The sequence below is a fragment of the Pseudomonas sp. P135 genome, from assembly GCF_020312125.1.
In the GTDB taxonomy this organism is placed as follows: domain Bacteria; phylum Pseudomonadota; class Gammaproteobacteria; order Pseudomonadales; family Pseudomonadaceae; genus Aquipseudomonas; species Aquipseudomonas fragariae.
On sequence record NZ_JAGPYR010000006.1, the window covers coordinates 1 to 56,130 of the forward strand.

53 protein-coding genes and 1 pseudogene (1 of these 54 only partly in view) are annotated in these 56,130 nt (G+C 61.7%); 36 read left to right on the top strand and 18 right to left on the bottom strand.

What is annotated here, in order from left to right:
- Positions 1 to 169: 169 nt before the first annotated feature.
- Together KBY08_RS10800 and KBY08_RS10805 are read right to left on the bottom strand one after the other, a co-directional pair.
- Complete coding sequence (locus tag KBY08_RS10800; RefSeq protein ID WP_024659763.1) at positions 170 to 1,663, bottom strand: CoA-acylating methylmalonate-semialdehyde dehydrogenase; 1,494 nt, start codon at positions 1,661 to 1,663, stop codon at positions 170 to 172.
- 89 nt (positions 1,664 to 1,752) lie between these two features.
- Positions 1,753 to 3,099 (bottom strand): aspartate aminotransferase family protein, encoded by a 1,347-nt coding sequence (locus KBY08_RS10805; protein ID WP_003414655.1) that lies wholly within the window; start codon positions 3,097 to 3,099, stop codon positions 1,753 to 1,755.
- 111 nt (positions 3,100 to 3,210) lie between these two features.
- Between KBY08_RS10805 and KBY08_RS10810 the strand changes: the two genes are divergently transcribed.
- The 9 genes from KBY08_RS10810 to KBY08_RS10850 all read left to right on the top strand — a co-directional run bounded on the left by KBY08_RS10810 (position 3,211) and on the right by KBY08_RS10850 (position 13,689).
- Positions 3,211 to 4,131 carry a LysR family transcriptional regulator gene (locus tag KBY08_RS10810; protein WP_011266560.1) on the top strand — a complete coding sequence of 307 codons (921 nt, stop codon included), beginning with the start codon at positions 3,211 to 3,213 and terminating at the stop codon, positions 4,129 to 4,131.
- 186 nt (positions 4,132 to 4,317) lie between these two features.
- Positions 4,318 to 5,715 (top strand): uracil-xanthine permease family protein, encoded by a 1,398-nt coding sequence (locus tag KBY08_RS10815; protein WP_104683656.1) that lies wholly within the window; start codon positions 4,318 to 4,320, stop codon positions 5,713 to 5,715.
- A gap of 94 nt (positions 5,716 to 5,809) precedes the next feature.
- Positions 5,810 to 6,472, top strand: a complete 663-nt coding sequence (locus KBY08_RS10820) for a TetR/AcrR family transcriptional regulator (RefSeq protein WP_003431842.1) — start codon at positions 5,810 to 5,812, stop codon at positions 6,470 to 6,472.
- 32 nt (positions 6,473 to 6,504) lie between these two features.
- Positions 6,505 to 7,098 carry an IMPACT family protein gene (locus KBY08_RS10825; protein WP_111522164.1) on the top strand — a complete coding sequence of 198 codons (594 nt, stop codon included), beginning with the start codon at positions 6,505 to 6,507 and terminating at the stop codon, positions 7,096 to 7,098.
- A 532-nt stretch (positions 7,099 to 7,630) separates the two neighbouring features.
- Positions 7,631 to 9,184 (top strand): ABC transporter ATP-binding protein, encoded by a 1,554-nt coding sequence (locus KBY08_RS10830; RefSeq protein ID WP_111522163.1) that lies wholly within the window; start codon positions 7,631 to 7,633, stop codon positions 9,182 to 9,184.
- A gap of 11 nt (positions 9,185 to 9,195) precedes the next feature.
- Positions 9,196 to 10,296, top strand: a complete 1,101-nt coding sequence (locus KBY08_RS10835; RefSeq protein ID WP_011266556.1) for an ABC transporter permease — start codon at positions 9,196 to 9,198, stop codon at positions 10,294 to 10,296.
- Positions 10,296 to 11,222, top strand: a complete 927-nt coding sequence (locus KBY08_RS10840) for an ABC transporter permease (protein ID WP_024650714.1) — start codon at positions 10,296 to 10,298, stop codon at positions 11,220 to 11,222. Before KBY08_RS10835 ends, KBY08_RS10840 begins: the two co-directional genes overlap by 1 nt.
- A 298-nt stretch (positions 11,223 to 11,520) precedes the next feature.
- The gene (locus tag KBY08_RS10845) at positions 11,521 to 12,210 is read left to right on the top strand and encodes an SDR family oxidoreductase (protein WP_004408007.1); all 690 of its coding nucleotides are present in this window, start codon (positions 11,521 to 11,523) and stop codon (positions 12,208 to 12,210) included.
- A 123-nt stretch (positions 12,211 to 12,333) separates the two neighbouring features.
- Positions 12,334 to 13,689, top strand: a complete 1,356-nt coding sequence (locus KBY08_RS10850) for an 8-oxoguanine deaminase (RefSeq protein ID WP_024642390.1) — start codon at positions 12,334 to 12,336, stop codon at positions 13,687 to 13,689.
- A 111-nt stretch (positions 13,690 to 13,800) separates the two neighbouring features.
- Here the strand turns inward: KBY08_RS10850 and KBY08_RS10855 are convergent, their stop codons facing one another.
- A complete protein-coding gene (locus tag KBY08_RS10855) occupies positions 13,801 to 14,904 on the bottom strand; it encodes a calcium:proton antiporter (protein WP_004408004.1) in 1,104 nt (367 codons plus the stop codon).
- Positions 14,905 to 15,168: 264 nt separating this feature from the next.
- Here KBY08_RS10855 and KBY08_RS10860 point away from each other — a divergent pair, with 264 nt between their 5' ends.
- The 7 genes from KBY08_RS10860 to KBY08_RS10890 all read left to right on the top strand — a co-directional run bounded on the left by KBY08_RS10860 (position 15,169) and on the right by KBY08_RS10890 (position 22,274).
- Entirely contained in the window at positions 15,169 to 16,089 is a 921-nt protein-coding gene (locus KBY08_RS10860) for a Fe(3+) dicitrate ABC transporter substrate-binding protein FecB (protein WP_011266552.1), read from the top strand.
- On the top strand, positions 16,090 to 17,079 hold the full coding sequence (gene fecC, locus KBY08_RS10865) for an iron-dicitrate ABC transporter permease FecC (protein ID WP_003393413.1): 990 nt from the start codon (positions 16,090 to 16,092) through the stop codon (positions 17,077 to 17,079).
- On the top strand, positions 17,076 to 18,044 hold the full coding sequence (locus KBY08_RS10870) for an iron chelate uptake ABC transporter family permease subunit (RefSeq protein WP_024659918.1): 969 nt from the start codon (positions 17,076 to 17,078) through the stop codon (positions 18,042 to 18,044). Before fecC ends, KBY08_RS10870 begins: the two co-directional genes overlap by 4 nt.
- 4 nt (positions 18,045 to 18,048) lie before the next feature.
- Entirely contained in the window at positions 18,049 to 18,840 is a 792-nt protein-coding gene (gene fecE, locus KBY08_RS10875; protein ID WP_024659917.1) for a Fe(3+) dicitrate ABC transporter ATP-binding protein FecE, read from the top strand.
- Positions 18,841 to 19,104: 264 nt separating this feature from the next.
- Positions 19,105 to 20,199 (top strand): BMP family ABC transporter substrate-binding protein, encoded by a 1,095-nt coding sequence (locus KBY08_RS10880; protein ID WP_004407996.1) that lies wholly within the window; start codon positions 19,105 to 19,107, stop codon positions 20,197 to 20,199.
- A gap of 77 nt (positions 20,200 to 20,276) precedes the next feature.
- Positions 20,277 to 21,242: a 2-oxoglutarate and iron-dependent oxygenase domain-containing protein gene (locus KBY08_RS10885; protein WP_024659916.1), complete on the top strand. Its 966-nt coding sequence runs from the start codon at positions 20,277 to 20,279 to the stop codon at positions 21,240 to 21,242.
- Positions 21,243 to 21,320: 78 nt separating this feature from the next.
- Entirely contained in the window at positions 21,321 to 22,274 is a 954-nt protein-coding gene (locus KBY08_RS10890) for an adenosine deaminase (protein ID WP_024641771.1), read from the top strand.
- A 159-nt stretch (positions 22,275 to 22,433) separates the two neighbouring features.
- Here the strand turns inward: KBY08_RS10890 and KBY08_RS10895 are convergent, their stop codons facing one another.
- The gene (locus KBY08_RS10895) at positions 22,434 to 23,126 is read right to left on the bottom strand and encodes an ArsR/SmtB family transcription factor (RefSeq protein ID WP_004407992.1); all 693 of its coding nucleotides are present in this window, start codon (positions 23,124 to 23,126) and stop codon (positions 22,434 to 22,436) included.
- 436 nt (positions 23,127 to 23,562) lie between these two features.
- Positions 23,563 to 24,486 (bottom strand): LysR family transcriptional regulator, encoded by a 924-nt coding sequence (locus KBY08_RS10900; protein ID WP_004407991.1) that lies wholly within the window; start codon positions 24,484 to 24,486, stop codon positions 23,563 to 23,565.
- 116 nt (positions 24,487 to 24,602) lie between these two features.
- On the opposite strand from KBY08_RS10900, the gene KBY08_RS10905 reads away from it, so the two are divergent.
- Positions 24,603 to 25,616, top strand: coding sequence for a zinc-binding alcohol dehydrogenase family protein (locus KBY08_RS10905; RefSeq protein ID WP_003431856.1), 1,014 nt, complete (start codon positions 24,603 to 24,605; stop codon positions 25,614 to 25,616).
- A 60-nt stretch (positions 25,617 to 25,676) separates the two neighbouring features.
- Here KBY08_RS10905 and KBY08_RS10910 read toward each other — a convergent pair whose 3' ends face one another.
- Positions 25,677 to 26,873: a multidrug effflux MFS transporter gene (locus KBY08_RS10910; RefSeq protein WP_011266545.1), complete on the bottom strand. Its 1,197-nt coding sequence runs from the start codon at positions 26,871 to 26,873 to the stop codon at positions 25,677 to 25,679.
- Positions 26,874 to 27,010: 137 nt separating this feature from the next.
- Complete coding sequence (locus KBY08_RS10915; RefSeq protein ID WP_003366461.1) at positions 27,011 to 27,208, bottom strand: heavy-metal-associated domain-containing protein; 198 nt, start codon at positions 27,206 to 27,208, stop codon at positions 27,011 to 27,013.
- Between the two features lie 164 nt (positions 27,209 to 27,372).
- Here KBY08_RS10915 and KBY08_RS10920 point away from each other — a divergent pair, with 164 nt between their 5' ends.
- The 3 genes from KBY08_RS10920 (at position 27,373) to cueR (ending at position 30,416) form a co-directional block, all read left to right on the top strand.
- Entirely contained in the window at positions 27,373 to 27,753 is a 381-nt protein-coding gene (locus KBY08_RS10920; protein WP_003318651.1) for a hypothetical protein, read from the top strand.
- A 69-nt stretch (positions 27,754 to 27,822) separates the two neighbouring features.
- On the top strand, positions 27,823 to 30,021 hold the full coding sequence (locus KBY08_RS10925; RefSeq protein WP_024659953.1) for a heavy metal translocating P-type ATPase: 2,199 nt from the start codon (positions 27,823 to 27,825) through the stop codon (positions 30,019 to 30,021).
- Entirely contained in the window at positions 30,018 to 30,416 is a 399-nt protein-coding gene (gene cueR, locus KBY08_RS10930) for a Cu(I)-responsive transcriptional regulator (protein ID WP_024641796.1), read from the top strand. The genes KBY08_RS10925 and cueR overlap by 4 nt, the downstream gene beginning before the upstream one ends.
- Before the next feature lie 546 nt (positions 30,417 to 30,962).
- Here cueR and KBY08_RS10935 read toward each other — a convergent pair.
- Together KBY08_RS10935 and KBY08_RS10940 are read right to left on the bottom strand one after the other, a co-directional pair.
- Positions 30,963 to 31,838 (bottom strand): annotated as a pseudogene (locus KBY08_RS10935) (PA4780 family RIO1-like protein kinase); the annotation flags it as partial.
- A 244-nt stretch (positions 31,839 to 32,082) separates the two neighbouring features.
- Positions 32,083 to 32,886: an AraC family transcriptional regulator gene (locus tag KBY08_RS10940; protein WP_011266540.1), complete on the bottom strand. Its 804-nt coding sequence runs from the start codon at positions 32,884 to 32,886 to the stop codon at positions 32,083 to 32,085.
- 85 nt (positions 32,887 to 32,971) lie between these two features.
- On the opposite strand from KBY08_RS10940, the gene KBY08_RS10945 reads away from it, so the two are divergent.
- A complete protein-coding gene (locus KBY08_RS10945) occupies positions 32,972 to 34,000 on the top strand; it encodes a bile acid:sodium symporter family protein (RefSeq protein ID WP_011266539.1) in 1,029 nt (342 codons plus the stop codon).
- 7 nt (positions 34,001 to 34,007) lie between these two features.
- Here the strand turns inward: KBY08_RS10945 and KBY08_RS10950 are convergent, their stop codons facing one another.
- The 3 genes from KBY08_RS10950 to KBY08_RS10960 form a co-directional block, all read right to left on the bottom strand.
- Positions 34,008 to 35,405, bottom strand: a complete 1,398-nt coding sequence (locus KBY08_RS10950; RefSeq protein WP_024659555.1) for a DUF726 domain-containing protein — start codon at positions 35,403 to 35,405, stop codon at positions 34,008 to 34,010.
- A 32-nt stretch (positions 35,406 to 35,437) separates the two neighbouring features.
- Complete coding sequence (locus KBY08_RS10955; protein WP_011266537.1) at positions 35,438 to 35,716, bottom strand: hypothetical protein; 279 nt, start codon at positions 35,714 to 35,716, stop codon at positions 35,438 to 35,440.
- A 185-nt stretch (positions 35,717 to 35,901) separates the two neighbouring features.
- The gene (locus KBY08_RS10960) at positions 35,902 to 37,179 is read right to left on the bottom strand and encodes an acetyl-CoA C-acetyltransferase (RefSeq protein WP_024641337.1); all 1,278 of its coding nucleotides are present in this window, start codon (positions 37,177 to 37,179) and stop codon (positions 35,902 to 35,904) included.
- A gap of 108 nt (positions 37,180 to 37,287) precedes the next feature.
- On the opposite strand from KBY08_RS10960, the gene KBY08_RS10965 reads away from it, so the two are divergent.
- From KBY08_RS10965 to KBY08_RS10990, 6 genes are all read left to right on the top strand, one after another.
- Positions 37,288 to 38,643, top strand: a complete 1,356-nt coding sequence (locus tag KBY08_RS10965; protein ID WP_004407971.1) for a 3-oxoacyl-ACP reductase — start codon at positions 37,288 to 37,290, stop codon at positions 38,641 to 38,643.
- 30 nt (positions 38,644 to 38,673) lie between these two features.
- On the top strand, positions 38,674 to 39,531 hold the full coding sequence (locus tag KBY08_RS10970) for a MaoC/PaaZ C-terminal domain-containing protein (protein WP_024638253.1): 858 nt from the start codon (positions 38,674 to 38,676) through the stop codon (positions 39,529 to 39,531).
- A 121-nt stretch (positions 39,532 to 39,652) separates the two neighbouring features.
- Positions 39,653 to 39,958 carry a MazG-like family protein gene (locus KBY08_RS10975; RefSeq protein ID WP_004407969.1) on the top strand — a complete coding sequence of 102 codons (306 nt, stop codon included), beginning with the start codon at positions 39,653 to 39,655 and terminating at the stop codon, positions 39,956 to 39,958.
- A complete protein-coding gene (locus KBY08_RS10980; protein WP_024659867.1) occupies positions 39,955 to 40,704 on the top strand; it encodes a methyltransferase domain-containing protein in 750 nt (249 codons plus the stop codon). Before KBY08_RS10975 ends, KBY08_RS10980 begins: the two co-directional genes overlap by 4 nt.
- Before the next feature lie 19 nt (positions 40,705 to 40,723).
- Entirely contained in the window at positions 40,724 to 41,362 is a 639-nt protein-coding gene (locus tag KBY08_RS10985; RefSeq protein WP_011266533.1) for a DUF4136 domain-containing protein, read from the top strand.
- Between the two features lie 18 nt (positions 41,363 to 41,380).
- Positions 41,381 to 41,947: a DUF4136 domain-containing protein gene (locus KBY08_RS10990; protein WP_024659866.1), complete on the top strand. Its 567-nt coding sequence runs from the start codon at positions 41,381 to 41,383 to the stop codon at positions 41,945 to 41,947.
- Between the two features lie 84 nt (positions 41,948 to 42,031).
- Here the strand turns inward: KBY08_RS10990 and KBY08_RS10995 are convergent, their stop codons facing one another.
- From KBY08_RS10995 to KBY08_RS11005, 3 genes are read right to left on the bottom strand one after another with little or no spacing between them, the layout of a single operon-like run.
- Positions 42,032 to 42,622, bottom strand: a complete 591-nt coding sequence (locus KBY08_RS10995) for an LON peptidase substrate-binding domain-containing protein (protein WP_004407958.1) — start codon at positions 42,620 to 42,622, stop codon at positions 42,032 to 42,034.
- Between the two features lie 14 nt (positions 42,623 to 42,636).
- Positions 42,637 to 43,353: an LrgB family protein gene (locus KBY08_RS11000; RefSeq protein ID WP_011266531.1), complete on the bottom strand. Its 717-nt coding sequence runs from the start codon at positions 43,351 to 43,353 to the stop codon at positions 42,637 to 42,639.
- Complete coding sequence (locus KBY08_RS11005) at positions 43,350 to 43,712, bottom strand: CidA/LrgA family protein (RefSeq protein ID WP_004407954.1); 363 nt, start codon at positions 43,710 to 43,712, stop codon at positions 43,350 to 43,352. The genes KBY08_RS11000 and KBY08_RS11005 overlap by 4 nt, the downstream gene beginning before the upstream one ends.
- Positions 43,713 to 43,915: 203 nt before the next feature.
- On the opposite strand from KBY08_RS11005, the gene KBY08_RS11010 reads away from it, so the two are divergent.
- The 3 genes from KBY08_RS11010 to KBY08_RS11020 all read left to right on the top strand — a co-directional run bounded on the left by KBY08_RS11010 (position 43,916) and on the right by KBY08_RS11020 (position 46,906).
- Positions 43,916 to 44,371 carry a MaoC family dehydratase gene (locus KBY08_RS11010; RefSeq protein ID WP_011266530.1) on the top strand — a complete coding sequence of 152 codons (456 nt, stop codon included), beginning with the start codon at positions 43,916 to 43,918 and terminating at the stop codon, positions 44,369 to 44,371.
- A 140-nt stretch (positions 44,372 to 44,511) separates the two neighbouring features.
- Entirely contained in the window at positions 44,512 to 46,239 is a 1,728-nt protein-coding gene (locus KBY08_RS11015; RefSeq protein WP_024660345.1) for a C13 family peptidase, read from the top strand.
- Positions 46,240 to 46,264: 25 nt separating this feature from the next.
- Positions 46,265 to 46,906: an NAD(P)H-binding protein gene (locus KBY08_RS11020; protein ID WP_011266528.1), complete on the top strand. Its 642-nt coding sequence runs from the start codon at positions 46,265 to 46,267 to the stop codon at positions 46,904 to 46,906.
- Positions 46,907 to 47,166: 260 nt separating this feature from the next.
- On the opposite strand, the gene KBY08_RS11025 is transcribed toward KBY08_RS11020, so the two are convergent.
- Genes KBY08_RS11025 through mpl form a run of 3 tightly spaced genes read right to left on the bottom strand, consistent with a single transcriptional unit; the run spans position 47,167 to position 49,419 of the window.
- Positions 47,167 to 47,451, bottom strand: a complete 285-nt coding sequence (locus KBY08_RS11025) for a YceK/YidQ family lipoprotein (RefSeq protein ID WP_103360386.1) — start codon at positions 47,449 to 47,451, stop codon at positions 47,167 to 47,169.
- A complete protein-coding gene (gene ubiX / locus KBY08_RS11030; RefSeq protein WP_011266526.1) occupies positions 47,444 to 48,073 on the bottom strand; it encodes a flavin prenyltransferase UbiX in 630 nt (209 codons plus the stop codon). Before ubiX ends, KBY08_RS11025 begins: the two co-directional genes overlap by 8 nt.
- Positions 48,070 to 49,419 (bottom strand): UDP-N-acetylmuramate:L-alanyl-gamma-D-glutamyl-meso-diaminopimelate ligase, encoded by a 1,350-nt coding sequence (mpl, locus tag KBY08_RS11035; protein WP_024641063.1) that lies wholly within the window; start codon positions 49,417 to 49,419, stop codon positions 48,070 to 48,072. The genes ubiX and mpl overlap by 4 nt, the downstream gene beginning before the upstream one ends.
- A gap of 225 nt (positions 49,420 to 49,644) precedes the next feature.
- On the opposite strand from mpl, the gene KBY08_RS11040 reads away from it, so the two are divergent.
- The 6 genes from KBY08_RS11040 to ppa form a co-directional block, all read left to right on the top strand.
- Positions 49,645 to 51,165 carry an aldehyde dehydrogenase family protein gene (locus KBY08_RS11040; protein WP_003414571.1) on the top strand — a complete coding sequence of 507 codons (1,521 nt, stop codon included), beginning with the start codon at positions 49,645 to 49,647 and terminating at the stop codon, positions 51,163 to 51,165.
- Positions 51,166 to 51,596: 431 nt separating this feature from the next.
- Positions 51,597 to 52,991, top strand: a complete 1,395-nt coding sequence (locus KBY08_RS11045) for an ethanolamine ammonia-lyase subunit EutB (protein WP_004407936.1) — start codon at positions 51,597 to 51,599, stop codon at positions 52,989 to 52,991.
- Positions 52,988 to 53,851, top strand: coding sequence for an ethanolamine ammonia-lyase subunit EutC (gene eutC, locus KBY08_RS11050; protein ID WP_096126993.1), 864 nt, complete (start codon positions 52,988 to 52,990; stop codon positions 53,849 to 53,851). The genes KBY08_RS11045 and eutC overlap by 4 nt, the downstream gene beginning before the upstream one ends.
- A gap of 241 nt (positions 53,852 to 54,092) precedes the next feature.
- Complete coding sequence (locus tag KBY08_RS11055; protein ID WP_004407930.1) at positions 54,093 to 54,740, top strand: DedA family protein; 648 nt, start codon at positions 54,093 to 54,095, stop codon at positions 54,738 to 54,740.
- Positions 54,741 to 54,743: 3 nt separating this feature from the next.
- Positions 54,744 to 55,553 (top strand): zinc-dependent peptidase, encoded by an 810-nt coding sequence (locus KBY08_RS11060; RefSeq protein WP_058822290.1) that lies wholly within the window; start codon positions 54,744 to 54,746, stop codon positions 55,551 to 55,553.
- Between the two features lie 110 nt (positions 55,554 to 55,663).
- Positions 55,664 to 56,130, top strand: partial view of an inorganic diphosphatase gene (ppa, locus tag KBY08_RS11065; protein WP_003317259.1) — the 5' portion only. The gene runs 61 nt beyond the window's last position; the window shows 467 of its 528 coding nt (coding positions 1–467); it begins with the start codon at positions 55,664 to 55,666; the stop codon falls past the right edge of the window.

Consider the following 56,130-nt stretch of genomic DNA (forward strand, 5'->3'; position numbering starts at 1 on the left):
ACTATTGATCTACAAGGCTTTTTCGTTTCCGTCTGCGCCGGAAGTGGGGCGAATTATAGACACCTCAGCGAGGGCGTCAACCGTTAATTTCAAAAATCTTCGCCCTGCTTTGCGACTCCCCTGTAAACACGGGAGATCCTCTTTAAAGACGATCTCCCTCCCGTAGAATTTACAGGCTCGGAAAGGCAAATTGCGACGCTTCGTGGCTCGCCCGTTGCGGCCAGCGCTGGGTAATGGCCTTGCGACGGGTATAGAAGCGCACGCCATCGGGACCGTACGCATGCAGGTCGCCGAACAGGGAACGCTTCCAGCCACCAAAGCTGTGATAGGCGACCGGCACTGGCAAAGGAACGTTGACCCCGACCATCCCCACTTCAATCTCGTCGCAGAACAGGCGCGCCGCTTCGCCATCGCGGGTAAAGATGCAGGTGCCGTTGCCGTATTCGTGATCGTTGATCAGTTGCATGGCCTGCTCAAGGCTGTCCACGCGCACGATGCACAGCACCGGCCCGAAAATCTCTTCTTTATAGATACGCATCTCTGGCGTCACGTGATCAAACAGGCAGCCACCCATGAAGAAGCCCTGTTCGTGCCCGGCAACCTGAAGACTGCGCCCGTCCACTACCAGGGTCGCGCCCGCCTGCACACCGTCCTCTATATAGCCGCCAACCTTGTCGCGATGCTGCCCGGTGACCAATGGCCCCATGTCCAGGCCACAGGTTGTGCCCGCACCGATCTTCAGGCTCTGGATTTGCGGAACCAGTTTGGCCACCAATGCATCGGCGATCTGATCGCCGACACACACCGCCACCGAAATTGCCATGCAACGCTCGCCGCAGGATCCGTAGGCGGCGCCCATCAAGGCACTCACGGCATTGTCCAGATCGGCATCCGGCATCAGCACCGCATGATTCTTGGCGCCACCGAGGGCCTGAACGCGCTTGCCCCGCGCTGCGCCTTCCTTATAGATGTACTCGGCAATAGGTGTAGAACCGACGAAGCTCAGCGCCTTGACCTCCGGCGCTTCGATCAGCGCATCGACCGCGACCTTGTCACCGTGAACCACGTTGAGCACGCCCTTCGGCAGCCCGGCTTCATGCAGCAACTCGGCAATCAACAATGTGGAGCTGGGATCGCGTTCCGAGGGTTTGAGGATGAAGCAGTTACCGCACGCAATGGCCAGCGGGTACATCCACAGCGGCACCATGGCCGGGAAGTTGAACGGGGTAATACCGGCAACGATACCCAGCGGTTGAAAGTCAGACCACGCATCGATGTTCGGCCCGACGTTGCGGCTGTATTCACCCTTGAGCACTTCAGGCGCGGCGCAGGCGTACTCCACGTTTTCAATGCCGCGTTTCAGCTCGCCCGCCGCATCTTCCAGGGTCTTGCCGTGTTCTTCACTGATCAATTGGGCAATGCGTGACTCGTTCTGCTCAAGCAGCTGCTTGAAACGAAACATCACCTGAGCACGCTTGGCGGGTGGCGTATTGCGCCACGCCGGAAAGGCGGCCTTGGCCGAGTCGATTGCCTTCTGGACTGTTTCGCGATCGGCCAGCGCTACGGTGTGGATAACCTGCCCGGTCGACGGGTTGAAGACATTGGCGCTACGACCTTCAGCAGAAACGAACTCGCCGTGGATCAGGTGTTGAATGCTGCTCATAGAAACTCCGGATAAAGGCAACGGGCATGAGTCAGCTCACACCCGATGCGATAGAGGCACTTATATAAGAAGAGAGCCTGCCAGCGCGGTCAGTCGATCAGGTTCAGGGTTTCGCCGACGGCATCGAACAAGCGATCCAGGTCCTGCGCCTGGCTGTTGAAGGTCGGCCCGAATTGCAGGGTGTCACCGCCAAAGCGCACATAGAAACCGGCTTTCCACAGCTTCATGCCGGCCTCGAAGGGCCGCACGATGGCATCGCCGTCACGCGGTGCGAGCTGGATGGCACCTGCCAGACCGTAATTGCGGATATCGACCACGTTTTTCGCGCCCTTGATACCGTGCAGCGCACGTTCAAAATGCGGCGCGACTGCGGCGGCCTGCTGCACCAGATTCTCCCGTTGCAGCAGTTCAAGCGCCGCCAGCCCGGCCGCACACGCCACAGGGTGAGCGGAATAGGTGTAGCCGTGAGGGAATTCGACGGCGTACTCCGGCGTCGGCTGGTTCATGAACGTTTGATAGATCTCGCTGCTGGCGATTACCGCGCCCATGGGGATGGCGCCATTGGTGATCTGCTTGGCGATGCACATCAGGTCAGGCGTGACACCGAAACTGTCGGCGCCAAACATCGAGCCCGTACGGCCGAAGCCGGTGATGACTTCATCGAAGATCAGCAGGATATTGTGCTGATCACAAATCTCACGCAGGCGCTTGAGATAGCCTTGCGGCGGAACGATCACACCCGCCGAGCCCGACATGGGTTCGACGATCACTGCAGCGATGTTCGATGCATCATGCAACTCGATCAGCTTGAGCATCTCGTCAGCCAGTGCGATACCGCCCGCCTCGGGCATGCCCTTCGAGTACGCATTGCTGGCCAGCAGGGTGTGCGGCAAGTGGTCGACGTCCATCAACTGGCCGAACATCTTGCGGTTGCCATTCACTCCGCCCAGGCTGGTGCCCGCCACATTCACGCCGTGGTAGCCGCGTGCCCGACCGATCATCTTGGTCTTGGTCGCCTGGCCTTTCAGCCGCCAGTAGGCGCGTACCATCTTCACCGCCGTATCCGCGCACTCGGAACCCGAGTTGGTATAGAAGACGTGGTTGAGATTGCCCGGCGTCAGGTCGGTAATCTGTTCTGCCAGCTGGAACGACAGGGGGTGCCCGAACTGAAAGCCCGGCGAGTAATCCAGCACACCCAGTTGCCGGGACACGGCTTCCTGAATTTCCTTGCGCGTGTGCCCGGCACCGCATGTCCATAGACCTGAGAGTGCATCGTAGATCTTGCGTCCCTTGTCGTCTGTCAGATAGCTGCCATGCGCGGCCACGACCATGCGCGGGTCGCGCTGGAAATTTCGGTTCGCGGTGTAGGGCATCCAGTGAGCATCGAGCTTCAACTGACGGGTGACAGGCACATCGGACACTTCGAACATATTCATGGGAGCAGGCCTCGCAGGCGCTAAACGATCGGTCATTGCAGCCAAGGTGCCACGCGGCTAAAGTTCATAAAACCCGACTTTTACGATCTTTGGTTTGGTAATCACTAAACAATGAATATCCGTCGCTCCGATCCCGTGTCGCAGGTCAGTGATTTTGATATCCGCTTGCTGCGCCTATTCAAAAGCGTTGTCGAGGCGGGTGGCTTTTCTGCGGCTGAAAGCGTGCTCGGCATTGGCCGATCAGCGATAAGCCAGCAGATGAGTGATCTGGAACAACGCCTCGGCCTGCGCCTGTGCCAGCGAGGCCGCGCCGGTTTTTCACTGACCGACGAAGGGCGCGAGGTTTATCAGTCGTCGTTGCAACTGCTCAGCGCGCTGGAAAGTTTCAGGACAGAGGTCAACGGCCTGCACCAGAACCTGCGCGGCGAGCTGAACATCGGCCTGACCGACAATCTGGTCACCCTCCCCCATATGCGCATCACCCATGCCCTGGCCCGGCTGAAAGAGCGCGGGCCGGGCGTGCACATCAACATCCGCATGATCGCCCCCGCCGAAGTCGAGCGCGGTGTACTCGACGGCGGTCTGCATGTCGGTGTCGTGCCACAGGCCAGCGCCTTGCCGGGGCTTGAGTATCATTCGTTGTACAGCGAGCGTTCGCTGCTCTATTGCGCGGTCGGGCATCCCCTGTTTTACGTCGACAATGCGACGCTGGATGACGCACGCCTCGCACAACAGGAAGCCATCGCTCCGACCTTTCGCCTGCCCAACGATGTTCAGGACCACTATCAGGCGCTGACCTGCACGGCCAGCGCGTCGGACCGGGAGGGCATCGCCTTCCTGATTCTGACCGGCCGCTACATAGGCTACTTGCCCGATCATTACGCCAACACCTGGGTGCAGGAAGGCAGGCTGCGCGCATTGAAACCGGATTCGAAGTTTTACGACCTCAATCTGGTGACCGTCACCCGCAAAGGCCGGCGCCCTCATTTGGTGCTGGAGAGCTTTCTGGAAACACTTGCCGCTACCCGATGACACATTTCTGCCCGGCACCTGGCCGGCTCGCCGACGCTGCAGAGCGCGTTGAAAGCGCTATGAGGCTGATATTTATTGAAATAACTGGATTCAAATAAAAATAACCTGAGCAACTGGACAGTTTTTTGCAGTAGTCCCGGACAACGACACGCCAGCACATGGCATTTCCCCGTCCGAGAACTTGCCATGCAGCCTGAAACACTCGACAACGATGACCTGATCTACGGCCTGAACGACCGCCCCAAACCCTGGACGGCCATATTGGCTGCGTTCCAGCACGTGCTCGCCAGCTTCGTCGGGATCATAACCCCGCCCCTGATCATCGGCTCGACCCTCGGCCTGACCACATACATGCCGTACCTGATCAGCATGGCCTTGATGGTCTCGGGCACCGGTACGTTCATCCAGGCGCGCCGCCCGTTCGGCATCGGCGCGGGCATGATCTGCCTGCAAGGCACCAGCTTCGCGTTCCTGGGCGCCGTGTTGTCCGCAGGCTTTCTGGTCAAGCAGCGCGGCGGCAGCCCGGAGGACATCATGGCGATGATCTTCGGCGTGTGCTTTTTCGGTGCGCTGGTGCAGATCGCGCTGAGTCGCTGCATTGGCCAGTTGCGAAGGGTCATCACGCCGCTGGTGACCGGCATTGTCATCACGCTGATTGGTGTGAGCCTGATCAAGGTGGGCGTGACAGACCTGGGCGGCGGTTTCAATGCGCCGGACTTCGGCGCCCCGGTGAACCTGGCGCTGGGCGCGTTCGTTCTGGCCGTGATCATTGTGCTCAATCGCTCGAATACGCCCTGGGTACGTTTGTCAGCCATCATCATCGGCCTGGCGGTCGGCAGTCTGGCCGCCTGGTTCAGCGGCAAGCTGGTGCCGCAAGCCCTTCACGACCTGCCGTTGATCAGCGTGCCGGTGCCCTTCCGCTTCGGCTTCAATTTCGACTGGAGTGCTTTCCTGCCGGTCGCGCTGATTTATCTGATCAGCAGCATCGAAACGGTCGGCGACCTGACCGCCAATTGCATGCTCGCGCGCCAGCCCATCAGCGGCCCGAGCTACCTGGCACGCCTCAAGGGCGGCGTGCTTGGTGATGGTGTGAGCTGCATGATCGCCGCGACCTTCAGCGCATTTCCCAATACCACCTTTGCGCAGAACAACGGCGTGATCCAGTTGACCGGCGTTGCCAGTCGCTACGTCGGGCTGTACATCGGCGCGGTGCTGTTCGTACTCGGGCTGTTTCCGCACATCGGCGCCATCGTCCAGCAGATCCCCAAGCCAGTGCTCGGCGGTGCAACGCTGGTCATGTTCGGCAGCGTCGCCGCCGCCGGGGTGCGCATTCTGGCCCAGTCACCGCTGGACCGACGCAGCATGCTGATCATTGCGACGTCCTTGGGTGTCGGTCTGGGCATTGCGGCGCAGCCTGCGCTGCTGCACCAATTGCCGAAACTGGTGCAGAACCTGTTCGATTCGGCGATCACCAGCGGCGGCATCACGGCCATTGTCATGTGCCTGCTGATTCCGGAAGGCAAAGTCACCGCCGCTACGACCGACGCCGTAACGGAACCCGAACCTGTGGAGCAACCACGATAACTTTGCATGCCGCGCCCGCACCGACGCTTGCGAGATGCTCGCCGGTGCGCTATCTGTTCATCCGTCGCGCCCTACGACCTGTCCGGAATTGCCCATGCCCCTTGAAGTCCCCGCACACAGCGCTCACGTCACCAAGCCTGCAAGCCGTATTCGTCAGAAGAACGAAGAAGCGATCATCCAGGCAGCCGAAGATGAATTCGCCCGCCACGGTTTCAAGGGCACCAGCATGAACACCATTGCGATCAAGGCCGGGCTGCCAAAGGCCAATCTGCATTACTACTTCACCAACAAACTCGGCCTGTATGTCGCGGTGCTCAGCAACATCATCGATTTGTGGGACAGCACCTTCAACCACCTCAGCGTCGAAGACGATCCCGCAGAGGCGCTGGCCCGCTATATTCGCGCCAAGATGGAGTTCTCGCGCCGCCAGCCACAGGCCTCGCGGATCTTCGCCATGGAGATCATCAGCGGCGGCGAATGCATGAGCGAGTATTTCAGTCAGGATTACCGCCTGTGGTTTCAGGGCCGGGCCGCGGTCTTTCAAGCCTGGATCGACGCCGGCAAGATGGACCCCGTTGACCCGGTGCACCTGATCTTCCTGCTATGGGGCAGCACCCAGCACTATGCCGACTTCGCCTCGCAGATCTGTCGCGTCACCGGTCGCTCCCGACTGACGCGCCAGGACATGGATCAGGCCAGCAACAATCTCATTCGAATCATCCTCAAAGGTTGTGGGCTCACGCCGCCAGCCTTGTAGAATCGTCGCCTTGACGTCAGCTGGACACACGCATGCCTTTTACCCTGGTCGGCCCTTGCGAGTTTCGTGAAGAAATCCGCAAGAGCCGCTTCATCACCCTCGCCGCCCCCATCGCCAGCCCGGCCGACGCACAGGCGTTCATCGAGCAGCACAGTGACCTCAACGCCACCCACAATTGCTGGGCCTGGAAGCTCGGTGGCCAGTACCGCAGCAACGATGACGGCGAACCGGGCGGCACCGCAGGCAGGCCGATTCTGGCCGCCATCGAAGCGCAGGCGTTCGATCAGGTCGTGGTGCTGGTGATCCGCTGGTACGGCGGCATTCAACTGGGAACCGGCGGCCTGGCCCGCGCCTATGGCGGCGGTGCCAACAAATGTCTGCAGCATGCCGAGCGTCTGCCGCTGATCCAGCGCGCCTCGTTCCACCTTGAGTGCAGCTTCAGTGAGCTGGCGCTGGTCAAGCTGCGTCTCGGCGAATTGAACGGGCTGGTGGAAAGCGAAAACTTCATGGCCAACGGTGTGCAGATGTCCATCGCCATCGGCCCCGAACACACCGATACCCTGCAGCGCCAACTGGCCGACCTGAGTCGCGGCAGAATCCTTCTGCACGCAGCGCCGGAGCAATAGCCGCAGCCTCTGCGGCACATGTAACAATTGCCCACATCTACTGTGCATCCGGCTGTGGATAAGCTGAGCACACTCCACCACGAGCCTTGCCGGGCTTGCGTTTCAGGCGAATGATCGTTTTTTGAGCAATTGCCGTTCGTGGATCCATAAAGAGCGCAAAAACAGCCTGTTAGCGCTTCTTAGTGCCTTTGGATGTTAACCGCCGCCGCATTATTCTCACTCAACCCGCTTGCGCACAGTATCTGTGGAAGAACCTGTGGATAACAGGTGCAAGGGTCGCGCATTGGTTCAGTGCGCCGCCCTCCACGTCCGCTGTACATTTTTTGTTCAAATCAAAGGGCCACATTGGCCCGCGCCCGGTCAGCACGCCCCGAACTGGTGCTGAAACGCGTGCGTGCGATGGAAGAAGGCCGGCGACAAAGCCGAAAACTCCGTGCCCAGCCTTGATTCAGCGCACCGGACGCGAATCCTGACTCCTTGGCCAGGATTTTGCTTTATCCACACGCGACCCACTTCTGCCTCAGAGCCTTTCATGTCAAACCACGCGATACCTGCGCGCCTGCAACTGCGCCATATCACCAAACGGTATCCCGGCTGCCTGGCCAACGACGCTGTCGACCTGACGATTCAGCCCGGAGAGATTCACGCCCTGCTGGGTGAAAACGGTGCGGGCAAAAGCACGCTGATGAAGATCATCTACGGCGTGACGCAGCCCGACGCCGGGACGATCATCTGGCAAGGCCAGGCGCAGACCATGCGCAATCCGGCACAGGCCAGAAGCCTGGGCATCGGCATGGTGTTCCAGCATTTTTCGCTGTTCGAAACCCTCAGCGTCGCGCAAAACATCGCGCTGGCGATGGGCGCAGCAGCAGGCACGCCCAAACAACTGGAGCCGCGCATCCGCGAGGTCTCACAACGCTACGGCATGGCGCTGGAACCCCAACGACTGGTGCACAGCCTGTCGATTGGCGAGCGGCAGAAAGTCGAGATCATTCGCTGCCTGATGCAGGACATTCGCCTGTTGATCCTCGACGAACCGACGTCGGTGTTGACGCCCCAGGAAGCCGAGGAGCTGTTCGTGACCCTGCGGCATCTGGCCCGGGAAGGCTGCAGCATTCTGTTTATCAGTCACAAGCTGGGTGAGGTGCGCGCGCTGTGTCACAGCGCAACCGTGCTGCGCAACGGCAAGGTCTCCGGGCACTGCATTCCCGCTGAATGCTCCGATCTGGAACTGGCGCGCTTGATGGTCGGCGATGCCGAAGGGCTGACCGCGCACTATGAAAAAGCCAGCGGCAGCACAGCCTTTTTGCGCATCGACAAACTGTCCTGGCACAACCCGGACCCGTTCGGCTGCTCACTCAAAGACCTCAGCCTGGAAGTACGCAGCGGCGAAATCGTCGGTATCGCAGGCGTGGCCGGTAATGGTCAGGATGAATTGCTGGCGCTGCTCAGCGGCGAACAGACCTTGCCGCACGCCCAGGCGGCGACCCTGCGTTTTGAGGATACCCCGGCCGGCAACCTGCGCCCCGATGCGCGGCGCAAGCGCGGCCTGGCATTCGTCCCGGCCGAGCGCCTGGGGCATGGCGCAGTGCCGGAACTCAGTCTCGCCGACAACGCGCTGCTTACCGCCTTCCAGCAAGGGCTGGTGAGCAATGGCCTGATCCAGCGCAGCAAGGTGCGCGCACTGGCCGACGAAATCATTCGGCGCTTTGCAGTCAAGACGCCGGATGCACAGGCCCCGGCGCGCAGTCTGTCGGGCGGCAATCTGCAGAAATTCATTCTTGGTCGGGAAATCCTGCAAAAGCCGAAACTGTTGATTGCCGCGCACCCCACCTGGGGCGTGGATGTCGGCGCGGCGGCGGCGATCCATCGGGCGCTGATTGCCTTACGCGACGCGGGGGCCGCGATTCTGGTGATCTCCGAAGACCTGGACGAATTGTTCCAGATCAGCGACCGACTCGCCGCCCTGAGCGGCGGTCAGCTTTCCGAGCTGATCCCCACTGAACAGACCAGCACCGTGCAAATCGGCGGCTGGATGGCGGGACAGTTCGATCATTCTCACAGCCAGGCCCACGTGGCGGGTTAACGGAGCAAAACATGCTGCTTTCTCTGGAACCGCGCGGCCAGCAATCGCGCGCGATGTTGTGGTGCTCCCCTTTGCTGGCTGCGGTGCTGACCCTGGTCTGCGGCTCGCTGCTGTTCATCGGCCTGGGTCTGAACCCCTGGGTGACGCTGCACACCTTGCTGATCGCACCGGTCAGTGACTGGTACGGCCTGTCGGAATTGATGGTCAAGACTCTGCCGATTCTGCTCTGCGCGCTGGGTCTGGCGGTCGCCTATCAGGCGCGTATCTGGAACATCGGTGCGGAAGGCCAGTTGCTGCTCGGCGCATTGGCCGGCAGTGCCGTGGCGGTGAACATCATCGAGATGGAGAGTCGTTGGGCGCTGGTCATGGTGCTGCTGGCCGGCACCCTCGCCGGCGCGGCCTGGGCGGGCGTGACCGCCTGGCTGCGCACGCACTTCAACGCCAATGAAATCCTCACCAGCATCATGCTCAACTACATCGCCCTCAACTTGCTGCTGTACTTCGTCCACGGGCCGCTCAAGGACCCTGCCGGCATGAACTTCCCGGAGTCGGCGACCTTCGGCGACGCCAGCCGTCTGCCGCTGCTGATGGAGGATGGCCGCGCGCACATCGGCGTGTATTTCGCCCTGTTGGCGCTGGTCGCGGTCTGGGTGTTGCTGCAACGCAGTTTCGTCGGCTTTCAGATCAAGGTGCTGGGCCTGGACAAGCGTGCTGCCGGGTTTGTCGGCTTCCGCGAAAAACGCCTGGTCTGGCTGGCGCTGTTGATCAGTGGCGCGCTGGCCGGGCTGGCGGGCGTATCGGAAGTGACCGGGCCGATCGGCCAGCTGGTGCCGCAGGTCTCGCCCGGTTATGGCTATGCCGCGATCACCGTGGCCTTTCTCGGCCGCCTCAACCCCATCGGCATTCTGTTCTCCAGCCTGTTGATCGCCCTCCTGTATCTGGGCGGGGAAAGCGCGCAAATGACCTTGAACCTGCCGTTGGCAATCACGCAGTTGTTTCAGGGGATGATGCTGTTTTTCCTGCTGGCCTGTGATGTGCTGATTCTCTACCGCCCACGTCTGAAACTGCACTGGGCCAAGCGCCAGATGACACCTGTCACAGGAGCCGCATGATGGATATCGACCTGCTGAGCAACATTTTCTACGCCATGGTCCGTTGCGGAACACCCTTGCTGCTGGTAGCGCTGGGCGAGCTGATTTGTGAAAAAAGCGGCGTCATCAACCTCGGTCAGGAAGGCATGATGCTGTTTGGCGCAGTGATCGGTTTCATCGTCGCCCTGAACACCGGCAACCTGTGGCTGGGCGTGCTGCTGGCGATGCTTGCAGGCATGCTGCTGTCGGCATTGTTTGCCCTGGTGGCGCTGGTGTTCAACGCCAATCAGGTCGCGACCGGGCTGGCGCTGACCATCTTCGGCGTCGGCCTTTCCAGCTTCGTCGGGGCCGCCTGGGTCGGCAAACCGTTGAGCGGTTTCGAACCTGTCGCCATCCCCCTGCTCAGCGACATTCCGCTGATCGGCCGCATGCTGTTTGCCCAGGACTTGCTGGTCTACCTGTCCTTTGTCTTGTTCGCGCTGGTCGCCTGGGCACTGCTGAAAAGCCGCATCGGGCTGATCATCCAGGCCGTCGGTGAAAACCCAGATGCCGCCAGCGCCATGGGCTTGCCGGTGTTGCGCGTGCGCACCCTGGCGGTGCTGTTCGGCGGCGCAATGGCTGGGCTGGCCGGGGCTTATTTGTCACTGGCCTACACGCCGATGTGGGCAGAAAACATGAGCGCCGGACGCGGCTGGATTGCCCTGGCACTGGTGGTGTTCGCCAGCTGGCGCGTGTGGCGCCTGCTGCTGGGTGCCTACCTATTCGGTCTGGCCAGCATTCTGCACCTGGTCGCGCAGGGCATCGGCCTGGCGATCCCGTCCAACCTGCTGGCGATGCTGCCATATGTGGCCACCATCATCGTCCTCGTCCTGCTCTCCCGCGACGCCCTGCGCACCCGGCTGTATGCGCCGGTATCGCTGGGCCAGCCATGGCGGGCGGGGCATTGATGGGCTTACACATACCTGATGGATTATCGTGCGACGCTCTGCGTCCGATCCTGAATGCGCGGCGCGGCGTAGATCTGTGACGCAGAGCGTCACGCAGTGCATTCCCACGCCGGAGCGTGCGGAACGATAATCCCGACTATCGTGCCAATGCTCCGCGTCAGGCATCTACCTTGAACGTTTTCGGCTCGCGAAGATTCCAACAGGTCATGGGCAGGAGTACGCTGCAAGGTCGAAACTTTCGAGAGGCCTTGCTGGCACTGCCATGGAGTCTGTCTCTCAATCTGCCAAGGAATCATTCATGACCACTACCAAGAAAACCGCTCTGATCATCGGTGCTTCGCGTGGCCTGGGGCTAGGGCTGGTGCAGCGCTTGACCGAACAGGGCTGGCACGTCACCGCCACCGTACGTGATCCGCAAAATGCCGAAAACCTGAAAGCAGTCGAGGGTGTGCGCATCGAAGCGGTGGATCTGGACGAAACCGCCTCGCTTGAAGTGCTGGTTCAGAAGCTGCGCGGCGAGGTGTTCGACGTGCTGTTCGTCAATGCCGGCATCACCGGTGCGGAACACCAGAGCGCTGCGAAGTCGACCGCTGCCGAGCTGGGGCAGTTGTTCCTGACCAACGCGGTGGCACCGATTCGTCTGGCCGAGCGCTTCGTCGATCAACTTCGTCCCGGCACGGGCGTCCTGGCGTTCATGAGTTCGTGGCTGGGCAGCGTCACTTGCCCGGATGGCGCCAACCTTGCACTGTACAAGGCCAGCAAGGCCGCGCTCAATTCGATGACCAATACCTTTGTCACCGAGCTGGGCGAAAACCGTCCCACCGTGCTGTCGATGCATCCGGGCTGGGTCAAGACCGACATGGGCGGCGAAAATGCTGCCATCGACGTCATGACCAGCACCACCGGGCTTGTCGAACAGCTCAATGCCTACGCTGGCAAAGGCGGCCATCACTTCATCGATTACCAGGGCAAGACGATTGCCTGGTAACCGGCCGCTCGACTAGAATCGCCGTCCTTCGCCGGGGCGTACCTGACCCCGGCAACCCTGGATCAGCAGACAGGGCATCACTGAGCTGGCTAACCTGAACCTGTCTTTCAGAGGAGCCGGCCCATGCCTGCGATCCGTATCTGGTTGAAAAATCCCCTTGCCGTGTTCACTGCCAATGACCTGGACGCCCGTGGCGGTCTGGTGATCGAAGGCGGCGTCATCACTGAAGTGCTGGCCGCCGGGCAGCTCCCGTCAAAGCCCTGCAATCAAACGTTCGATGCCCGTGAGCATGTATTGCTGCCGGGGTTGATCAACACGCACCATCACTTCTATCAAACCCTCACGCGGGCCTGGGCACCGGTGGTCAATCAGCCGTTGTTCCCGTGGCTGAAAACCCTGTACCCGGTATGGGCGCGCCTGACGCCGGAGAAGCTCGCGGTCGCCAGCAAGGTGGCGCTGGCCGAGTTGTTGCTGTCCGGGTGCACGACCGCTGCCGACCATCACTATCTGTTTCCCGACGGGCTGGAACAGGCTATCGATGTTCAGGTGCAGAGCGTCCGGGAGCTGGGCATGCGCGCGATGCTGACGCGCGGTTCGATGAGCCTGGGCGAAGCGGATGGAGGCTTGCCGCCGCAGCAAACCGTGCAGCAGGGCGAGGTGATTCTGGCCGACAGCCAGCGCTTGATCGAGACCTACCATCAGCGTGGCGACGGCGCACAGATCCAGATCGCCCTGGCGCCCTGCTCACCGTTTTCGGTCACGCCGCAGATCATGGCCGAGAGCGCGGCCATGGCCGAAAAACTCGACGTGCGCCTGCACACCCACCTGGCTGAAACCCTCGACGAAGAAGACTTCTGCCTGCAACGCTTCGGCCTGCGTACCGTGGATTATCTGGACAGCGTCGGCTGGCTGGGTCCGCGTACCTGGCTGGCCCATGGCATCCACTTCAACCCCGACGAAATCGCCCGTCTTGGCGCAGCAGGTACCGGTGTCTGCCACTGCCCGAGCTCGAACATGCGCCTGGCCTCCGGCATCTGCCCAACCCTGGATCTGCTCGCTGCTGGCGCGCCGGTGGGGCTTGGGGTCGATGGCTCGGCGTCCAACGACGCATCGAACATGATCCTCGAAACCCGCCAGGCGCTTTACCTGCAACGCCTGCGCTACGGCGCCGAAAAAATCACCCCGCATCTGGTGCTGGGCTGGGCCACCAAGGGCTCGGCGCAGTTGCTGGGACGCACTGATCTCGGCGAACTGGCGGTGGGCAAACAGGCTGATCTGGCGTTGTTCAAGCTGGACGAACTGCGCTTTTCCGGCAGCCATGATCCGCTGTCAGCGCTGCTGCTGTGCGGCGCTGACCGTGCCGACCGGGTGATGATTGCAGGGCAATGGCGAGTGATCGACGGCCAGGTCGAAGGCCTGGACATCAAGCAACTGATTGCCGATCACCGCCAGGCCGCGCGGGAATTGATTCAGGGTTGAGCATGCGGAGCGATACTCTCGACTATCGTGCGACGCTCCGCGTCAGCATGCCGTTCAGGACGCTCTGCGTCCTCTTGCGACGCAGAGCGTATGAGCGATAGGCAATAAGCGCTACAGCCCCAGACACGACAGCATGATGAACGTCGCGAACAGCACGAAGTGGGTCATGCCTTCGATGGCGTTGGTTTCGCCGTCGTTGAGGTTGATGGCGGACACCAGCAGGGTGATGAAGATCATCACGGTCTGCACCGGGGTCATGGCCATCTGGAAAGGCTGGCCGCTGTATAGCGCCATGGCTTCCATCACCGGAACGGTCAGGATCACGGTCGACAGCGATGCACCTAGGGCGATGTTGACCACCGACTGCATGCGGTTGGCCAGCGCAGCACGCAGGGCTGTGAGGATCTCCGGCGCGGCGGAGATGGCGGCTACCAGGATAGCGGTCATCACCGGCGGTGCACCGGTGCCTTCCAGGCCCAGGTCAACCGTCTTCGACATCACTTCAGCCAGCGCACCGATCACCACCACGCCGACAACCAGCGTGGCAATTGAGCGGGTCAGATTGACCGGTTCCGCATGCTCTTCAGCCGGATTGGAGCCCTGGCTCTGACGCTTCTTCTTTTCCGGGTAGCTGTAGCTGAAAAAGTAACTGTGCGGCCCGACCTGCATGCGCAGGAACAGGGTGTAGAGGAGGATCATCGCGCCAATGGTAAACGCCGAATAGATCTTCCAGTCACCCTTGGGAATGAACTCGGGTACGACCATCGACACACCCATCGCGGTGAGGATCATCACGCTGTAGGTGCGCGCCGAATCGTCGTTGTACGACTGCTCGCCGTGCTTGATACCGCCCATCAGCGCCGCAAGACCGAGGATGCCGTTGATGTCGAGCATCACCGCCGAATAAATCGTATCGCGCACCAGCGTCGGCGACGGCTCGTTGCTCATCATGATCGCCAGGATCACCACTTCGACCGTTACCGCCGAGAGCGTGAGGATCATCGTGCCGTAAGGATCGCCGACCTTTTCCGCGAGCATCTCGGCGTGATGCGCAACGCGCATCGAGGCGCAGATGATGAAAGCGACCAGCGCCAGCCCCGACACCAGCGCAACCACCTGACCATTGCCTACCAGCACATGCTCCAGTGGATAAGCGACGAACATGGCAATGATTGCCAGCAACAGAAACTTTTCTTGCTTGAGCAATGCGCCCATTTTTATTCCCCAAACCTTGCGACATCGCCGCGGATGTACGTGAAGGTGGCCAACAGTGAAGGCTGTCAGAGTAGCGTGTGTGACAAAAGGTTTCATAAAATAGCCCGAATGAGAACGGCACTCACGCGTAAATGACTTTTGATCCCGTCGCCGCGATGTGAAATAGTGCCCGCCGTTTTCAACCATAGTGCCCGCCGTTTTCTTCGCGGCCTTCAGGGCGCGCCTGTTTTTCATGATTCCGCTTTGTTAGAAAGGACCTTTGCCATGCGTGCTTTTCGACTTCCGCATCTGCTGGCTTGCGGCCTGCTGACCCTGATCGCGAGCGTCGCCCAGGCCGCGCCTATCGACATCGATGACGGCCAACACAAAGTCCACCTGCCTGATACCCCCAAGCGCGTGGTGGTGCTGGAGTTTTCGTTTCTCGACGGGCTGGCCTCGGTCGGCGTGACACCCGTTGGCGCGGCGGACGATGGCGATGCCAACCGCGTGCTGCCCAAGGTGCGCAAGGCCGTCGGCGAATGGCAGTCTGTAGGTCTGCGTTCGCAACCCAATATAGAAGTGATCGCGCGGCTCAAGCCGGACCTGATCATCGCTGACCTCGGTCGCCATCAGGCGCTGTACAACGACCTGGCCAGCCTGGCGCCGACGCTGATGCTGCCGTCACGCGGTGAGGATTATCAGGGCAGCCTGAAGTCTGCCGAGCTGATCGGCGTCGCGCTGGGCAAAGGGCCACAGATGCAGGCGCGCATCGCGGAAAACCGCCAGCACCTGAAGACCGTCGCCGAGCAGATTCCGGCCAACAGCAACGTGCTGTTCGGCGTCGCCCGCGAAGACAGCTTCTCTGTGCATGGCCCACACTCTTACGCCGGCAGCGTGTTGCAGGCGATTGGTCTGAAGGTCCCGGAAGTACGCAAAAACGCCGCGCCAACCGAATTCGTCAGCCTGGAGCAACTGCTGGCCCTGGACCCGGGCTGGTTGCTGGTCGGTCATTACCGCCGTCCGAGCATCGTCGACAGCTGGAGCAAGCAGCCGCTGTGGCAGGTACTGGGCGCGGTGCGTAACAAGCAGGTGGCCGAAGTGGATGGCGACAGCTGGGCGCGCAATCGCGGGATCATGGCCTCCGAGCAGATCGCCGACGATGCGCTTGCCGTGCTCAAGGGCGGCAAGGCCGTGCTGAACCCGTAAATGCGCCGCTGGCTGATGGCGGGCGTGATCATCGCGGCCTGCCTGGGATTGTTCTGGGTGTCGCTGTTTGCCCTGTCGTCGTTCAGCATTCGCCAGGTGGATGCCTGGAACGGACTGATCACACAGGGCCGCGAGGGCGGCAATATCGCTTACATCGTCGCGCAACTGCGCGTGCCACGTGCCTTGTGCGCGGCATTGGTCGGTGCCTGCCTGGGCGTGGCCGGCGCGTTGATGCAGGGCATCACCCGCAACCGTCTGGCGTCTCCTTCATTGTTTGGCGTTACCGCAGGCGCCGCATTGGGGCTCGCGCTGTTTTCCACCGGTCTGGTCGCCCTGCCCTTCCCCGGTGGCGCACTGCTGATGACCTGCCTTGGCGGTGCGCTGGCGTGGATCACCGTATTCAGTCTTGGCGGTGCCTGGTCACCCGCCACGGCTCAAGGCCGACTGGTGCTGGCAGGTGTCGCGGTAGCCGCCCTGTGCGCCGCATTGACCCGCCTCACGGTAATTCTCGTCGAGGCGCAGGCGCAAAGTGTCCTCAACTGGCTGGCTGGGTCGCTGGCCAATGTCGGTGCCGCACAATTGCAATTGCTCTGGCCGTGCACGCTGATCGGCGTGGTGCTGGCGGTGGCCTGTGCGCCACGCCTTAACCTGATCAACCTCGGCGAAGACGCCGCGCGTTCGCTGGGAGTGCGTATCGGCGCGTTGCGCCTGCTGGTATTCGTGGTCAGCCTGCTGCTGGTCGGTGCCAGTGTCTGCGCAGTCGGGCCGATCGGCTTTGTCGGCCTGATCGCGCCGAACATCGCTCGCCAATGGCTGGGCAATGACTACCGCTGGCTGATCCCGATCAGCGCCGGCCTGGGCGCGGCCATCGTGCTGGCCTCGGACCTGATCAGCCGCGCCGTGGCCTTCCCGGTGGAAACACCGGCCGGGGTGGTGACGGCATTGATCGGCGCGCCGTTCTTTCTGTTTCTGGCGAGGCGTGCGCTATGAACCACCCGCGCGCAAGACTGTTGCTGTTGGTGGCGTTGCTGGCACTCGCTCTGCTGCTGAGCCTCAGCGCTGGCACCGTGTGGCTGACACCCGGTGCCGTACTCGATCACCTGATCGCCCACGACAGCAAGGACTTCGAGGTCTGGAATCACCGCCTGCCACGCGGCCTGATCGCGATCATGACCGGCTGCGCGTTCGGCCTGGCTGGCGCCATCGTGCAAGGCGTGATTCGCAACCCGCTGGCCTCGCCGGAAATCCTCGGCGTCACTCAGGGAGCCGGGCTGGCGCTGACCATCGCGATTATCGGCCTGCCGCAGTTACCGGTGTCGGCGCTGCCGTTTGTGGCGTGTCTGGGCGGTGCGGCGGGAGCGCTGCTGCTGGCGTTGTACAACACCGGCGTGCAGTTTTCCGGCGTGCGTTTCGCGTTGTCCGGGGTCGCGATTGCAGTGACGTTGTCGAGCATCACCGAGTTCCTGATCCTGTCCAACCCGCTGGATATCAACACCGCCCTGCTGGCGCTGACCGGCAGCCTGTGGAGCCGCAACTGGCACCACGTTTTGCTGGCTTTGCCGCTTCTGCTGCTGATCCCGCTCAGCCTGCTGATGGCCAAACCGCTGAACCTGATCGGCCTTGGCGATGAGGCCGCGCAGAGCCTGGGCACCGGCCTCACGCGTACGCGCTGGCTGGCGATGGGCAGTGCCGTGCTGTTGACCAGCCTGGGGGTGGGCATTATCGGCCCGGTGAGCTTCGTCGGCCTGGTCGCACCACACATGGCCCGCCGTCTGGTCGGCGGTCATCATCAGTACCTGCTGCCCGCCTCGATGGTGCTGGGTGCGTTATTGCTGGTGCTGGCCGATACGCTAGGCCGCACGCTGATCGCCCCCAGCGAAGTTCCGGCCGGGATTCTCACGGCGGTGATCGGCGCTCCGTATTTCCTCTGGCTGCTGGCCCGATTCAAAGGTTGATCCCATGACTATTCTGAAGGCGCAGCAACTCGACATCGGCTACGGCGCGACGCGCATCGTGCAAGACCTGTCGTTCAGCCCGCCGCCTGCGCAGGTCACTGCGCTGATCGGCCCCAATGGTTGCGGCAAATCCACTCTGCTCAAGGCCTTCGCCCGAATTCTCACCCCGCAAGCGGGCAGTCTCAGCCTGGATGGCACCGCCTACGGCAAGCTGTCGGCCAACGAGCTGGCGCGCAAGGTGGCTTTTCTGCCGCAAGTACTGCCGATTCCGGAAGGCGTCAGCGTACGCCAGCTGGTGGCGTACGGCCGCAGTCCGCACAACAGCCTGTGGGGACGTCTGAGTGGCGCCGATCAGCACAGTGTCGATCAGGCCTTGCAGCGCATGGAGCTGGACACACTGGCCGAGCGCCCGCTGGCCGATCTGTCCGGCGGGCAACGACAACGCGCCTGGCTGGCGATGATCCTTGCGCAGGACGCGGCCATCGTCCTGCTCGACGAGCCGACCACCTATCTGGACATCAGCCATCAGGTCGAACTGCTGGACCTGATGCGTGAACTCAGCGCCGAAGGCAAGACGGTGATTACCGTGCTGCATGACATCAATCAGGCCTGCCGCTACGCAGACCATCTGGCGGTCATGCAGGCCGGGCGTCTGGTGACCTGCGGCGTACCGGGCGATGTGCTGACGGCCGAGCTGGTCTGCCAGGTGTTCGATGTGCAAGTGCAGATCATGCGCGAACCCGTGGCAGGCACACCGATGTGCATCGTCGAGCGCAGCACGCGCTGCACCAGTTAGCGGCGCAGCCCACAGCGCCTGCACCTTCGCGCTGCACTACGCGTTACACACAAGTCTGTTTTAGATTCTGGCGGAAGGCCCCGGTCGCTCCCACGCCCTGCGGGCAGAAACCTGAAAGTCACATATTCCAGGCTCATCGAAACCTATGTACAACAATAGGCGCGCTGCGCAGGGAAGCAAGCCAGCATCGTAAGTTGTCCTGTTGGTCAGTTATTTGCATTGCTCGGGTATGCACTCCAACAAGACCGCAAGGAGCTAGGCCCGATGCACCTGACCAATCCACGTCGTCCCCTGAAAAAACTGCTGTGCGCCGTCGCCGCCGTTGTCGGCATCGGCTCCAGCCTGCTCGCCTCGGCAGCCGATCCGCTGAAAGTCGGCTTCGTCTACATCGGCCCCATCGGCGACCACGGCTGGACCTATCAGCACGAGCAGGGCCGCCAGGCGATGGTCAAGGCGCTGGGTGACAAGGTCACCAGCAGCTACGTGGAAAACGTGCCGGAAGGTGCAGACGCCGAGCGGGTCATCCGCAACATGGCCAAGGGCGGTTACGACCTGATCTTCAGTACCTCGTTCGGTTACATGAACCCCACCCTGAAAGTCGCCAAGCAGTTCCCCAAGGTGAAGTTCGAGCACGCGACCGGCTACAAGCAGGACAAGAACATGGGCACTTACCTGGCCCGCACCTATGAAGGTCGCTACGTGAGCGGTTACATCGCCGCGAAGATGACCAAGACCAAGAAGATCGGTTATGTCGCCTCGTTCCCGATTCCTGAAGTACTGCGCGACATCGACGCCATCCAGCTGGCGCTGAACAAATACAACCCGGGCACCGAGATCAAGGTGGTGTGGGTCAACTCCTGGTTCGATCCGGGCAAGGAAGCCGATGCGGCCAACGCGTTGATCGATCAGGGCGTGGACGTGGTATTCCAGCACACTGATAGTCCTGCGCCGATCCAGACCGCCGAGCGTCGTGGCGTGTATGCCGTCGGTTATGCCTCGGACATGGCTCACTTCGGACCAAAAGCAGTGCTGACCTCCATCGTCAACAACTGGGGCCCGCACTATATCCAGGCGGCCGAAGGCGCCATCGCGGGCACCTGGAAACCACAGGATTACTGGGGCGGCCTGAAGGAAGGAACGGTCGAATTGCCGATCAGCGACGTGGTGCCTGCTGACGTGAAGGCCGAGGCGCAGAAGATCATCGCCAGCATCGAAAGCGGCGAATTCCACCCGTTCACCGGCCCGATCAAGGACCAGAACGGCACTGTGAAAATTGCTGACGGCGTGGTCGCGACCAACGCCGAGCTGGCGTCGATGAACTACTACGTCGAAGGCATCAAGGCCGAGCTGCCGAAGTAATCAGCCCGTCAGCTGCCTGACCATCGTGCCTGCCGCGCCAGGCACGATCATCGACACTTCCCTTTCAGGACCGGTTAATGGACCAGCTTCCCGTCATCGACATCGCCCCGCTCTACGGCACGGAAACTCAGGCCTGGCAGGATGTCGCCCGGCAAATCGACAGTGCCTGTCGGGCGTGGGGCTTCTTTTACATCAAGGGCCACCCAATCAGCGCGCAACGCATCGAACAGGTGCAATCGGCGGCAAAGGACTTCTTCGCCCGGCCGGCAGCTGAAAAGCTCCTGATCGACATCACCCAAAGCACGCACCATCGCGGCTACGGCGCCATCGCCACCGAACAACTGGACCCCAGCCTGCCGAGCGACCTCAAGGAAACCTTCGACATGGGCCTGCACCTGGATGCCCGTCATCCCGACGTGCTGGCGGGTAAACCGCTGCGTGGGCCAAACCGGCATCCGGACATTCCCGGCTGGGAAACCCTGATGGAGCAACACTATCTGGACATGCAGGCGCTGGCGCAAACCCTGCTGCGCGCCATGACCCTGGCACTGGGCATCGAGCGCGATTTCTTCGATCAGCGCTTCAAGGACCCGGTCAGCGTACTGCGCATGATTCATTACCCGCCGCGTGGTACGGCGACCTCAGCCGAGCAACAAGGCGCAGGCGCGCATACCGATTACGGCTGCATCACCCTGCTGTATCAGGACACGGCGGGCGGCTTGCAGGTGCGTGATGTGCGTGGCGAATGGATCGACGCGCCACCGATTGACGGTACCTTCGTGGTCAATCTGGGCGACATGATGGCGCGCTGGAGCAACGATCGTTATCTGTCCACGCCGCACCGGGTCATCAGCCCGCTCGGGGTTGATCGCTACTCCATGCCGTTCTTTGCCGAACCGCACCCCGACACGCGCATCGAATGCCTGCCCGGTTGCCAGAGCGACGATCATCCGGCCCGCTATCCGGTGACCACCTGCGCCGAATTTCTGCTGTCGCGCTTCGCGGATACCTACGCTTATCGCCGCGAACAGGAGGCAAGTTGAACGTTCGGTCAGGTTTTACCCTGCGCAGCGACGTGCATCTGTAGAATGCCCGGGATCTGCACCTGATGAGAAAAGAATATGTACGACTGGTTGAACGCCCTGCCCAAGGCAGAACTGCACTTGCACCTCGAAGGCTCGCTGGAACCCGAGTTGCTGTTCGCCCTGGCCGAGCGCAACAGGATTGCCCTGCCGTGGGATGACGTCGAAACCCTGCGCAAGGCATATGCCTTCAACAACCTGCAGGAATTCCTCGACCTGTATTACCGGGGCGCAGACGTATTGCGCACCGAGCAGGACTTCTACGACCTGACCTGGGCCTACCTGCTGCGCTGCAAGGCACAGAACGTTATTCACACCGAACCGTTCTTCGATCCGCAAACCCACACAGACCGTGGCATCCCGTTCGAAGTGGTACTGGCCGGGATTACCGGTGCGCTGAAAGACGGCAAGTCGAAGCTGGGCGTCGACAGCGGCCTGATCCTGAGCTTCCTGCGCCACCTGTCCCAGGAAGAGGCCGAAAAAACCCTCGATCAGGCGCTGCCGTTCCGTGATGCGTTCGTCGCCGTAGGCCTCGACAGCTCGGAAATGGGTCACCCGCCAAGCAAGTTCCAGCGTGTGTTCGATCGCGCGCGCAACGAGGGCTTCCTGACCGTGGCCCACGCCGGAGAAGAAGGTCCGCCGGAATACATCTGGGAAGCACTGGACCTGCTGAAGATCCAGCGCATCGACCACGGTGTGCGCGCCATCGAAGACGAGCGGCTGATGCAGCGCATCATCGACGAACAGATCCCGCTGACCGTCTGCCCGCTGTCCAACACCAAGCTTTGCGTGTTCGACGACATGGCCCAGCACAACATCCTCGACATGCTCGAGCGCGGCGTGAAGGTCACCGTCAATTCGGACGACCCGGCCTACTTCGGTGGCTACGTGACCGAGAACTTCCACGCGCTGTACACCCACCTGGGCATGACCGAAGATCAGGCCAAACGCCTGGCGCAAAACAGCCTGGATGCACGACTGGTCAAGCCCTAGAGAGTGATTGAGCGGCTACCCCCATCGTTCCTCACGCTCCGCGTGGCAATGCCTTTCGCGACGCTCTGCGTCGCAAGAGGACGCGGAGCGTCCGGAACTGCATGCCTACGCGGAGCGGTGGCACGATGTTGGTGGAGCGAGCAACACCCACCGCTCCAGTCAGGCCGCCGCTGCGATCTTGCTGATTTCCCGCTGCCCACTGGATGAGACCTGCAAGGTGCTGGACTCTTCAGTGGTGCGCAGCCAGCCCATCTGAATGAACAGCTGCAACAACCCCGCCCCCAGCGCGCCGCCAAGATGCGGATTGCGATCGTTCCACTTCGGACAGACACACACCGTTTCACGCTTGCGTTGCGCCAGTGCGGGTATGTAGATGCCGCGTTCGGCAAATCTGGCCACCCCCTTGCTGGTGACCTCGACGCGCTTCTCCTGCTGTTCTATCCAGCCGGCTTCCAGCAGGCGCTGATAAAGCTCGGCAGCCATTTCGCCACCCAGATGATCGGAGCAGATTCTTGCACGGCGCAGCGGCAAGGGCGGCCGAGGCTGGGCAAAGCGACGATTGATCTGTTCAGTACTGGCCAGCGAGGCACAGGCCAGCGCCTCGACCGCGGCCCCCACTTCCGGCGCAGCGAGGCGAAAGAAACGCTTGCGGCCGCGAACCTCCTGTTTCAACAGACCACCGCTGGTCAGCCGCGCCAGATGAGCGCCAGCAGAAGAAGTCGAGAGTCCCGCCAGGATTGCCAATTCGTCGGCAGGGCGAGCAGTACCATCCATCAGTGCCCAGATCATTGCGCTGCGCTTGGGGTCGGCCAGCAAGGTTGCGATCTGGCTGATGCAAGGTCCGTATTCCATGTGTTCACTCCCTGTTGAAACATTCATCTATGGTGATGACTGGGTGAAAGCAATCACGCCTCGGTAGAGTTCAACGTGGCTCTTATATGTAATGACAAGTATAAACTCTATGCCCCGCGCGCCCGCTGGGTGAAAAGCGCCTCCTACACACTGCGGGCACACCACGACGCAAAAAATAGCCCAACTGTGGCGCACTCCTTCAACACCAAGTTGTACCCGCGACTACGCCGCAACCCCTCTATACAAGGGGTTTGCAGCGACACTTCAAAAGGGGATTAAAAAGACAAGCGTAATGGCTATGACAAAAATGCCAAATCCACTCAACAACAGTCAGTTTCAACTTCGTCCCGGCAGTGAAACTTCGCGTTATTGAAATGCCTTTGAAAATTATATTTTCCGACACTTCCGAAGGCTATTTCCTACCGGGACGCGGCGATTAAAACAAGTTTGCGGACGACAGACCTACAGCATGTTGCTTACACCGTGACCTGAGCATTTCCAGTAACAGAATGACAGGCTTACTGAGTTGCGCCCGATGCGCGCACAACAGGTTCAACGGCGCCCGCTCCCCGACCAGGTCAGGCATCAACACTTTCAGGTGCCCGGCCCGCACATCTGCGGCCACGTCCAGCCAGGATTTGTACGCCACACCTTCACCTGCAACCGCCCAGCGGCGCACGACGTCGGCATCGTCGCTGAACCGGTTGCCGCTGACCGTCAGACTGATTTCGCGCTTGCCGTCGTTCAGCGTCCAACGGTCATGAACGCGATCGCCGAGCATGAACAGCAAGCAGTTATGCTGCGCCAGTTGCTCGACCTGATGCGGCTCGCCATGACGCTGCAGGTAACTCGGCGCCGCACACAATACCCGGCGGTTGTCAGGCAACACTGGCAGTGCGACCAGGCTGGAATCTTCCGGCTCGCCGTAGCGCAGCGCCACGTCGACAGGCTGGCGGAACAGATCGGCAATACGATCACCCAGCAGCAGACGCACGGTCAGTTGCGGATGCTGCTGTTGAAATTCGTCGAGCCACGGCAACAGCACGTTGCGCCCCAGGTCCGACGGCGCCGAGAGTTGCAGCACGCCCTCGCAACGGTCCTGGCTGCTGGCCAGCAAGCGCCGCCCCTCCTCGAGGCTGCCCAGTGCAGCGCGGGCGTATTCCAGAAACCCCTCACCTTCGGCGGTCAGGCGCAGGCTGCGCGTCGAACGGGCCAGCAAGCGCGTCCCCAACTGCCGTTCAATACGCTTGAGCGCCGCGCTGGCAACCGCCGCAGACATGTCCATGACCCGCGCTGCGGCAGAAAGGCTGCCCAGATCCGCCGCACGTACGAATAACTGCAAGTCATCAAAACGCAGCATCATGCCCTCGTATTATCAAAATAAAATTGAAAGAGCCTGCCGTTTTAGCGGGTTTTATCTTTACTGGAAATAGCCAATGATCTCTTCATCACTTTTTTCTTTGGAGAGGCCCTGACATGAAAGCCATTGCGTACTACCAGTCCCTGCCCATCAGCGACGTGAAATCATTGCAGGATATCGAGCTGCCCGAGCCGGTGGCTGGCGATCGCGATTTGCTGGTCGAGGTCAAGGCCATCTCTGTAAACCCGGTGGACACCAAGATCCGCCAGAACGTCCAGCCTGAAGACGGTGCAGGCAAGGTGCTCGGCTGGGACGTGGCGGGTGTGGTGAAAGCCGTCGGCAGCCAGGTCACACTGTTCAAACCGGGTGACAAAGTGTTCTATGCCGGTTCCCTGACCCGGCCAGGTGCCAACAGCGAGCTGCACGTGGTGGACGAACGCATCGTCGGCCACATGCCGAAGACCCTGAGCTTCGCCCATGCCGCAGCGCTGCCGTTGACAGCCATCACCGCCTGGGAACTGCTGTTCGAGAGATTGCAGATCCCGCAGCAAAAAGGTGAAGGCGCACACAGCCTGCTGATCGTCGGCGCCGCCGGTGGCGTGGGTTCGATCCTCACCCAACTGGCGCGCAAACTGACATCGCTGAAGGTCATCGGCACCGCCTCGCGGCCCGAGACCGAAAGCTGGGTCAGCGAACTGGGCGCGCACCATGTGCTGGATCACAGCAAGCCGCTGAGCGAAGAACTCAAACGCGTCGGCCTGAACCACGTGACTCATGTCGCCAGCCTGACCCAGACCGAACAGCATCTGGATCAGCTCGTCGAAGCGCTCAAGCCACAAGGCAAACTGGCGCTGATCGACGATCCCAAGTCGCTGGACGTGTCGAAGCTCAAGCGCAAGAGCCTGTCGCTGCACTGGGAATTCATGTACACGCGGTCGATGTTCGAAACAGAGGACATGATCGAGCAGCACAACCTGCTCAACCGGGTTGCCGAGCTGATCGACGCCGGGACGCTGAAAACCACCTTTGGCGAGCACTTCGGCACCATCAATGCCGAAAATCTGCGCCGCGCTCATGCCCTGCTGGAAAGCGGCAAGGCCAAGGGCAAGGTCGTACTGGAAGGTTTCTGAGCCGTCTGAAGTCGAGGGTGTCAGTCACGCCCGGCGCGACTGACACCACCGCTTTGGCGATCAGGCGGTCTGGAGCGATGCGTCGCGCCGGGCCTGCGCACGTCGCGTCAGCACCGAGAGGCCCACGGTCAGCACGCCGCACAGGCTGATGACCAGCGCCATCGGTGTGGCCGTGCCGTCATGCAGCACGCCCACCAGACTGGCAGCGACGGCGGCAACGCTGAATTGCAGACAACCCAGCAACGCCGAGGCACTGCCCGCGCGCGCCCATTGGCCATTCATGGCGCAGGCCGACGCATTGGGGATGATGCAGCCCAGGCTTGCCACGCAGATGAACAGCGGCACCAGCAGTGGCCACAGCGCCTCGGTGCGCAGCCCGCTGATCGCCAGCAACACCAGCCCGGCAGCCAGATAAATCCAGACCGTGCGCGACAGCAAAAACGCCGGGCCGGTCTTGCGCAAGATACGCGCGTTGATCTGCGCCACCAGAATGAAGCCCGCCGCATTCATCCCGAACAGCCAGCCGTAGTGCTCGGCAGGCACGCCATACAGTTTGATGAACACAAACGGCGAGCCTGCGACGTAGGCGAACATCCCGGCCATGGCGATGCCGCCGGTCAGCGCGTGACCGATGAACACACCGTCCTTGAACAGATTGAGGTACTGGCCCAGCGCGCCGCTCAATGGCTGACGCGGCGTGGTGGCCGGCATGCTTTCCGGCAACCCCAGCGCAACCGCCGCCAGGCAGGCACCGCTGAACAGGGCAAGGCTGACGAAGATCGATTGCCAGCCAAAGGTACTGACCAGCACACCACCCAGCATCGGGGCCAGAATCGGTGCCAGGCCCATGACCAGCATCAGTTGCGAGAAGACCTTGGCCGACTCGACGGCGTTGCACTTGTCGCTGACGATGGCGCGTGACAAGACCATCCCGGCACAGCCGCCCAACGCCTGCACGAAGCGCGCGGCAATCAGCCATTCAAGACTCGGCGCAAAGGCGCAGGCGACCGAGGCAAGCATGAACAGGGTTACACCGACCAGCAGCGGAATGCGCCGACCGAACCGGTCAGCCACCGGGCCATAGGCCAGTTGCCCCAGGGAAAGTCCCAGAAAGTAGGCCGCCAGGGTCAGTTGTACGTGTTTTTCATCGGTCCCGAAATACGAGGCCATGGCCGGAAAGCCAGGAAGATAGAAGTCGATGGCCAGAGGGCCGAAGGCGCTCAATGAGCCAAGGATAAGGATCGTTCGTAGATTCATCGGGTGTCCATTCACAGATGCAGAGCAACGGGCTAGTTTACCCGGCTTACCTTGCAGAGAACGACGAACGGGGGAATTAATTCAAAACTTTTCAATGTTTACAGACCGGGAGACCGCATCGATCTCCCGGGGCAGGGTCATGCCGGCTGTGCCTGATAACCCTCTTCGCTGATCAAACTGACAATCCGCTCGGGCGACAGGCTGCTTTGCACCTTGACCTGCTTGCTGGCCAGTTCGACCTGAACATCGGCACTCGGGTCGTCATGTTTGATGGCCTCGGTCACCGCGCGAACACAATGCCCGCAGGTCATGCCTTGAACGTTGAATAACTGCATGATGTCACTCCTTCAGTGATGAACAGCGAGCATCTTCAACCTTGTCATCATGGCAAGGTCAAGTTTCTGCCATTGCTGCCGGGCTGGCATTCGGCGTAATCGTGAGCCAAGCTGGGTTATCGACACCTCTATCGTCAGCCACATTTACATCAGGAGTATCAGCGATGCGCTGGTCAGCAGTCAGCCTCTTCAGCATTCTCGGTTTCCTGGCTATCACACCTGCCACTCAGGCGGCTCAGGACTACGGCATCCTGATCATTTCTCGAGAGCGCCTGGAAGTCGCGACTTCCTGCGAGATCGGCATCTACGTACAGGACCGTCTGGCCGGCAGGCTGTATCAGGAAGACTCGGTGTCCTTCAACCTGCCTGCCGGTGAAGTGTCGGTGCGATTGAGCACCCTGCGCGGCAATGTCGTGGGGTGTGAGCCCGGCATGGAAGCGCCGCGCAGCACCAAGATCCAGCTGCGTGCGGGGGATATTCTCAAGTACCGTATCGCCGCCGACCTGAACGGGATGTACCTCAAGAAAGCCGACCTCAACTATTGATTCGCGCTTGACCTTGCCCGTATGGCAAGGTTGATCCTTGCAGGTAGCCAGCCTCAGGGAGTGATTCACATGCAAGACACCACCACCTTCGACCTGCCGATCAGCGGCATGACCTGCGCCAGTTGCGCAGGTCGGGTCGAGCGTGCCCTGGCCAAAGTGCCGGGGGTCAACAGCGTGACGGTTAACCTGGCCAATGAACGTGCCCATGTAGACACCGCAGCGCACACCGATCCGCAAACCCTGATCGACGCCGTCAGCCGTGCCGGTTATAGCGCCACGCTGAACCAGGATCGTCACGCCGAAGCCGACCAGAAAGCCCGTCACCTGCACCACGAGCGCTGGGCCTTGCTGCTGGCCATCGTGCTGGCGCTACCTTTGATCCTGCCGATGCTGCTGACACCGCTGGGCGTGCACTGGATGCTGCCTGCGTGGGTGCAATTTGCGCTGGCGACGCCGGTGCAGTTCATCCTTGGCGCACGTTTTTACGTGGCCGCCTGGAAAGCCGTGCGCGCAGGTGCCGGCAATATGGACCTGCTGGTCGCGATCGGTACCAGCGCCGGCTACGGCCTGAGCGTCTATCAATGGCTGTACGCTGCGCCCGGAACGACGCCGCACTTGTATTTCGAAGCATCGGCGGTGGTTATCGCGCTGGTACTGTTGGGCAAATACCTGGAAAGCCGCGCCAAGCGCCAGACCGCCAGTGCCATCCGCGCCCTTGAAGCGCTGCGCCCGGAGCGCGCCCTGCGGGTGGTCGACGGCCTCGAACAGGACGTCGCGATCAGCGCGCTGCAGCTCGATGATCGGGTGCTGGTCAAACCCGGCGAACGCTTTCCGGTGGACGGCGAAGTGGTCGAAGGCCGCAGCCATGCCGACGAAGCGCTGATCACCGGTGAAAGCCTGCCGGTGGTCAAGCAACCGGGCGACAACGTCACCGGCGGGGCAATCAATGGCGAAGGCCAATTGTTGATCAGGACCACCGCGCTGGGCGCGGAAACGGTGCTGGCGCGCATCATTCGTCTGGTCGAAGACGCTCAGGCAGGCAAGGCCCCGATCCAGAAGCTGGTGGATAAAGTCAGCCAGGTGTTCGTGCCCACCGTGCTGGTGATTGCCTTGTTCACACTGGCCGGCTGGCTGCTGGTCGGTGCCTCGCTGGAAGTCGCGCTGATCAATGCCGTCGCCGTACTGGTGATCGCCTGCCCTTGCTCCCTGGGCCTGGCGACGCCGACAGCGATCATGGCCGGGACCGGTGTGGCAGCGCGTTACGGCATTCTGATCAAGGACGCCGAGGCACTGGAACGGGCTCACGAGGTCGATGCCGTGGTGTTCGACAAGACCGGCACGCTGACTTCGGGCACGCCGCGTATCACCAACATGAGCGCGGTGCTGGGCAATGAAGAACACCTTCTGCAACTGGCGGGCGCGCTGCAACGCGGCAGTGAACACCCCTTGGCCAGAGCGGTGCTGGATGTCTGTCATGAATGGCAACTCAAGCCTGATGCCGCGCAAAACAGCCGCGTCCTGAGCGGTCGGGGCATCGCCGGCACCGTTGAGGGCCGTGAACTGGCGCTGGGCAATCGACGCTTGCTGGAGGACAGCGGCCTGCCGATGGGCGATCTGGCCGAGTCCGCGCGCATCTGGGAAGCCGAGGGGCGCACGCTGTCCTGGCTGATCGAGCAGGCTCCGGAGCCGAAAGTGATCGGTATGTTCGCCTTCGGTGACACGCTCAAGCCCGGAACCGATCAGGCAATCAAAGCGTTGAATGCGCGCGGCATCAGCAGCCATCTGCTGACCGGCGATAACCGGGGCAGTGCTCAGGTGGTTGCCAGGGCATTGGGCATACACGATGTGCATGCCGAAGTATTGCCTGCCGACAAGGCGGCCACCGTCTCTCAACTGAAAAGCCTGCATGTGGTGGCGATGGTCGGTGACGGCATCAACGATGCTCCGGCGCTGGCAGCGGCGGATGTCGGTATCGCGATGGGCGGCGGGACCGATGTCGCCATGCATGCAGCGGGCATCACCCTGATGCGCGGCGACCCGCGACTGGTTCCGGCGGCTCTGGACATCAGCCGGAGGACCTACGCGAAAATCCGCCAGAACCTGTTCTGGGCGTTCGTCTACAACCTGATCGGCATTCCCCTCGCGGCACTGGGCTATCTCAATCCGGTATTGGCGGGCGCGGCCATGGCGCTGTCGAGCGTCAGCGTAGTGAGCAATGCGCTGCTGCTGAAAACCTGGAAACCCCGCGACCTGGAGGACGCACCATGAATATCGGTCAGGCGGCGAAAAGCAGTGGCTTGAGCGCGAAGATGATCCGCTATTACGAGTCCATCGGTTTGCTGCAAGCGGCCCATCGCAGCGACAGCGGCTATCGCCTGTACAGCGCGGACGATCTGCACACGCTGGCGTTCATCAAGCGCTCAAGGGACCTGGGGTTTTCGCTGGAAGAGGTCGGCAAACTGCTGACTCTCTGGCAGGACCGCCAGCGAGCCAGCGCCGACGTCAAGGCACTGGCCCGCCAGCACATCGCCGAGCTGAACCGCAAAATCGACGAACTGGCGAGCCTGCGCGACACGCTTCAGGAACTGGTGGAACACTGCCACGGCGACGACCGCCCCGACTGCCCGATCCTCAAGGACCTGGCATCGGGCGGGTGTTGCTAGCCACTTCCACAAGGGTCTCACTGCATCCACTCGATGGATGCGCCTGCACGCACTCCCGTGGGAGCGAGCTTGCTAGCGAAAGGGCCGGTACAGCCTTCGAAAACAGTGCGCCTGATACATCGTCTTCGCGAGCAAGCTCGCTCCCACAAGGGGCTTACTGCATGCAATCGGCGGAGCGCCTGCCACACGCACTTCCTGTGGGAGCGAGCTTGCTCGCGAAAGGGCCGGTACAGGCTCCGAAAACAGCGCGCCTGATACATCGTCTTCGCGAGCAAGCTCGCTCCCACAAGGGGCTTACTGCATGCAATCGGCGGAGCGCCTGCCACACGCACTCACTGTGGGAGCGAGCTTGCTCGCGAAAGGGCCGGTACAGCCTTCGAAAACAGCGCGCCTGATACATCGTCTTCGCGAGCAAGCTCGCTCAACAAGGGGCTTACTGCATTCAATCGGCGGAGCGCCTGCCACACGCACTCCCTGTGGGAGCGAGCTTGCTCGCGAAAGGGCCGGTACAGCCTTCGAAAACAGTGCGCCTGATACATCGTCTTNTGGCTCTTCGGTGGATTTGCTCGGTGGCGCATCGTCTGCCGCACGGGCTGCCTGGCGGCGGGCTTCGTCGAGGCGGGCGGCTTCGATTTCGCGCAGTACGCCGCCCACATCGGCTTCGTCCTCAGGCTCATCGAATTCACCGGTCAGCACCGTGGCGGGCGACAAGGTGCCTGCCTCGTAGTACGACCACATCTCCTTGGCGTATTTGGTCTTTCTGAGCTCCGGCGCGAAGCGGCCGAAGTACAGCGCCATGTTGCCGACGTCGCGCTCCAGCATGCTGAACGCGTGGTTATTGCCCGCGGCATCGACCGCTTGCGGCAAGTCGATGATGACAGGGCCGGACGGCGCCAGCAGCACGTTGAACTCGGACAGGTCACCGTGCACCAGACCGGCACACAGCATCAGCACGATCTGCTCGATCAGGAATGCGTGATACTCGCGCGCCTGATCCGGCTCCAGCACGACGTCGTTCAGACGCGGCGCTGCATCGCCATACTCGTCAGCTACCAGTTCCATGAGCAGCACGCCTTCCAGGAAGTCGTACGGCTTGGGCACCCGGACACCTGCGCCGGCCAGACGAAACAGCGCAGCCACTTCGGCATTCTGCCAAGCGTCTTCGGTTTCCTTGCGCCCGAACTTCGAGCCCTTGGCCATGGCGCGGGCCTGACGGCTGTTGCGTACCTTGCGACCTTCCTGATACTCGGCCGCCTGACGGAAACTGCGTTTGTTAGCCTCCTTGTAAACCTTGGCACACCGCAGCTCATTGCCGCAACGCACCACATAAACAGCTGCCTCTTTACCACTCATGAGCGGGCGCAGCACCTCGTCGACCAGACCGTCTTCGATCAGGGGTTCAATGCGTTTAGGAGTTTTCATCAGCTTTTATTGTGGGTCCTTTGTTGCCAGATACGCGATTGTTGCCGTTATACGGCAATCCTCCGCCAGCGAGTAGGGGTAACCCCCTGTGGATTGAAAGGTTTTTTAAGAAAAAACCACGCAATCCCCCGGTTTAAAGCACCTTTCGTGCCGTACAGCCGGTGAAAGATATTCCGGGACAAAACATGTAAAAGCAGAAAAAACAGCGTTAGATGCACTCGTTAGTGCACAAGGCATCCACGCCTTACTTGAACAAGTCACCGGGGGTATGGCCGAACAAACCCTTGAAGGCTGCGATGAACGCTGACGTCGAGTCATAACCGCAGGCCAGCGCGGTCCGCGTCACACTGGCGCCCTCTTCCAGTGCAGACAGCGAAGACAGCAGCCGTGCCCGCTGCCGCCAGCCACGAAAGCTCAATCCGGTTTCGCGCTGAAACAGGCGCATCAGGGTCTTCTCGGAGGTCCCGAGGCGGGCGGCCCAGTCGTGCAGGGTGATCAAGCGCCCCGGCTCTTCGATCAACTCATTGCACAGCCCCAGCAAACGCGGATGACGTGGCAACGGCAGTGAAAAACCCACTTCGGGCAGTTGCGCCAGTTGATCCAGCAGCACCTGCACCAGCCGCGCCTCATGGCTGTCCTGCTCGGGATAATCCACGGGCAACAGGCAGAAGCTCTTGATCAGCTCGCGGGCCAGTGGCGTGACTTCCAGTACCCTGCAGCGCTGCGGTGCCCACCCCGAATCTGCCGTGCGAATGTACAGGCTGCGCATTTCGGCGCGCATCGAGGTCACCACCTCATGCTCGAGCCCGGCAGGCACCCAGACGCCCCACTGCGGCGGCGCAAAGAAACTGCCCTCGGCGGTATGCACACCCAGAACCCCGCTGATCGCGTAGGAAAACTGCACCCAGTCGTGGCGATGGGGCGGCGTCCAGGAACCGGCGCTGAGACTTTCGGCACGGGCATACAGCGGGCGCGGCAGGCCGGACAAGGCCGGTATCTGCCGTTCGCCTGTGAGCTGCCGCTGATTGATCTGTCCGTTACTCGGCATCTTATGGCCTTATGTCGCAAGACGGCTATGGAGCAACAGAGTAGCCTGCACGCCTCTCTGTTTACAAAAGTTCTCCGGACCCCGTATGCAATCACTCAAACACTTCAAGCGCGTCGCCACTGACTGGTTCCTCTGGGGCATGGTGCTGGCGACGGTACTCGCCTATTTCTTCCCGCGTTTCGGGGCTACCGGCGGCAGCATGCACGCTGAGTACGTCATCAAGGTCGGCGTGTTCGTAGTGTTCTTTCTGCATGGCGTGAATCTGTCCAGCGAGCAGATCAAGAAAGGCCTGACCAACTGGCGCTTGCACGTGATGATCCAGGTCTTCACCTTCGTGGTGTTCCCGCTGATCTGGCTGGCGTGCAACAAGCTGCTGGGCTCGCAGGTGCCAGCGCTGCTGATGCTGGGCTTCCTCTACCTGTGCGCCCTGCCCTCGACCATTTCCTCCTCTGTGGCGCTGACCGGCAGCGCAGGCGGCAATGTCCCGGCAGCGATTCTCAACGCCAGCATGTCCAGTGTCATCGGGATTTTCATCACCCCGTGGCTGGTGAGCCTGGTGGTCGGCACCGGCGCTGGCGGGATCGATCTGGGCGATACGCTGCTCGACCTGTGCGCCATGCTCCTGCTGCCACTGGTGCTTGGCCAGTTAATGCGGCCGCTGCTGGGCAAGTTCTTCGCCCGTCACAAGAAATACACCAACCTGATCGACAAGCTGGTGATTCTGCTGCTGGTGTATGCGGCGTTCTGCAACTCGATGATCTCCGGCATGTGGCAAAGCCAGGGCAACAGCGTGATCCTGACCGCGTTCATCGGCACCGCGCTGTTGCTGGCGGTGATCCTGTTGATGACCACCCGCACGGCGCGGGTGCTCAAGTTCGATCATGCCGACAAGGTCGCGGCGGTGTTCTGCGCCACCAAGAAGTCCCTTGCTGCAGGCGCGCCGATGGCTGCGCTGATTTTCGGCAGCAATCCGGGGCTTGGCCTGATTCTGTTGCCGATCATGATCTACCACCCGATGCAGCTGATCGTGTGCTCGATCATCGCCGAGAGCTACGCCAGTCGTCATCGCCAGCAGCTTTCGGCCGCCGCCCTGGAAGAAGCTCAAGCCGCGTGATTGCGGCTTACATCAGCGCGTCATCGTCCAGCGTGACGCGCGCATAGAAGACGATCGCCACGGTGGGGATCAGTGCGGAATAACCCGGTCGCAGCGCAGTGCCGAAGTGCGTCAGCAAGCGTTGCACCGGGGCCTGGCGAATTGCACCGAGCAAGCCCTTGACCGCGCCGGGCGCCTCGTCGGGCTGCGCGGTCTTGAAAAACGCCGCCACAGTCAGGCGCTCGGCCAGTGCATCGACATGCGTGGCATAGATATCCCAGCTCATCGCGCGGACACTGGCGCGCGGCATCTGCACCAGCGGGTGCGCGCTGTTGAACGCATGGCGAAAGAACGTTCTGAGCAGCAGCTCTTCCACTTCGACCACCGTCGCGCACTGGTGCAGCGCATCGCCCAGACCGTATTGCCGCGCCAGCATGCCCAGCACTCGCGTATAGGGCACGCCACGACGCCGGGCGGCATTGATCAGAAAGTGCCCGGCGACCAGTTGGAATTCGCGCACGAAGGCGTAAGTGCGGTCCGCTTCAGTGGCCTTGAGGCGCGTCCAGCGACTGCTGCGCAAATGCTTGATGGCCGCCTCCAGCACGCAGTCCGGCGAACGGGCCAGAACGCTGTGCAGCCAGACGTCCTGCAGGACCGGGTCGCGGGTCATTGTCGGTAGCACCGCAACGCCGGTTTCCAGCCCTTCACAGCCACTGAAGCGAGTGGCAATCAGCACTTCCTGCAAGCGCTGCCAGTAATGGTGATGGCGATAACCCCGCATGCGCACATTCTCGAAGTGCTCGACCGGCGTACGTCCCAGGCTCTTTTCGCCCAGATTCAGCAACAGCACATGATCTTCCGTGGAATACGCATTGATCAGCCGTCCGCTGATTTTCTGCTTGAGCCGCTCGGCCTCGGCAGCATCAATGCGTACGGCAGCGGCCATCAGCAATACGTCGCCCACCACCAGCCCGTGTTCGGGTGTCTGCTGCAGCTCCTTGAGCGCGCTGACCAGCAGCCGGCCGCCCAGTGAATGGCCGATCAGATTGACCTGCCTGACGTCGGGATGATGTTCGAACAGGTAGCGATCCAGCTGCGCCAACAGCACCTTGCCCATGTCGCGGGCACGGTTGCGGATACGCGCAAAATGAACGACCCGGTCCCCCGCCAGCGCCGCCGCGCCCGCGAGCGGGTGCACACGGGCAGCCGCCATCAGCAGGCCACGGGAACGGTTGTCCATCTGGGTGAAATGGCTGGATGGCCAGAACGCCAGAATGTTCACACTCTGGCGCAAGGCGCCGGGGATGCTGTTGGCCAACAGGCGTCGGTCATCCAGATCATGCCCTGACGAGTAGCCGTGAATGAAGACGTTGGCGACCTCGCCCGAGGTCTTGGGCAGGGTCAGAAACTTGAAGTGATTTTCCACGTTGTCCTGTCACACATGGGCGGATTGCACGCTCAATTGCTGGCGATGAAGCGCTTGGCGATCAGTACGATCAGTCGCAGGCAGAACATGATACCGGTCACCGCGATGACCCATTTGGCCACCAGCAGGAAATAAACCTCTATTTCATCGGAGACCAGCCCCACCAGCAAGCCCATCCCGCCGATCAACAAACCGATCAGCATCAGCCCGATATAAGGCCTCAGCCAGCGAGTGCGCGCGCCTTTGTCGAACAGATAGAACACGGTGCCGATCAGAATCAGCAGTACCGATACGCCAATAATGAACCCCATGCCTTACCTCAACGTTACAGGCCAATAATGCTGATTGATCATCCCGCGCACGGGTGTGACGCGGAGCGCCACGACATGCATCCCCACGCAGGAGCGTGAGGAACGATAGTCGTCAGGTAGACCGCGATAGTGCCCATGCTCTGCGTAAGTCAGTTGTGGATTATGCCCATGACCCCAGCATTTGCCTAACGCTCCAGAATCGCCGTCACGCCCTGGCCGCCTGCGGCACAGATGGAAATCAATCCACGTCCGCTGCCTGCCGCATCCAGCAGCTTGGCCAGATTGGCGACGATGCGGCCTCCGGTCGCGGCGAACGGGTGGCCGGCAGCCAGTGAGCTGCCCTTGACGTTCAGTTTGCTGCGATCAATCGACCCCAGCGGCGCGTCCAGCCCTAGGCGGGTCTTGCAGTAGTCGGCGTCTTCCCAGGCCTTGAGGGTACACAGCACCTGCGCGGCGAAGGCTTCATGGATTTCGTAGTAATCGAAGTCCTGAAGGGTCAGGCCATTGCGGGCCAGCAGACGCGGAACGGCGTAGACCGGCGCCATCAGCAGCCCTTCTGCACCGTTGACGAAATCCACCGCTGCGGCCTCGCCGTCGCGCCAGTAGGCCAGCACCGGCAGGCCCCGCTCGCGAGCCCACTCCTCGCTGGCCAGCAACACCACCGATGCGCCATCGGTCAGCGGTGTCGAATTGCCCGCCGACAAGGTGCCCTTGGCGCTGCGCTCGAACGCGGGCTTGAGGCTGGCCAGCTTTTCAAGCGTCAGGTCCGGACGCAGGTTGTTGTCACGGATCAGCCCCAGATACGGCGTCATCAAATCATCCTGCCAGCCCTCGGCGTAGGCCGCGGCCATTTTCAGATGGCTCTCGAGCGCCAGTTGATCCTGCGGCCCGCGCTCTATGCCCCAGGTCTGCGCCATCAGCTCGCAATGCTGGCCCATCGACAAGCGCGTACGCGGCTCGCCGTTACGCGGCAGCTCCGGTTTGAGGTGGTGTGGACGCAACTGCATCAGGGCCTTGAGCTTGTCACCGGGCGTCTTGCTGCGGTTTACCTGCAGCAGGATCTTGCGCAGCCCCTCGTTGACGCCGATCGGCGCATCGGACGTGGTGTCCACGCCGCCGGCAATGCCGCACTCGATCTGCCCCAGAGCGATCTTGTTGGCCACCAGCAACGCCGCTTCCAGCCCCGTACCGCACGCTTGCTGAATGTCGTAGGCCGGGGTCTGTGCCGAGAGCCGCGAGCCGAGCACGCATTCGCGGGTCAGGTTGAAGTCTCTGGAGTGCTTGAGCACCGCGCCCGTCACCACCTCGCCCATGCGCAGCCCGTGCAGATTGAAGCGCTCGATCAGCCCTTCCAGAGCAGCCGTGAGCATGTCCTGATTGCTGGCCTTGGCATAAGGGCCATTGGAGCGCGCGAACGGAATGCGGTTACCGCCGACGATGGCGACCCGACGAGGATGCGTCATGGAAAACTCCCTTTCTTCAAGCGAATGAATGAGCCGTGTCGATCGCAAGAACAAACGTCATGCCACCGTGGTCCATTCCTTTGAACCCCGACTTCAGGAGAGTGTTCCATGCCGTCAGATCGCTATATTGATTTCGCCAACTCCGACATGGGTCGGCGCCTGGTGAAGGCCGTCGGTCTGCCCGCCCCCACTCACCTGGAGCGCTGGCAGGCCGGACGTCTGCGCCCCGTCGAAGGGACCTTGCTGATCAGCGCAGGACCGCTGGGGGATCAGGTCCGCCAGTTCGCCAGCCGCCTGACCGACTCGCTTTACAGTTTCGGCAGCGACATGCCCGGTGCCACGACGTGGGTGTCCAACCAGGGTCCGCGCCTTAAGGCAGTGGTTTTCGACGCCAGCCAGATCCTGCGCACCGATCAGCTCAGGCAGTTGCGGGACTTCTTTCAGCCGCTGCTGCGCAATCTCGATCACTGCGCGCATGTGGTCATTCTCGGCAAGGCACCCGAGACACTCACTGATCCGCTGGCGGCCAGCACTCAACAGGCCATCGAAGGCTTCAGCCGCTCGCTGGCCAAGGAAGTGCGCAATGGCGCAACGGTCAAGTTGCTGCAGGTGGATGACGACGCGCAGGATCAACTGGAGGGCGCCCTGCGCTTCTTCCTCACGCCCAAGGCTGCGTTCATCTCCGGCCAGTTCGTCCACCTCAGTGCCTGCCCGAGCAAGGTGCAGGACTGGACCCGCCCGCTGGCCGGGCGCAAGGCAGTGGTGACGGGCGCGGCACGCGGCATCGGCGCATCAATCGCCGAGACCCTGACCCGTGACGGCGCGCAGGTCATCCTGCTGGATGTGCCGCAAACCAGGAACGAGCTGGAAGCACTCGCCTCACGGCTTGGCGGTCAGGCCCTGGCGCTGGATATCTGCGCGGCGGATGCCCCGGCGCAGTTGCTCGAACACCTGCCCGACGGCGTCGACATACTGGTGCACAACGCCGGCATCACGCGCGACAAGACGCTGGTCAACATGCCGGAAGATTTCTGGGACTCGGTACTGGCGGTCAACCTCAGTGCGCCGCAAGTGCTGACTCAAGTACTGCTCGACGCGGGAGCCTTGAAGGATAACGCGCGGATCGTGCTCATGGCCTCGATCAGCGGTATCGCCGGTAACCGCGGGCAAACCAACTACACCACCAGCAAGGCAGGTCTGATCGGTTTTGCACGGGCCATGGCCCCCGGGCTCAAGTCACGCGGCATCAGCATCAACGCCGTCGCGCCGGGCTTCATCGAAACGAAAATGACCGCGCACATGCCGTTCACCCTGCGTGAAGCCGGGCGGCGCATGAGTTCGCTGGGTCAGGGCGGCTCGCCACAGGACGTTGCCGAAGCGGTGGCGTGGTTCAGCCAGCCGGGCAGCGGCGCGGTGAGCGGTCAGGTTCTACGTGTATGTGGTCAAAACGTGATCGGGGCTTAAGCACCCGCATCGAATTCAAGGAGATGGATGATGACGGCTCACTGGCGCTACCTCAATTCCCTGCAGCCCCTGTCCAACCTGTTCATCCAGGCAGCGCTCAGGCGCAAGGTCACCGGGATGCAGCTACCCGATCTGGGCTTGCGCAGCTGGATTGCGGTCGATACCGACAAGCTTGAAGCGTACCGCAAAGTGTGCGGATTCGAAGAGAGCAGCCTGCTGCCTCCAACCTACCCGCACGTGCTGGCATTTCCGCTGCAAATGCAATTGATGACCTCCGAGGACTTTCCGTTTCCTCTGCTGGGGCTGATTCACCTCGCCAATCGCACCCGCACGCATCGCCCACTGGGCGGTGTGAGCCAGTTGTACATCAGCGTTCAGGCTACCGATCTGCGCCCGCATGCCAAGGGGGCGACGTTCACCCTGGTCACCCAAGCCGAAGACGGCATGGGGCTGTTGTGGGAAGAAGAAAGCACCCTGCTGTGCACCGCCGTGCATCTGGAAGACAGCCCGGTGAGCTATCCGGAAGCCGAGCCGCTACCGCTCAGCGAACTGCAACACTGGCGGGCGACGGCACAGATAGGCCGCGAGTACGCCAAGGTGTCGGGCGACTACAACCCGATTCACCTCAGCGCCCCCAGCGCCAGGCTGTTCGGTTTCCCTCGCGCCATTGCCCACGGCATGTGGCTCAAGGCCCGTGCGCTCGCGGCGCTGGGCGAGCACTTGCCGGCCTCGAATGTCGAGATCAGCGTGCAGTTCCAGAAGCCTGTACGCCTGCCTGCCGACGTGACGCTGTCGGCCAGTGCCGCCGGCTCGCAGGGCCAGTTCCGTGTCGAAGGCCAGGAAGGCATCGTGCATATGGTCGGTAGCTGGCAGCCTGTCAGCGAGTGACGCACAGCCGGATGAACACCTCTGACGGGAGCCCTGCTCCCATCAACGGCTGAACAAACCTCAACGCCCACTTGCCTGGCGACCCGTTCCCCCTGAAGCTATGCGTCTTCAGGAGAGCATGATGAACCTCGACGAGTTGACCCAACGCCTGCACCGCATCCGCGACCAGAATGACTGGAAACAATTTCACAGCCCGAAAAACCTGGCCATGGCTGCCAGTGTGGAGATGGCCGAGCTGGTGGAAATATTCCAGTGGCTGCGCGAAGACCAGTCCCGCGAGCTGCCTGCCGACCAGTTGGAGCACGCCGGCCAGGAAGTCGGCGACATTGTCCTCTACCTGTTGCTGCTGTGCAGCGAACTGGGCCTGGACATGGACGCGGTGGTGCGTAACAAGCTGGCTGACAGCGAGCGGAGATTTGCCAAGTGAGTGATCGGCATTTCGACCAGCTGGCGACCCGTTTTGCAGAAAAGATCTATGGCGGTGCCAAGGGTGCCATTCGTCTGGCAGTACTGCAGGCCGACCTGACCGAGAACCTGCCCGAGCGACCGCTTCGTGTACTGGATATCGGCGCCGGGCTGGGCCACATGTCGTTATGGCTGGCCGAACAGGGTCATCAGGTGACCCTGGCCGAACCCGCCGAGCCGATGCTCGAAGGCGCACGTCAGCGCTTCGCCGACGCCGGACAGACGGCAACCTTCATTCAGGCCCCGTGGCAGGCGCTGCCCGAGTTACTGAGCGACACTTATGATCTGGTGCTGTGCCACGCCGTGCTGGAATGGCTGGCCGAGCCGCACAGCATCCTCCCGGTGCTGCGCCGGCTGACCAAGGACGATGGCTGGCTGTCGCTGGCGTTTTACAACCGCGATGCCTTGGTCTATCGCAACCTGTTGAAGGGCCATTTCCGCAAGATGCGCAAAAATGACATGGCCGGAGAAAAACAGAGCCTGACGCCCCAGCAACCGCTCGACCCCCGGGAACTGGCGGCGCAACTTGAAGGCCTGTGGCAAGTCGAAACGCGTAGCGGGGTGCGGGTATTTCACGATTACATGCCGGTTGAATTCCAGGCTCGGGCCGAGCTGACGGATCTGCTGGAAATGGAACTGGCGCATCGGCGTCATCCAGCCTTTGCCGGGCTGGGTCGATACCTTCACTGGATGTGCCGTCCGGTCTGACATCACTGCGGAGCCCACCATGAAACACCGTTCTGCCTTGTTTGCCGTGCTGCTGGGAACCGCTCTGCTCGGGATCAGCGCCTGCCAGAGCGACAATCCGTATGTCGCCAGCTCTCTGCCCATGCCTCCCGCCCCCGCGCAGGCGGCAAGAACGCTGGACATGAGCGCCTACCCTGCGCCCCCGCGTGACTATGGGCGTTATCGCTCCTGGGGCTGGCTCAACGGTCAGCTGCCGCCCGGTACCGCATGGGTGGATTCGGCGCAGGTGGTCGAAGCCGTGAGCAACGGCCTGGACCAGCGTGGCTTGCGACCGGCTCGCGGCAATCAACCGGCAGACCTGTACGTCGCTGCCACGACCCGGCAGGAAACCCGGCTGCGCCAGGTGCGTGAAGATTACGATCCCTACTACGGGGGCGGCATGGGCTATGGCCGCTACGATGGCTACCGGCCCGGTTATGGCGGCTACGCCAGTGTGCCGGTGGTGCGCACCTATCAGGAAAAGGTCATGGTGGTGCAGATCAACCTGATTGACGCGCGCAGTGGCCAGCCGGTATGGAGCGCCAGTGCCGATGCGCGCGCCAGCAACAATCTGGCCGACCGCAGCAGTGCATTGCGGCAGGCCGTGCAACAGGCTCTGGCGGCCTACCCGCCTTCGTAACCCTTTCGGAGAACTGCCATGTTTCGCCGTATCGTTCTGCTGACCTGTGCCGTGTTGCTGACGGCCTGTCAGAGCAACTCGATCAATCGCGACTTCGATGCCCAGCGGGATTTCGGCGGCTATCGCAGCTGGAGCTGGAAAGAGCCCGCCGTTCAGTATCAGCCCGCCAATGATCCACGGCTCAAGAGCGACCTGACCGAGCAGCGCCTTCGCCAGTCGATCGGCGAGCAACTGGACCAGCGTGGATTACGCATGGCCGCAGCCGGCGCCCGGCCGGATTTGAAAGTGCAGGCCTGGCTGATCGTCGAAAACCGTCAGCAGACGGTCAGCACCAACTATGGCGGGGGCTGGAGCCCCTGGGGCGGTTATGGCTACTGGAACGGGCCGATGAACACCGAAACCCGCAGCGTCGACTACAAGGTCGGCACCGTGCAGATCGATATGTTCGACGGCAAGGACGGCAAGCTGGTCTGGCGTGGCAGCACCGAGCGCATCCTCAATGACAACGCCGGCAGCCCGTCCGAACGCGATCAGGCCATGCGCACCACGGTGGCGAAAATTCTGGAGCAGTATCCACCGAGCTAACCGCGACAGACGTGCCGATGCTCTGCGTCGGCATGGCGTTCCAGACGCTCTGCTACCCTGCGCAATGAACAGCGCGATCCGGGCTCAGGCCTGCAGATCGCCCTGCATTTCATCGAGCAATTCCTGAATCGCGTCGAGACGCTCTTCGGGGTCGTCGATTTCCAGCAGTTCCACTTTGTCTTTTTCGGTGAACGGCAGCAGATAGGCAAGCTGGTTGGACAAGGCGTATTGCCCACCGGCAGACACACCCATGTTCAAGGAAGCCACCATTGGATGCTCGGCCAGCGCTTCGAGCAGGGCCACAAGGTCGGCGTCTTCCTCCTGCAGCGGGCGCTCCACGGGCTCTTCAAGCCACTCGACCTCGGCCACCAGCAGTTGATCGCGCTGAACCTCAGTGGCGACAACCCGGAAGCGACGCCCCCCGACCACACGAATGCCCAGCAAGCCGTTCTCCTGCTGCTGAAAATCCATGACCAGCGCTTCGCAGCCGATCAACGAATGGCCGTCCGGCGCGGAGCCAACTTCACTTCCCTCGGTGATACACACCACACCGAACCCTTCCCCCTGCTTCATGCAGCGGCCGATCATGTCCAGGTAACGGGCTTCAAACAGCTGCAGATCAAGCACGCACCCTGGAAACAGCACAGCATTCAGCGGAAACAATGGCAGCGTCATAGAAAAGCCTCCTTTTAAATGGCCAGCGACATTGCCAGCGGCAGGAACAACGCCGTCGCAACGCCCATCAGACTCATTGCCAACGCAGCAAAAGCCCCCGTTTCTTCCCCCTCCTGCAATGCCACGGATGTGCCTACCGCATGCGCGGTAAGCCCCAGCGCCATGCCTCGGGCAGCAGGATTGTCCACCCCGATCAGTGACAGCAGACCGGGGCCGAAAATGGCACCGAATACGCCAGTAATCAACACAAAAACAGCCGCCAGGGCGGCAACCCCGCCGATCTGCTCGGCGACCAGCATGGCGATGGGCGATGTCACTGATTTGGGCGCCATGGTCATCAGAATCATGTGGTCGGCACCGAACAGCACCCCGAACCCCACGCACAAACCGGTGGCAAACACCCCGCCGATTACCAGCGTAGTCAAGACCGGCCAGAACAACTGGCGGATCCGTCGCATATTCAAATAGAGCGGGACCGCCAGCGCAACGGTTGCAGGCCCCAGCAGCGTGCCCAGAATCTCGGTGCTTTTGCGGTACTCGGTGTATTCAAGGTCGCAGAACAGCACGATCCCGATCACCACCACCATCGAGACCAGCACAGGCTGCAGAAACAGCCAGCGGGTTCTTTCATAGGCGGCCATCGCCAATTGGTAGGCACTCAGGGTGATCGCGATGCCGAAAAGCGGGTGATGAATCACCGACAGCCATGCACCGTGCCAGTCAAGACTCATGGCAACTCCCGGCGCTGGGCCTGACGCTTGATCAATGACTGCATCAGCCAGCCGACAAAGACCACGGAAATCATCAGCGACAGGGTCAGGGTGCCAAAGATCGCCCAGAAGTCTTCGGCAATGGCCGACGCGTACACCATCACCCCGACCGCAGGCGGCACCAGCAGCAACGGCAGATAGCGCAGCAGACTGCTGGCCGCCATGCTGATCGGCTCGCTGACTTCACCGCGCCACATCAAATACGCCATAAGCAGCACAAGGCCGATGATCGGCCCTGGCAAAATCGACAGAAACAGGTGGTTGAGCGCGGTCCCCAGCAGTTGGAACAGCACCAGCCATGTCAAACCCCTTAACAGCATGAAGACTCCAGCAGATAAACGAACCCGGCGAACGATCGGCGTCATTATAAACACGCTGCGCCAGAGGTCATGAGTGGGTATTCGCATTGCTGCAGTTGCTTGACCGGCCAGCTCCCCTCTGCTGATCTGGTGATTCGCCTGCACGCATTGGCTGCTGCGGGCAGTGGCCGTTCAGTACACCCTCATCAGACAAGGAGAGCAGTATGCCTTCCGTACCCGTCACAGAACTCAGGCAGTACATCGGCAAGGACGCAGGCTATTCAGACTGGCTGACTATCGACCAGCAGCGTATCAACCTGTTCGCCGACGCCACAGGGGATTTCCAGTTCATCCATGTCGACCCGGTCAAAGCGGCGCAGACGCCGTTCGGCGCGACCATCGCACATGGCTTCCTGTCGTTGTCGCTGATTCCCAAGCTCATGGAGGGCATCATGGTACTGCCCGAAGGCTTGAAGATGGCGGTCAATTACGGGATGGACAGTGTGCGCTTCGTTCAACCGGTGACGGTCAACTCGCGGGTGCGTCTCAAGGTCCAGCTGACCGACGTGAGCGAGAAAAAACCCGGCCAGTGGTTGCTCAAGGCAACGGCCACGCTGGAGATCGAAGGTCAGGAAAAACCCGCTTTTGTGGCCGAACCTTTAACGTTGTGTTTCGTATAAAGCGTTTAAAACATGAAACAGTCGTAACAGACTGTTTCATCCCGTTGACTCGCTGCGGCATACTCCCCTGCGGTCGTGCCCCCTAACATCTGCTCAAGCGGAGCCGGGCTCGCCCCTGAATCATTCTTCCGGGATCTCACATGCGCGCGCTCGCTCCATTGGCTTTGACACTCTTGATCGCAGGCTGCGGTGATGGCGAATCAATTTTGCCACCCGACGGTCGCCTGCCCGACGGCGGACGCTACCGGGGCGATCTGGTCAACGGCGTCCTGCAGGGCCAGGGCCGCATCGATTACCCCAACGGCAGCTGGTTCGCAGGTCAGTTCGAAAACGGCCTGCGGCAGGGTCAGGGCGAATGGCACGCCAGCAATGGCGACGTCTACAAGGGCGGCTTCGAGCAAGGTCTGTTCAATGGCCAGGGCCGACTGACCACCCGCGCTGGCGCGAGTTATGTCGGCAGCTTCAAACTTGGCATGCGTGACGGCGAAGGCACCCAGAAAGACAAGGGCGTGCTTTATCGTGGCCAGTTCAAGGCCGGTGTATACGACGGCCCCGGTCGCCTGGAACTGGAAGACGGCAGCCAGCATCAAGGCATGTTCGCCAATGGCAAGGCCAACGGCGAGGGGTCGCGCAGTGACGCCAGCGGCAACCAGTACAGTGGCAACTTCATCGACGGTCAATTGCAGGGCACCGGCAGCTTCACCAGTGCTGAAGGCGATCAATACGTCGGCAATTTCCGCAACGGCCAGCTGGACGGCAAGGGGCGCTATGAAAACAGCGACGGTGACGTCTGGAGCGGTGAGTTCAAGGAAGGCGCGCTGACCGGCAAAGGCGAGTTGATCGGTTCTGACGGCAGCCGCTATCAGGGTGATTTCGACAACTGGCGCTTCATGGGTCAGGGCCAGTTGCTGTTGGCCGATGGCAGCCGCTACATCGGCCAGTTCGCCGATGACACCTACCAGGGCGACGGCGTGCTGATTTCTCCGGATGGCAAGGAGCAGCGCGGCATCTGGGCCAACGGCGAGCGAATCCGTGATGCCAAAGGCAAATTGCTCCCGGACCCACTCGAAGCCGGGCTGCTGGTCCAGGGTTCGCTGCTGGACAAGGCACTGGCAGGAGTGCCGGCGTCGACACCGGCCACCGAGCTGTACACGCTGGTCGTGGGTGGCGACGGCAAGCAGAGCGTGTTCATGCGCGAAGCGGACTACGTGAGCAATCTGCTCAAGTCGCGCTTCGGTGCCGTCGGGCAAGTCAGCCTGGTCAATCATCGCGATCACATGGATGACCGGCCGATGGCGACGCGTGAAACCATCACCCGCGCAGTGCAGACACTCGCCCAGCGCACCGGCCCGGAAGACCTGGTGTTCATTTACCTGACCAGCCACGGCACTCAGGATCATGAACTGGTGCTCGACCAGCCGCGCCTGTCGCTGGCAGACCTGCCCGCCGACGCATTGGCCGCGGCCCTCGCGCCACTGAAGAACCGTGACAAGGTTGTGGTGATTTCAGCCTGTTATTCCGGCGGCTTCATTCCCGACCTGAAAGATGAACGCACGCTGATCATGACCGCCTCGCGCGCCGACCGCGTCTCGTTCGGCTGCTCGGAAGAGGCCGACTTCACTTATTTTGGCGATGCACTATTTGCCAGGGCATTGGTCGAAACCGATGACCTGCAACACGCTTTCAACGAAGCGAAGGCCTATGTTGCGCAACGTGAGACCGAAGACAACTTCGAGGCCTCCGAACCGCAGATATGGGCACCCAAAGGAGTCCTGGCGCGCTGGCAGCAGTTGCGCAAGAGCCAGGCCGAACGCGCGTTGAGCACGGCGTTGAACCGCACGGAAGCGAAGACTTCGACTAGCCGCTAGGCTTAGCAGTATCAAGGAGAACGATATGTACCTGACGCCGCAACACATCCTGCTCGCAGGAGCCACGGGCCTTACAGGCGAGCATTTGCTGGACCGGCTGCTCAGCGAGCCGACCGTCACCCGCGTGCTGGCACCGACGCGCAAGCCGCTGGCCGAACACTCGCACCTGGAAAATCCGGTCGGCGAGCTGGCGACGCTGCTGCCAACGCTGTCTGGCCGGGTGGACATCGCATTCTGCTGCCTGGGCACCACGATCAAACAGGCGGGCTCGCAGGACGCCTTCAAGGCGGTCGATCTGGACATGGTCACAGCGTTCGCCAGCCGCGCCCGCGAGCTCGGCGCTCGCCATTTGCTGGTGATCAGCGCAGTCGGCGCAGATCCGCAGTCCAGCACCTTCTACAACCGCGTCAAAGGCGAAATGGAACAGGCGCTTCGTGCCCAGGGCTGGCCGCAACTGACCATCGCCCGCCCTTCCCTGCTGGTGGGCAGCCGTCCTGAAACCCGTTGGGTCGAGCAACTGGCGGCACCTATCGCCAAACTGATCCCCGGCAAATACGGCGCCATCGAAGCCTGCCACCTGGCCCGCGCCCTGTGGCGGCTGGCGCTGGAAGAGCAGAACGGCGAACGGATCGTCGAATCGGATGAGCTGCGCAAGCTGGGCAAGTAGGTTCGCCGAGGCTCAGCGATGATCGTCCCCACGCTCCGCGCTCATCTTTAAACACAAGTCCGATTTTGATTCTGGCCGGAGGCCGTAGGAGCGAACTTGTTCGCGAATGCGATGTTTCAGACGGTACATTTTCGGCGATCATACCGCCCCTTTCGCGAACAAGCGAAGCGTCGCCCGGTTCGCTCCTACGGCCTGCGGCCAGAATCAAAAGCAGATTTGTATATAACGATCAGCTCCGCGTGGGAATGATCTGCGTCACATTAAAGCCCGCCCGTAGCCTGAACCCCCAGTCCCGCGGCCGTCAGCAATGACAGTGGCAGCAGCAGGGTGTCGAGCAGCGCACTGCCCGGCAGGTCAAGGCCAGGGTAGCTGGGAGCTTGTGCACCGAATCGGTCGGCGGCACAGCAACCACCCTGCAGCGCATACATATTCAAGCGCGTACCGGCATACACCACCGGCGCGCCAGGTTTGGCCGCATTGAGCGTGCGTGCCGTCGCGCAGCCGGTCAGCGCCAGCGCAAGCGCTACCATCAGCAGCTTATTCATCGCCGCCAATATGGTGCTCGCCCCAGCGCGGCAACATGTCCTGAGGGATGTTCAGCAGATTGAGGATCCGCGCGACGACAAAGTCCACCAGGTCGTCGATGGTCTGCGGCTGGTGATAAAAGCCGGGAGACGCCGGCAAAATCACTGCACCCATGTTCGACAGCTTGAGCATGTGTTCCAGATGAATGCTGGAATACGGCGCTTCGCGCGGCACCAGAATCAATTGGCGCCGCTCCTTCAGCGTCACGTCAGCGGCGCGCTCGATCAGATTGTTGCAGGCCCCGGTGGCAATCGCCGACAGCGAACCGGTGGAACACGGCACCACCACCATCGCGCTCGGCGCACCCGAGCCGGAGGCCACTGGCGACATCCAGTCATCGCGCCCATAGACACGAATCTGCCCGGCAGACGCACCGGTGTACTCCGTCAGAAACGCCTGCATCATCATCGCCTTGGGCGGCAGGCGTACGTCGGTCTCGGTGGCCATCACCAGTTGCGCCGCCTTGGAGATCAGGAAGTGCACTTCCCGATCCTCACGCACCAGACAATCCAGCAGGCGCAGGCCATATGGCGCGCCGGAAGCGCCGGTCATGGCAACCGTAACGCGCTCCGGGCCGCTCATTGCAACGCCTCGGCCAGTTTGCCATGTAAGCCGCCAAAGCCGCCGTTGCTCATGATCACGATGTGCGTGCCGGGCTGCGCCTGGCTTTTGACCTGGGCGATGATTGCCTCAAGGGAATCACAGACCAACGCAGGCACAGTGCCTCCCGCGACTGTTGCCGCCAGGTCCCAGCCCAGATTGGGCGGAGCGTACCAGACCACCTGATCCGCCTGACCCACGCTTTCCCGCAGGCCGTCGCGATGCGCGCCAAGCTTCATCGAGTTGGAGCGCGGCTCGATGACCGCAATGATCGACGCATCACCGACCTTCTTGCGCAGGCCGTCCAGTGTGGTGGCGATAGCCGTGGGGTGATGGGCGAAGTCATCATAAATAGTGATGCCGCGCACGTCGGCGACCTTTTCCATGCGCCGCTTGACGCTCTTGAACGCACTGAGCGCCTGCACCCCCAGCAACGGCACGACGCCCACATGGCGAGCGGCTGCCAGTGTCGCCAGGGCGTTGGCCACGTTGTGCTGACCGGTCATGTCCCAGTCGACGGCGCCCTGAAGTTCGCCTTCGAACAGCACTTCAAAGCGCGAGCCGTCTTCGCTCAACAGCCGTGCCTGCCACTGACCGTTCTGGCCCGTGGTCTGTACCGGCGTCCAGCAGCCCATCTCGATGACCCGCGACAACGCCGGCTCGGTCGTCGGATGGATCACCAGGCCTTCGCTCGGAATGGTACGCACCAGATGGTGAAACTGACGTTCGATGGCCGGCAGGTCGGGGAAGATGTCGGCATGATCGAACTCAAGATTGTTGAGAATCGCTGTCCGCGGACGGTAGTGGACGAACTTGGAGCGTTTGTCGAAGAACGCGCTGTCGTATTCATCGGCCTCGACCACAAAGAACGGGGTCTCGCCCAGACGTGCCGACACGGCGAAGTTCTGCGGGATGCCACCGATCAGGAAGCCGGGGCTCATGCCCGCGTGTTCCAGCACCCAGGCCAGCATGCTGCTGGTGGTGGTCTTGCCGTGCGTGCCGGCCACGGCCAGTACCCAGCGGCCTTGCAGCACATGGTCCGCCAGCCACTGCGGGCCAGACACATACGGCAAACCTGTGTTGAGCACATATTCAACCGCCGGGTTGCCACGCGACAGCGCGTTGCCGACCACTACCAGGTCCGGCGCGGGGATCAGTTGCACGGGATCATAGCCTTGGGTCAGCTCGATGCCCTGCGCCTGCAACTGGGTGCTCATCGGTGGGTAGACGTTGGCGTCGGAGCCCGTGACCCGGTGCCCTAACTCTTTGGCGAGCACCGCCAGAGACCCCATGAACGTGCCGCAGATACCAAGGATATGAATATGCATGACCAACCTCTCAGAACATCTGCGCAGGTTAACGTAGGGACGGTGAAATGGCACCCTGAGTTTGTCCGTCGTCTTGCGCGCACGGCCCATTTCAATGCCCGGCAGATAAGCCTAAAGTCCTAGCCACGGCCGAATGCAAATGGCCTATTCTTGAACGCTCGTTGCCAGATACCCGAAAGCAGAATCGACACAGACTCCCTCACAACAAGAACCAGGAGACATACCATGCGTTACGCTCATCCCGGTACCGAAGGCGCCATCGTCAACTTCAAGGAACGCTACGGTAACTACATCGGCGGCGAGTTCGTCGCGCCGGTCAAAGGCCAGTACTTCACCAACACCTCGCCGGTCACCGGCAAGGCCATCGCAGAATTTCCGCGCTCCACCGCCGAAGACATCGACAAGGCACTCGACGCTGCGCACGCCGCCGCTGCAGCCTGGGGCTCGACCTCGGTACAGGCCCGCTCGCTGGTGCTGCTGAAGATTGCCGATCGCATCGAAGCCAATCTGGAAGTCCTGGCCATCACCGAAACCTGGGACAACGGCAAAGCGATCCGCGAAACCCTCAACGCCGATATCCCGCTGGCCGCCGACCATTTCCGCTACTTCGCCGGCGTGCTGCGCGCGCAGGAAGGCAGCGCCGCCGAAATCGACGGCAATACCGTGGCCTATCACATTCATGAGCCGCTGGGCGTGGTCGGGCAGATCATCCCGTGGAACTTCCCGCTCCTGATGGCGGCCTGGAAACTCGCCCCTGCGCTGGCGGCCGGTAATTGCATCGTGCTCAAACCTGCCGAGCAGACGCCGCTGGGCATCAGCGTGCTGATCGAACTGATCGGCGACCTGCTGCCTCCCGGCGTGCTGAACATCGTGCAGGGTTATGGCCGCGAGGCGGGTGAAGCGCTGGCCAGCAGCAAACGCATCGCCAAAATCGCCTTCACCGGCTCGACACCGGTCGGCTCGCACATCATGAAACTGGCGGCGGACAACATCATCCCGTCCACCGTGGAACTGGGCGGCAAGTCGCCGAACATCTTCTTCGAAGACATCATGAGTGCCGAGCCGGAGTTCATCGACAAGGCCGCTGAAGGCCTGGTCCTGGCGTTCTTCAATCAGGGCGAAGTCTGCACCTGCCCGTCCCGCGCGCTGGTGCAGGAGTCGATCTATCCACAGTTCATGGAAGCGGTGCTGCGCAAGGTCGAGAAGATCAAACGCGGCGACCCGCTGGACACCGATACCATGGTCGGCGCCCAGGCATCCGAGCAACAGTTCGACAAGATTCTTTCGTACCTGGACATCGCCAAGGGCGAAGGCGCCGAACTGTTGACCGGCGGCAAAGTGGAGAAGCTGGAGGGCAGCCTGTCCACCGGCTACTACATCCAGCCGACGCTGCTCAAAGGCAACAACAAGATGCGCGTGTTCCAGGAGGAGATCTTCGGTCCGGTGGTCAGCGTCACGACCTTCAAGGACGAAGCCGAAGCCGTGGCCATCGCCAACGATACCGAGTTCGGCCTGGGCGCAGGCCTGTGGACCCGCGACATCAACCGCGCCTACCGCGTGGGCCGGGCGATCAAGGCCGGACGCGTGTGGACCAACTGCTACCACCTGTACCCGGCACACGCCGCGTTCGGTGGCTACAAGAAATCCGGCGTCGGCCGCGAAACCCATAAAATCGCGCTTGAGCATTATCAGCAGACCAAAAACCTGCTGGTGAGCTACGACACCAACCCGCTGGGTTTCTTCTAGGTATTTAGGTCCGCTGCTCAGGTTGGAACACGCCCCCTGTAGGAGCGGACCGGGCGACGCTTCGCTTGTCCGCGAAGACAGTAGTTCAGACGATACCTTCCCGGAGAATGTACTGGCCCTTTCGCGAACAAGTTCGCTCCCACGGCCTTCGGCCAGAATCAAAAGCGGACTTGTGTATAGCACCGAGCCCTATTGCGCGGTAACAAGAAACACATCACGCACCAACCCTGTGCATCACGCCCCGGCTTAACGCTGCGGCGTGATGTATCCTGCCCTGGACTAATCCGCTTACGCCTGCAAACTCGCACTCCCGGTCGGGATGGAGTATTAATTGCTTACGTTGCTTCCCATAGTCGTTTGAACCGGGACGTCACCGGTTCGACCGAAAGACTACGTCCGACGCGAACAGCGCGACGTCATGGAGAATCTGTATGGCGAGCTTTTCCCATTCTGTCGGTGCGCAGACGTACCGCTTCGACAGCCTCAAAGAAGTCATGGCCAAGGCCAGTCCTGCGCGCTCCGGTGATTACCTGGCCGAAGTCGCTGCGCAGAACGACGGCGAACGGGTCGCCGCGCAAATGGCGCTGGCGAATATTCCGCTCAAGCACTTTCTTGAAGAAGCCCTGATTCCCTATGAACAGGACGAAGTCACCCGGCTGATCATTGATACCCACGACAAACTGGCGTTCGCCCCGGTCAGTCATCTGACAGTCGGCGGCTTTCGCGACTGGCTGCTCAGCGACAAGGCCGACGAAACCAGTCTCCGCGCGCTGGCCCCAGGTCTGACCCCGGAAATGGCCGCAGCCGTTTCAAAGATCATGCGCGTGCAGGATCTGGTGCTGGTGGCGCAGAAAATCCGCGTGGTCACGCGCTTCCGTAACACCATGGGCCTGCGCGGCCGGCTGTCGACACGCCTGCAACCCAATCACCCGACCGACGACCCGTCCGGCATTGCCGCCAGCGTGCTCGATGGTCTGCTGTACGGCAATGGCGATGCCATGATCGGCATCAACCCGGCCACCGACAGCACCTCGTCCATCGTCGCCCTGCTGGAAATGCTCGACGCCATCGTCCAGCGCTATGAAATACCGACCCAGTCCTGCGTACTGACCCACGTCACCACCTCCATTGAAGTGATCAACCGTGGCGTGCCGGTCGATCTGGTGTTTCAGTCGATCACCGGCACTGAGGCCGCCAACGCCAGCTTCGGCATCAGCCTCAAGCTGTTGCAGGAAGGCTATGAAGCGGGCCTGAGCCTGAACCGCGGCACCCTCGGGCAAAACCTGATGTATTTCGAGACCGGACAAGGCAGCGCGCTGTCGGCCAACGCGCATCATGGCGTCGACCAGCAGACCTGCGAGACCCGCGCCTACGCCGTCGCCCGGCATTTCAACCCGTTTCTGGTCAACACCGTGGTCGGTTTCATCGGCCCCGAGTACCTGTACAACGGCAAACAGATCATCCGCGCCGGTCTGGAGGATCACTTCTGCGGCAAGCTGCTGGGCGTGCCGATGGGCTGTGACATCTGCTACACCAACCACGCAGAGGCCGATCAGGACGACATGGACACCCTGCTGACCCTGCTGGGCGTCGCGGGGATCAACTTCATCATGGGCATCCCCGGCTCCGACGACATCATGCTCAACTACCAGACCACCTCGTTCCACGACGCGCTGTACGCCAGGCAAAGCCTGGGCCTGCGTCCTGCGCCGGAATACGAAGCCTGGCTGGAAAAAATGGGCATCTTCACCCAGGCCGACGGCCGTGTGCGCTTCGGCGACAGCCTGCCGCCAGCCTTCCGTCAGGCGCTGGCGCATCTAGCATGAGTGACGAGCCGATGAACGAACTACAAGACAGCGCCGCCCCCGCCAATCCATGGCTGGAACTGCGCCGCCTGACCCCTGCGCGTATTGCGCTGGGGCGTACCGGCACCAGCCTGCCGACCTCTGCGCAGCTGGACTTTCAAGCCGCCCATGCGCAGGCACGCGACGCGGTGCATCTGGCTTTCGACCATGCCGCGATCAGCGCACAACTGACGGAAAAGAGTCGTGAAACCCTGCTGCTGCACAGCGCCGCCGCCGACCGGGACAGCTACCTGCAGCGCCCGGACCTGGGCCGTCGCCTTAATGACGAATCAGCGCAGACGTTGCGCGACTACGCCGAAGCTCATCCGGGCGGTCTCGATCTGGCGGTAGTGGTCGCCGACGGTCTGTCCGCCCTGGCGGTGCATCGGCATGCGGTGCCTTTCCTCATTCGCCTGGAAGAACAGGCCAGCGCCGAAGGCTGGTCGCTGTCGCCAGTGATCATGGTCGAGCAGGGCCGCGTCGCCGTGGCCGATGAGGTCGGTGAACTGCTCGGTGCGAAGATGGTGGTCATTCTGATCGGCGAGCGCCCCGGTCTAAGCTCCCCCGACAGCCTGGGCCTGTACTTCACCTACGCGCCGAAGGTCGGGCTGAACGATGCGCACCGCAACTGTATTTCCAATGTTCGCCTGGAAGGCTTGAGCTACGGCATGGCCGCTCATCGGCTGCTGTACCTGATGCGCGAGGCCTGCAGGCGGCAGATTTCCGGGGTCAACCTGAAAGACGAAGCCGAACTGCAGACTCTGGAATCAGGCGGCACTGACGATCATTCAGACAAACCCATCGGCAACTTCCTGCTCGACGGCCCTGCCGCGCCACACTAGGCGCCACACTGGCTTATGCCGTTCACAGCCGCCGGGCAGATTCGCGTAACCCTCCCGGCTTGCGGCATAAGCCCGGATGAACATTGCGGCCTGCTCTTCCCTCCTCAAGGCTGTACTGCTCCCTCCCGTTCAACCCCGCCGTTTATTCCAAAACCCCTTCTGCGCATTCTGCTTCTATAATGCCGCGCAGTCGTTTCTTCCGCATGCGACCCCGGACAGGGTTCTCGCCTCAGGTGCCTTAATGGAATTCAACCCGCTCGACCTTATTCTGCATCTCGACGTTTACCTTGACCTGTTGGTGACCAACTACGGTACATGGGTCTATGCGATTCTGTTTCTGGTGATTTTCTGCGAGACCGGACTGGTGATCATGCCCTTCCTGCCGGGCGACTCGCTGCTGTTCATCGCTGGCGCCGTGGCTGCTGGCGGCGGCATGGACCCGGTCCTGCTGGCCGGGTTGCTGATGCTCGCAGCGATTCTGGGCGACAGCACCAACTACGTGATTGGCCGCACGGTCGGCGAAAAACTGTTCAGCAATTCGTCATCGCGAATCTTCCGCCGCGACTACCTGCTGCGCACCCAGAATTTCTACGCACGCCACGGCGGCAAGACCGTCACGCTGGCGCGCTTCCTGCCGATTATCCGCACCTTCGCGCCCTTCGTCGCGGGCGTCGGCAGAATGTCCTATCCGCGCTTCGTGGGCTTCAGCGTGCTGGGCTCGGTGCTGTGGGTCGGCAGCCTGGTGACACTGGGCTTCTTCTTCGGCAACGTGCCATTCATCAAGCACAACCTGACCTTTCTGGTACTGGCAATCATCCTGCTGTCACTGGTGCCGATGGTCATTGGCGTGGTGCGCAGCCGCAGCGCGCGTCCGGTCGACGCGCGCTGAATCATGTGGTCATTCAGCCACTGGCGCAGGCAGCGCACGCTGGCCCGACACCCGGTTGCTGAAGAGCTATGGCAGAACGTCTGCGCACGTCTGCCGATCCTTGATGGCCTGAGCAACGGGCAGCACGCGCAACTGCGTGACGCCTGCGTGCTGTTTCTGCATGACAAACACCTCAGCGCGCTGCCGGGCGTTGATCTGGATGACGAGCAGCGGCTGTTTCTCGCCGCCCAGGCGCAGCTGCCGCTGCTGAACCTCGGCGAACTGAACTGGTATCAGGGTTTTCACGAAATCGTGTTGTACCCCGACGACTTCGTCAGCCCGCAGCGCCATCGCGATGCCAGCGGCGTCGAACACGAGTGGGATGGCGAGCACAGCGGCGAAGCCTGGCTGCAGGGCCCGGTGATTCTGGCCTGGCCCGGCGTATTGAGCAGCGGCGGCTGGGATGGCTACAACCTGGTGATCCATGAACTGGCGCACAAGCTCGACATGCTCAACGGCGACGCCAATGGCCTGCCGCCGCTGCACAGCGACATGCAGGTGACCGAGTGGGCCCGCGTCATGCAAAGCGCGTTCGATGATCTCAACCGGCAACTGGACCACAACCCCGACGCAGAACCCGCCATCGACCCCTATGCCGCCGAAGACCCGGCCGAGTTCTTCGCCGTGACCAGCGAATACTTCTTCAGCGCGCCCGACCTGCTGCACGGCAGTTACCCGGCCGTCTACGAACAACTGAAAGCGTTCTACCGTCAGGACACCCTGGCGCGGCTCGACCTGCTGCGTCAACAGGACCCGGCTTACCGGGACAGCTGACGGCCTCCAAGGCCATGCGTGGCAACCAAAACAGAATATGCCTATAATCCGGACCACTTTATGGCGGTTCGCGCCACAATCTGTCTGTTCAACCAGGGGGGCAATGCCCAATGAGCTACAGCAAGATTCCGGCTGGTAAAGACCTGCCGAACGACATCTACGTCGCCATCGAAATCCCGGCCAACCACGCGCCGATCAAATACGAAATCGACAAAGATTCCGATTGCCTGTTCGTTGACCGTTTCATGGCCACCCCGATGTTCTACCCGGCCAACTATGGTTTCATCCCCAACACCCTGGCTGACGACGGCGACCCGCTGGACGTGCTCGTGGTAACGCCATACCCGGTTACCCCTGGCTCGGTTATCCGCGCACGCCCGGTCGGCATCCTGCACATGACTGACGACGGCGGCGGCGATGCCAAAGTTATCGCAGTGCCACACGACAAGCTGTCCCAGCTGTACGTCGACGTGAAAGAGTACACCGACCTGCCGCCGCTGCTGCTCGAGCAGATCAAGCACTTCTTCGAGAACTACAAGGATCTCGAAAAAGGCAAATGGGTGAAGATCGAAGGTTG

What these genes read in the sequence shown, in the direction of transcription:
- KBY08_RS11055 (WP_004407930.1), top strand. Translation starts at nt 54,093, where the DNA reads ATGGAATTCAACCCGCTCGACCTTATTCTGCATCTCGACGTTTACCTT.
- KBY08_RS10850 (WP_024642390.1), top strand. Translation starts at nt 12,334, where the DNA reads ATGCCTGCGATCCGTATCTGGTTGAAAAATCCCCTTGCCGTGTTCACT.
- KBY08_RS11045 (WP_004407936.1), top strand. Translation starts at nt 51,597, where the DNA reads ATGGCGAGCTTTTCCCATTCTGTCGGTGCGCAGACGTACCGCTTCGAC.
- KBY08_RS11060 (WP_058822290.1), top strand. Translation starts at nt 54,744, where the DNA reads ATGTGGTCATTCAGCCACTGGCGCAGGCAGCGCACGCTGGCCCGACAC.
- KBY08_RS10805 (WP_003414655.1), bottom strand. Translation starts at nt 3,099, where the DNA reads ATGAATATGTTCGAAGTGTCCGATGTGCCTGTCACCCGTCAGTTGAAG.
- KBY08_RS10845 (WP_004408007.1), top strand. Translation starts at nt 11,521, where the DNA reads ATGACCACTACCAAGAAAACCGCTCTGATCATCGGTGCTTCGCGTGGC.
- KBY08_RS11040 (WP_003414571.1), top strand. Translation starts at nt 49,645, where the DNA reads ATGCGTTACGCTCATCCCGGTACCGAAGGCGCCATCGTCAACTTCAAG.
- KBY08_RS10965 (WP_004407971.1), top strand. Translation starts at nt 37,288, where the DNA reads ATGCCGTCAGATCGCTATATTGATTTCGCCAACTCCGACATGGGTCGG.
- KBY08_RS11015 (WP_024660345.1), top strand. Translation starts at nt 44,512, where the DNA reads ATGCGCGCGCTCGCTCCATTGGCTTTGACACTCTTGATCGCAGGCTGC.
- mpl (WP_024641063.1), bottom strand. Translation starts at nt 49,419, where the DNA reads ATGCATATTCATATCCTTGGTATCTGCGGCACGTTCATGGGGTCTCTG.
- KBY08_RS10960 (WP_024641337.1), bottom strand. Translation starts at nt 37,179, where the DNA reads ATGACGCATCCTCGTCGGGTCGCCATCGTCGGCGGTAACCGCATTCCG.
- KBY08_RS10905 (WP_003431856.1), top strand. Translation starts at nt 24,603, where the DNA reads ATGAAAGCCATTGCGTACTACCAGTCCCTGCCCATCAGCGACGTGAAA.
- fecC (WP_003393413.1), top strand. Translation starts at nt 16,090, where the DNA reads ATGCGCCGCTGGCTGATGGCGGGCGTGATCATCGCGGCCTGCCTGGGA.
- KBY08_RS10945 (WP_011266539.1), top strand. Translation starts at nt 32,972, where the DNA reads ATGCAATCACTCAAACACTTCAAGCGCGTCGCCACTGACTGGTTCCTC.
- KBY08_RS10860 (WP_011266552.1), top strand. Translation starts at nt 15,169, where the DNA reads ATGCGTGCTTTTCGACTTCCGCATCTGCTGGCTTGCGGCCTGCTGACC.
- KBY08_RS10915 (WP_003366461.1), bottom strand. Translation starts at nt 27,208, where the DNA reads ATGCAGTTATTCAACGTTCAAGGCATGACCTGCGGGCATTGTGTTCGC.
- KBY08_RS10910 (WP_011266545.1), bottom strand. Translation starts at nt 26,873, where the DNA reads ATGAATCTACGAACGATCCTTATCCTTGGCTCATTGAGCGCCTTCGGC.
- KBY08_RS11000 (WP_011266531.1), bottom strand. Translation starts at nt 43,353, where the DNA reads ATGAGTCTTGACTGGCACGGTGCATGGCTGTCGGTGATTCATCACCCG.
- KBY08_RS10975 (WP_004407969.1), top strand. Translation starts at nt 39,653, where the DNA reads ATGAACCTCGACGAGTTGACCCAACGCCTGCACCGCATCCGCGACCAG.
- KBY08_RS11010 (WP_011266530.1), top strand. Translation starts at nt 43,916, where the DNA reads ATGCCTTCCGTACCCGTCACAGAACTCAGGCAGTACATCGGCAAGGAC.
- KBY08_RS10895 (WP_004407992.1), bottom strand. Translation starts at nt 23,126, where the DNA reads ATGGAATACGGACCTTGCATCAGCCAGATCGCAACCTTGCTGGCCGAC.
- KBY08_RS10885 (WP_024659916.1), top strand. Translation starts at nt 20,277, where the DNA reads ATGGACCAGCTTCCCGTCATCGACATCGCCCCGCTCTACGGCACGGAA.
- KBY08_RS10880 (WP_004407996.1), top strand. Translation starts at nt 19,105, where the DNA reads ATGCACCTGACCAATCCACGTCGTCCCCTGAAAAAACTGCTGTGCGCC.
- KBY08_RS10825 (WP_111522164.1), top strand. Translation starts at nt 6,505, where the DNA reads ATGCCTTTTACCCTGGTCGGCCCTTGCGAGTTTCGTGAAGAAATCCGC.
- KBY08_RS10985 (WP_011266533.1), top strand. Translation starts at nt 40,724, where the DNA reads ATGAAACACCGTTCTGCCTTGTTTGCCGTGCTGCTGGGAACCGCTCTG.
- KBY08_RS10840 (WP_024650714.1), top strand. Translation starts at nt 10,296, where the DNA reads ATGGATATCGACCTGCTGAGCAACATTTTCTACGCCATGGTCCGTTGC.
- KBY08_RS10810 (WP_011266560.1), top strand. Translation starts at nt 3,211, where the DNA reads ATGAATATCCGTCGCTCCGATCCCGTGTCGCAGGTCAGTGATTTTGAT.
- KBY08_RS10955 (WP_011266537.1), bottom strand. Translation starts at nt 35,716, where the DNA reads ATGGGGTTCATTATTGGCGTATCGGTACTGCTGATTCTGATCGGCACC.
- KBY08_RS10800 (WP_024659763.1), bottom strand. Translation starts at nt 1,663, where the DNA reads ATGAGCAGCATTCAACACCTGATCCACGGCGAGTTCGTTTCTGCTGAA.
- KBY08_RS10820 (WP_003431842.1), top strand. Translation starts at nt 5,810, where the DNA reads ATGCCCCTTGAAGTCCCCGCACACAGCGCTCACGTCACCAAGCCTGCA.
- KBY08_RS11025 (WP_103360386.1), bottom strand. Translation starts at nt 47,451, where the DNA reads ATGAATAAGCTGCTGATGGTAGCGCTTGCGCTGGCGCTGACCGGCTGC.
- KBY08_RS10855 (WP_004408004.1), bottom strand. Translation starts at nt 14,904, where the DNA reads ATGGGCGCATTGCTCAAGCAAGAAAAGTTTCTGTTGCTGGCAATCATT.
- KBY08_RS10970 (WP_024638253.1), top strand. Translation starts at nt 38,674, where the DNA reads ATGACGGCTCACTGGCGCTACCTCAATTCCCTGCAGCCCCTGTCCAAC.
- eutC (WP_096126993.1), top strand. Translation starts at nt 52,988, where the DNA reads ATGAGTGACGAGCCGATGAACGAACTACAAGACAGCGCCGCCCCCGCC.
- KBY08_RS10900 (WP_004407991.1), bottom strand. Translation starts at nt 24,486, where the DNA reads ATGCTGCGTTTTGATGACTTGCAGTTATTCGTACGTGCGGCGGATCTG.
- KBY08_RS10990 (WP_024659866.1), top strand. Translation starts at nt 41,381, where the DNA reads ATGTTTCGCCGTATCGTTCTGCTGACCTGTGCCGTGTTGCTGACGGCC.
- fecE (WP_024659917.1), top strand. Translation starts at nt 18,049, where the DNA reads ATGACTATTCTGAAGGCGCAGCAACTCGACATCGGCTACGGCGCGACG.
- KBY08_RS10925 (WP_024659953.1), top strand. Translation starts at nt 27,823, where the DNA reads ATGCAAGACACCACCACCTTCGACCTGCCGATCAGCGGCATGACCTGC.
- KBY08_RS11020 (WP_011266528.1), top strand. Translation starts at nt 46,265, where the DNA reads ATGTACCTGACGCCGCAACACATCCTGCTCGCAGGAGCCACGGGCCTT.
- KBY08_RS10815 (WP_104683656.1), top strand. Translation starts at nt 4,318, where the DNA reads ATGCAGCCTGAAACACTCGACAACGATGACCTGATCTACGGCCTGAAC.
- KBY08_RS10940 (WP_011266540.1), bottom strand. Translation starts at nt 32,886, where the DNA reads ATGCCGAGTAACGGACAGATCAATCAGCGGCAGCTCACAGGCGAACGG.
- KBY08_RS11005 (WP_004407954.1), bottom strand. Translation starts at nt 43,712, where the DNA reads ATGCTGTTAAGGGGTTTGACATGGCTGGTGCTGTTCCAACTGCTGGGG.
- KBY08_RS10995 (WP_004407958.1), bottom strand. Translation starts at nt 42,622, where the DNA reads ATGACGCTGCCATTGTTTCCGCTGAATGCTGTGCTGTTTCCAGGGTGC.
- ubiX (WP_011266526.1), bottom strand. Translation starts at nt 48,073, where the DNA reads ATGAGCGGCCCGGAGCGCGTTACGGTTGCCATGACCGGCGCTTCCGGC.
- KBY08_RS10920 (WP_003318651.1), top strand. Translation starts at nt 27,373, where the DNA reads ATGCGCTGGTCAGCAGTCAGCCTCTTCAGCATTCTCGGTTTCCTGGCT.
- KBY08_RS10890 (WP_024641771.1), top strand. Translation starts at nt 21,321, where the DNA reads ATGTACGACTGGTTGAACGCCCTGCCCAAGGCAGAACTGCACTTGCAC.
- KBY08_RS10870 (WP_024659918.1), top strand. Translation starts at nt 17,076, where the DNA reads ATGAACCACCCGCGCGCAAGACTGTTGCTGTTGGTGGCGTTGCTGGCA.
- KBY08_RS10835 (WP_011266556.1), top strand. Translation starts at nt 9,196, where the DNA reads ATGCTGCTTTCTCTGGAACCGCGCGGCCAGCAATCGCGCGCGATGTTG.
- cueR (WP_024641796.1), top strand. Translation starts at nt 30,018, where the DNA reads ATGAATATCGGTCAGGCGGCGAAAAGCAGTGGCTTGAGCGCGAAGATG.
- KBY08_RS10830 (WP_111522163.1), top strand. Translation starts at nt 7,631, where the DNA reads ATGTCAAACCACGCGATACCTGCGCGCCTGCAACTGCGCCATATCACC.